Genomic DNA, 57,671 nt, shown 5'->3' on the forward strand with positions numbered 1-57,671 from the left:
CGCACCCGTTCTACACCGGCAAGCACAAGATCGTCGACACCGCTGGCCGCGTCGAGAAGTTCCGCCAGAAGTTCGGTTCGGTCGGTTCGAAGACCTCGGTCGCCAACGGCTAATTCGCCCAGGCACCACGCAAGCCCCGGGCAGAGCGCCCGGAGTTGCCAAAAAGAAGCCGGTTCTCCGGCTTCTTTTTTTTTCGCGGCTATACTACGCGACTATTCTTACCCGCTTCACTGAACAATGAAACCCGTCCGCCTTCCCGCCGCCGCCACTCTCGCACTGCCCAGATGGGCCCTGCTCGCGCTGGGCATGCTGTACATCCTGCCGGGCCTGATCGGCCGCCATCCCTGGAAGGAAGACGCTGGCTCCTTCGGCATCATGTGGACGATGGCGCACGGCGGCCTGGACGACTGGCTGTACCCGAACATCGCCGGCCTGGCGAGCGCCGCGGAAGGCCCGCTGGCCTTCTGGCTGGGCGCGATCTGCATCAAGCTGTTCGGCTGGATCCTGGGCGACGTGCTGGCCTCGCGCGTGTCGACCATCGGCATCTTCGTGATGGGCGCCATGTCGCTCTGGTACACCGCCTTCCACCTGGGCCGCCGCGCCGAAGCGCAGCCGCTGCGGCTGGCCTTCGGCGGCCAGCCGGAGCCGGACGACTACGGCCGCACGCTGGGCGATACCGCGGTCCTGATCTACCTCGGCTGCCTGGGCCTGCTGGTGCAGAGCCACCTGACCCTGGCCGCGACCCTGCAGGGCGCCCTGCTGTCCTTTTTCCTGTACCGCGCCGTGCGCTACGTCGAGAGCGCCTCGACCCGCAATGCGGTGCTGGTCGGCCTGTCGCTGGGCCTGCTTGCGCTCACGCGCGGCATGGTGGCGCCGGCCGTGCTGGTGGTGGCGCTGTACGCCTGCACCCGCTACCTGAAGCTGGCCACCACCGAGACCCTGCGCCACCTGGCCATTGCCGCCGGTGTCGGATTTCTTATCACCCTGGCCTGGCTGCTGCCCGCCGCCCTGCTGCAGCCCTACGGCCTGTCGCCGGTCGGCGAATGGCTGGACTGGAATGCGCACCAGATCGGCCTGCCCACCCTGAGCTCGCTGGGCGCCTTCTTCCGCATCGGCGTGTGGTTCTTCTGGCCGGCCTGGCCCTTCGCCGTGTGGGCGATCTGGGCCTGGCGCCGCCAGCAGCACCTGCTGCACATCGTGATGCCGGTGATGTTCTTCGTAGCCCTGGCCGCGCTCCTGCTGTGCGACCCGGCGCTGGAAGACGGCGATTTCCTCAAGATGCTGGCGCCGCTGGCGCTGATGGCGGCCTTCGGCCTGCCGACCATGAAGCGCGGCGCCATCAATGCCATCGACTGGTTCTCGGTGATGGTGCTGACCATCCTGGGCGCGCTGGTCTGGCTGTTCTGGATCGCCAAGCTGACCGGCTGGCCGGCCCAGCTGGCCAAGAACGCGCTCAAGCTGGTCCCCGGCTTCAGGCCGGAAGTCGGCATCATTGCCTTCCTGGTGGCGGCTGCGACCAGCGTCGGCTGGATCATGCTGGTCCACTGGCGCCTGTCGCGCCAGCCCTCGGTGCTGTGGCGCGCGGTGGTGCTGTCCTCGAGCGGCCTGATCCTGCTGTGGGTCCTGCTGATGACCCTGTTCCTGCCGGACCTGAACTACCGCAAGAGCTATGCCGGCGTGGCGCAGCAGATCGCGGCCAGCCTGCCGGCCGACGCCGACTGCATCGAGACCAACGTCGGCCCGACCCAGCGCGCCTCCTTCGCCTTCTTCGGGCGCCTGCCCTTCGCCGGCCTGGCCGGCGGCGACTGCCGCTACGTGCTGCTGCAGGACAGCGCGCCGGGACGCGCGGGCAACCAGGACAGCACGCGGCTGGAACGGCGCTACGGCGTGCGCGGCGCCGCGGTGCTGTGGGAAGGCAAGCGCGTGTCAGACCGCGAGGAGCGCTTCCGCCTGTTCCGCAAACCCTGACTGCCCTCCGCTCCATGGCAAGCCGCTGGCTCTCCACCAGCGGCTTTTGTTTTTTCTGGCACGATTCCTGCATATCTTTCATCAGTGCGCGGTGGGGCAGCCCGATGTGAGAATCTACGCCTGCAAGTCAGTGTGGTTTGAGCGGAGTCAATTTCACTCATGGGCTGGTCGTCACAATAAAACAGGTCGTTTTTTGTCGTCCCATGAGCTCGACCGATCAAGCAGCGCTGCGAGGAGATACCATGAAAAGCGTTACCTTTTCGGAAATTGTACGGATTCGCGAACGGCCCTCTTTCCTGCGCCGTCCCGCCACCTGGCGTCAGTTGTTCCCCTGGGCCCTTACCGTGGCCCTCGGCCTGCCGCTCCTGATGCTGGTGCTGCACGCCATCGATCCGGAGACGCCGCTGCCCTTCATCGTGCTGCCGGCCCTGGTCGGCGGGCTGATGCCCGTGGCCATGATGGGCCCGGGCCGCTTCGAAATGCGCACCCGTTTCGATGCCCACCACATGATCGGCACGCTCGACGAAGCCCTCGTTTCGCTCGGCTACCGCCGCACCGACTCCAACCCGGATCGCATCAGCTATTTCCGGCCCCAGCCCTGGCTGCGCGGGCGCGAAGGGTCGATCGAAGTGGCGGTGCAGGAGCACCAGCTGCAGGTGGTCGGCCCGGTGGGCAGCCTGCGCCTGCTACAGCAGCGCATGGCCTGCTGAGCCGCACACGGCGCGCAGCGAAGCACAATACTGGTCAGCCGTACATTCGATGTGCTAAGATGCGCGCCTGCTATCGGGCCTCTGTGGCGGAATTGGTAGACGCACTTGACTCAAAATCAAGCGCCGAAAGGCGTGCCGGTTCGATTCCGGCCGGAGGCACCAACAACACCCGACGCAACACACCGCATTTTTCCGCTTCCTAAGTAAGAACAGTTACTTAGGAGGCGCGACGGGCCGAAAGGCTTTCTACACTTTCCCGCATTTTCTCGCTTTATCTCCCCACTCATAACGCACGATTTACGCAATAATTACGCACGAAACTACTCAGCAGAAGTTTAGAGCGTGGCTTCATATGCAAAGCGGCCAACTGGATGGCGCGCCGAGGTAGCGATCCATGGGGTCAGAGAATCAAAAAATATTTTCTACTAAGGCCGAAGCAGTCGCATAAGCTACAGCACGCGAGGCGGATATCCGCTCTAGCAAGGCCACTGGAATGCAGGCGGGGCGAACGGTCGGCGATGCTTCGACCGCTATGAGAAAGAGGTGTCGGTAGAGGTCACGCAAGGTACCGCACGAAGGACGTGTGGGGATGGATAATGAAGTACCAAACGAAAATTGAATTCGAACATTCGAAAAGCCACCGATTAGTGGCTTTTCGTCGCTTTTTAAATGTGATAGCTAGTCCTATTCGATTTGGTTCCCGTCGCTATTCCCATCACTATAGTCATCACCATCGCTAGCTTTGTCGTTTGAATTTCTCTTTAACAGGGCAGCCAGCCTCAATAGCTCCGAATCTGATAGTTCGCTCTTTTGATCCCGTTCTGTTTGGCGACTGTAACTCGATTCTTCGTGCTGAACCGGCGGTTGTGGGTCAGGACCGGTGAGAAGCCTAGGTTCTGGTGCCATTAGGACGCGTGGATTAGTGGAAGAGATTCGCTCCATCCCCTCGGTTATTGTTCCCGTTCCCAAAAATTTAGTAGCTCCATCGACAATCCCGCGACGGATGATTTCTGCCTGTTCCCTACCAAGCTTACCATCAGCTTCAAGTTGTGAAATCTCCGCAAGAATCGGTAATGAGTTAGCAATCAACTCAAGACTCCGACCGGCTTTGCGTTCTTTATGGAAAACCACTAAGTCCCAAATTGTGAGAATCAGTTGATTCAACTGCTTGATCAGCTCTGCAGCACCGAATAAATCAAATGATTTATCACTACCAGAATCGATTGCACCAATCCCGAGTGGTACTGAATGCAGATCGTTTAAAGCTGCAAGCGCGGTGTACATCTCCTGACATGCATCGAGTGCATCGATTACTCGACGCGCTGTAGAAAAATGCTCGTTCTCTTCAACCAGTACTACACGCAATAAGCTAAGCGAGTCCTTAGATTTCGGACTACTTATGTCCGGACTAGTACTGGCTACAGGTTGATCTTGAGTTAATAAAGCTAATATCTGAGGAAGTGTTCGCTGGACGTTCTGAATCTGCATATACAGCGAACGTCTCGCTGAGGCCGACGTCCCTTCCAGAATTTCACTCCATGCCTCTGGCACGTGTAGCCTGTCCAAGTCAAAAATTTGTGCGATCTTACGAGCTTCGTCCGTAAAAGAACTCGCCAAGATCGAATATGCATTCAGAGCCTGCAATATGGGCCCTATAGTCTTATGGTCAACTCGGATAGCATTGACTATTTCAGATGCCTTGAGTGCATAAGCAAGTTGCCCCACCGCTTGTATAAGTGTTGAACGTCGCATCGATTCTCCCAACCGAAAATTACGAGCATACCAAAATTGCTTGAATACAAACAGTTAGTTTGTCACTAGCCACGCGCAAATTTTCTTACACGACGCGCGATTTACGCATCGGCTCTCTAACTACATGATTGCAATAGATTTCTGATTCCGGCCGGAGGCACCATCCCCAAGCAACGCATCGCCAGCGGCGATCGCATAAGACGGCGCAGCCTGACGCGCTCGCGCCTGACCGTCGTTTGACCCTGGTTTGACCGTCGGAAAAATTTACACCTTGCAGCAAGGCCGCTGCCCAGCTGCTGCCAGTCCTGCTCACGGCAGGCGCATCGGCTGTCCCCAATTCTCGTAACTGCGTTCGATGCGGCGCCCGGTACCGTCGCGCGCGATGGCGGCGAAGGCTGCGTTCAGGCGGTCGACGACGCTGTCCGGCACGCCCGGGTTGCAAGCCAGGTAGAGCTCGATGCGATTGAACACCAGCACCGGTACGATCTTCTTGTCGTAACCGTAGCGGGTCAGGATGGTGCTGCCGGTGCGCAGGCTGGCCGCCCACAGGTCGATCCGGTCGAGCAACAGCTTGCCCGCGTTGGCGATATCTTCATTGGCGGCGTCGACCCGGAAGCCGCGTGCGCGCAGATAGGCATCGCGGGCGTCGCCGTTATAGGTGCCGATGCGCAGGCCGCGGGCATCGTCGAGGCTGCGAAGTGTCAGCTTGTGGTCGGCGCGCGCCATCATGACCCACTGGCCGATATCCGTCGGGCCGACCCACTTGAACGACTTCTCGCGCTCCGGCGTGCGCGAGGTCGAATACACGCAGGCATCCGGACGCTGCAGCGCGGCCAGATAGGCGCGCTTCCAGGGCAGCAGTTCGATGCTGTAGTCGACGCCGGCGCGCTGCATCGCTTCGCGCACCTTGTCGGTGGCGATGCCGATCACCCTCGTCCCTTCCTGCATGCTGGAAGGCGCCGAGGTTTCTGTCGTGATGTAAAGACGCGGCCTGGCTACCGGCACGGACTGCACAGCGGCGCTGGCAAATCCGCTGGTAACAGCGATGGCAAATGCGAGATATCGAATGAATGACATGCTTCGTAAAGCTACTCTTTGGATGCAGGTTAGCACCACCGGTATTTTTTCTGCAATGCATGTCAGTTAGCGGTGGTTTATGCGCGACACATTTGCGTGACAAACCCGGGTGATGCCTGTGATCAACGAGACTTTCCCTATCGGAAATGCGATACTGCTGAGACCTTCCCTGGGCGCTTTCCAGCCCATTACCGCGTAAAGCTGCCCATGCTGCAATTATTTTCGGTTCCGGACAATCCGTCGCTGCTCACCTTTGGCGTCTATGAACCGCGCTTCGTGCTGCTGTCGGTCCTGATCGCCATCTTCTCGTCCTGGATGGGCCTGCAGATCGCGGGCCAGGCGGCCGCCAGCCGTACCCATCGCGTGATCGTGCTCGCCAGCGGCAGCCTGGCGCTCGGCGCCGGCGTCTGGGCCATGCACTTCATCGGCATGCTCGCCTTTAACCTGTGCACGCCGATCACCTACGATCCCTTCGTCACCATCCTGTCGGCCCTGCCCAGCATCGGCGCCTCGGCGGTGGCGCTGGCACTGATTTCGCGCCAGCGCCTCGGCCCGGCGGGCCTGCTGGTGGGCGGCGTCGTGGTCGGCGCCGGCATCGGCGTCATGCACTACTCGGGCATGGCCGGCATGCAGATGAGCCTGCAGCTGCGCTACGACCCGGCCATGTTCGCGCTGTCGATCGTGGTCGCCGTGGTGCTGGCCACCCTGGCGCTCGGCGTCCGTTACGGTTTGACGCGCTTTTCCTCGATGAGCGAATCGCGCCGCCTGCTGCTGGCGGCGGTCGTGATGGGCTGCGCCATCGCCGGCATGCACTACACCGGCATGGCCGCCGCCCGTTTTGTCGGCCAGGTCGAGCCGGGCGGCGTCGGTTCCTCCAACAGCGCCTTCCTCGCCATCGCGATCTCGCTCATCACCGTCATCTTCACCGGCCTGGTGGTCGGCGCCAACGGCCTGCTGCGCTACCGCCAGATGTTCCTCGACCTGCAGCGCAGCGAAGCCTGGATGCGCGCCCTGCTCACCACCACGGTGGACGGCGTGATCACCATCGCGCGCGACGGCACCATCAGCGAATTCAACGCCTCGGCCGAGCGCATCTTCGGCTGGCAGCGCAACGAGATCGTCGGCCGCAGCGCCAGCCTCCTGATCGCCGATGACGACAGCGCCTCGCACGACGGCCTGCTCGGCCTGATCACCGACGGCTACACGCCGGCGCTGTCCGGCAGCAGCGAGATCATGGGCAAGCGCAAGGACGGCAGCCTGGTGCCGATCCGGCGCGCGATCGGCCACGCGCGCCTGGGCCAGCAGGACCTGTTCGTCTGCTTCATCACCGACATCAGCGAACGCCGCGCCATCATGCAGGCGCTGCACGCGAGCGAAGCGCAGTTCCGCTCCCTGATCGGCAACATCCCCGGCATTTCCTTCCGCAGCACCCTGGCGGGCGACTGGCCGATGGTCTTCATCAGCGATGCGGTCGAACGCGTCACCGGCTATCCGGCCGCCGACTTCGTGGGCGACCCGCCGCGCCGCGCATTCGGCAACCTGATCCACGCCACCGACCGCGTCGAGATCAACGCGAAGATCGCGGAGGCGCTGCGCGAGGACCGCCCTTACCTGATCGAATACCGCCTGCTGCACCGTGACGGCAGCGTGCGCTGGATGTGGGAGAACGGCAGCGGCGCGCGCAACGATGCCGGCGAGGTCGTCTGGCTGGACGGCGTCATCCTCGACATCACCGAGCGCCGCATGATGGAAGAAGCGCTGCGCGAAGCCAAGGACAAGGCGGAGCAGGCCGCCGCCGCGCGCGCTACCTTCGTGGCCAACATGAGCCACGAGATCCGCACGCCGATGAACTCGATCCTCGGCTTCACCGACGTCCTGCTCGACGGTGAGCTGAACAAGGAACAGCGGCGCCACCTCGACACCATCCGCAACGCCGGCCGCGCCCTGCTGCGCCTGCTGAACGAGATCCTCGACACCGCCAAGCTGGAAAAGGGCGCGGTGGAGCTGGAACAGAACGACTACAACCTGCTGTCGCTGATCGACGAACTGTCCTCGACCCTGGCGGCGAATGCGCGCGCCAAGGGCCTGCATCTCGACATCCACTACGACCCGGCCCTGCCGACCGGCCTGCGCGGCGACGAGCTGCGCGTGCGCCAGGTGCTGACCAACCTGCTCGACAACGCGATCAAGTTCACCCCGCAGGGCACGGTGACGCTGCGCGTGAGTGCCGATGGCGACCAGCTGTGCATCGCGGTGAGCGACACCGGCATCGGCATTGCGCCCGAGCGCCTGGAGGCGATCTTCGATCCGTTCACCCAGGCCGACGCCTCGATGACGCGCCGCTTCGGCGGCACGGGCCTGGGCACCACGATCAGCAAGCAGCTGGTCGAGCTGATGGGCGGGAAGATCTGGGCCGAAAGCGAACTGGGCAAGGGCACCACCTTCCACGTGCGCCTGCCGCTGGTGCTGGCGCGCTTCGCCAGCCAGGCGCCGCGCGTGCGCAGCGCCGCCGTGCTGCCGCCGCTGCGGGTGCTGGCGGCCGACGACGTGCCGCAGAACCTGGAACTGCTGCAGCTGCTGCTGGCGCGTCGCGGCCACAGCCTGATCGCGGTGCCGGACGGCGCCGCCGTGCTGGAACAGGCCACTAGCGGCGAGTTCGACCTGATCCTGATGGACTTCCAGATGCCGCAGCTGGACGGCCTGTCCGCCACGCGCGCGATCCGCGCGCACGAAGCGGCCACCGGCAAACGCCGTACGCCGGTGATCGCGATGACCGCCAGCGTGCTGGCCGAACACCGCCGCGCCAGCGTGGAAGTCGGCATGGACGGCTTCGCGACCAAGCCGGTCGACTGGTTCAGCCTGTCGCATGAGATCGCGCGCGTGCTGGGCCTGGACCAGCAGCAGGGCGACAAGGATGCAATCGCCGCGCCGGTCGCACCGCGCGAGGTGCTGAACCGCCGCGTTGGCCTGCACCGCTGGGCCGACAAGACCGACGTCTACGCCGAGGCTCTCGAGCACTTCGGCCGCCAGTACGCCGACCTTGCCGCCACGCTGCAGATGCATGCGGCCGGCGGCGCGCACCAGGAACTGCGCATGCTGGCGCACAAGGTGCGCGGCGTGGCCGCCAACGTCGGCCTGGAACAGCTGTCGGACGCGCTGTCCAGGCTGGAACAGGCCGCGAACACCGTGCCGACCGACGAACGGGAAGCCGCGGGCGCGCTGGAAGCCTCCAGCGCCGCCCTGGCCGAGGCCCTGGGCGCGATCCGCGCCAGCAGCCCGCAGCCGACCGCCGCGCCGCAAGCGGCTCCGTATGACCTGGCGCGCGCGCGCCGCGCCGGCGGCGTGCTGCTGCAGGCCCTGCGCCGCGGCGCCCTCGACGACGCTGCCCTGGCCGGCCTGGCGGCGGCGCTGGCCGGCCACCCGGTCGCGCCGCGCGTCGCCCAGATCCAGGGCGCGATCGGCGACTTCGAATTCGACTCCGCCCTCGAACAGCTGGAAGCCGTGATGGCCACGCTGGGCGAGGATGTTTCACAGGACGTATTAGGAAGCACATCGGCATGACCCAACCGAACAACCGGCCGCTGATCCTGGCGGTCGACGACGAGGCCAGCAACCTGCAACTGCTGCGCCAGATCCTGCAAGACCATTACCGCCTGCTGTTCGCCAAGGACGGCGCGCGCGCGCTCGAGCTGGCGCGCCAGGAAAGTCCCGACCTGGTGCTGCTCGACGTGATGATGCCGGGGATGTCCGGCTACGAAGTATGCGCGGCGCTCAAGGCCAATCCTGCCACCGCAGCGATTCCGGTGATCTTCGTGACCGCCCTGACCGACACCGCCGACGAGCTGGAAGGCTTCGAGGCCGGCGCGGTGGACTACATCACCAAGCCGGTCAGCCCGCCGATCGTGCGCGCGCGCGTGCGCACCCACCTGTCGCTGGTGCGCATGGAAGAGCTGCGCGCGACGCGCCTGGAAATCGTCCAGCGCCTCGGCCTGGCGGCCGAATACAAGGACAACGAGACCGGCCTGCACGTGATCCGCATGAGCCACTTCTCGCGCATCCTGGGCATTGCCGCCGGCATGAGCGAGGCGGAAGCGGACGACCTGCTGCACGCGGCGCCGATGCACGACGTCGGCAAGATCGGCATTCCCGACCGCATCCTGCAGAAACCGGGACCGCTGGACCCGGACGAATGGAAGATCATGCAGAGCCACGTGACGATCGGCGCCGAGATCATTGGCGAGCACGAGGGCGGCATGCTGGCGCTGGCCTCGCAGATCGCGCTGACCCACCACGAGAAGTACGACGGCAGCGGCTACCCGCACGGCCTGCGCGGCGACGGGATCCCGCTGGTGGGACGCATCGTGGCGATCGCCGACGTGTTCGACGCCCTGACCTCGAAGCGGCCGTACAAGAAGGCGTGGACGGAAGAAGAAGCGCTGAATTTCCTGCGCGAGCAGAAGGGCCGCCACTTCGACCCGGCCCTGGTCGACCTGTTCCTGGAACAGATGCCGGCCGTGCGGGCGGTGCAGCAGCGCTGGGCCGAGGCTTGAGGTTTTTCACGGGTGGGCGCAATGCCCGCCCGCGCCATGTGTTTTATCGGGTCGGCGGCAGGCCCGCCAATCCCACGCCGGCGCTGGCATTCGCGGTCGCACCGCGCGCCACCAGCTCCCTATACAGGTCCGTATAGCTCGCCGCCATCTGTTCCGAGGTGAACAGCTCGTGGTAGCGCTGTTCCGCGCGCACGCCCATGCGGCGCGCCAGCTCCGGGTCATCCCACAGGGCACGCATCGCGCCACGCAGCGCGGCAGGATCGGACGGCGGCACCACCAGTCCGGTCTCGTTCGCGCGGTTGATGTAGGTGGTCCCGGTGCCAATCTCGCAGGAGATCATGGGTTTACCGTACATCGCCCCTTCCAGCAGCGAGATGCCGAAGGCTTCCGAGCGCAGGTGCGAGGGGAAGGCCAGCGCGTAGCACAGTGTCAGCAGGGCAGCTTTATCAGCTTCGTCGAGCGCCCCCGTGAACACCACGTGCTTCAGGCCCAGGCGCGCCGCCTGCTCCTTCAGCGCCTGCTCTTCCGGCCCGGTGCCGACGATCACGATCGGATAGTCCAGCCCCTGGGCCGCTTCCAGCAGGATGTGCAGGCCCTTGTAGTAGCGCAGCACGCCCACGAACAGGAAGAACTTCGGTCCCAGTTTTGCGCGCCAGTGCGCTAGGCGGCAGGGTTCCACGCTTGGGTAGGTGGCTTTATCGAGGCCATAGGTGATGACGCGGGCCTTGTCGCGGTAGCGCTCCAGCACCGCCGAGGATTCGAGGTAGTTGGGCGAGGCCGCGACGATGGCGTCGACGCTGTCGAGGAAGCGGAACTTGAGCGGCTGGTACAGGCGCAGCCAGCGCTTCTGGCGCACGATGTCGGAGTGGTAGCTGACCACGCTCGGCTTGTTCACGCGCGCCATGAAGTGGGCCAGGTCCATGAAGGGCCAGGGGAAGTGGTAGTGCACCACGTCGGCTTCCTCGGCCATGCGCGCCAGCGCGCCCAGCGCCTGCCAGGAACAGGCATTCGAAGCAATCTCGAAATTCAGCGGCACGCGGTGCACCGTGTGGCCGTCGAACGCGATCGGCGCCAGGTCCTTCTGGCGCGACAGCGACAGCACGGTATTGGTCACGCCCAGGCGCGTCGTGCCGACGCACAGTTGGCGGATCACCTGCTCGATGCCGCCGACCGAGTCCGGATAATACGTCTTGTAGAAATGAAGGACACGCATGTTGGAAGCTTACTGCGAAAGGACGGCGCGGTACACGTCGGCGGTCTGCCGTGCGGTGGCGTGCCAGGTCAGTTGTTCGGCCCGGGCACGCCCGGCGGCAATGCAGCGCGCGCGTTCGGCGGCGTTGGTGGCCAGGGTCGCGAGCGCCTCGGCCAGCAGGGTGGTATCGAGCGGGTTGACCTCGAGCGCCGCGCCCTGCGTGACTTCCGGCAGCGAGCTGGCGTTCGAGGCCACCACCGGCACGCGCGAAGCAAACGCTTCGACCACGGGAATGCCGAAGCCTTCGTACAGCGAAGGAAAGGCGAACACGCCGGCGCCCGCGTACAGGTGGCGCAGCGCCTGCGAATCGGTCAGCTTGTCGAGCCAGACCACGTTCTCGCTGTCCGCCTGCGCGGCCTGCAGGCGGGCCACCAGGGCCTCGCAGCGCCAGCCGCGCGCGCCGACCACGACCAGGGCGCGCTCGTCGCGCAATGGCTTGGGGAGCAGCAGCCAGGCGTCGAGCAGGCGCTCGACGTTCTTGCGCGGCTGCAGCGTACCAACGGTGAGGAAATAGCCAGGATTCAGTTTGTATTCCGCGAGCGTGGCGGCCACACCCTCCGCGTCGGGCGGCGTGAGCCATTCGTCGTCCACGCCACAGTAGACCACGGAGACGCGGTTCGGGTTCACGCCGAAGCATTCGACCAGTTCATCGATCGCAAAGTACGAGAGCGCGATGACGTGGTCGGCCTTGGCGGTGGCCTTGCGCTGCAGCCAGTTCTTGACGCTGCGCAGGCGTGGGTTGCACCACTCGGGATACTTGATGGGGAGCGCGTCGTGCAAGGTCGCCACCACCGGACAATCCATGCGCACGATGCGGTAATCGGTAACGTGGAACAGGTCGGCCGGCATGTGGACGCGGTGCGCACCGGGCGTGGCCAGGTCGACCAGCGAGGCGTGCTCGAAGGATTGCGGCATGGGCTGGCCGATGCTGATGCCCTCCCCGCTCGAGCGCATGCGCGGCCAGGAGTAGGGAAGCACGGTGCAGCCGGTGCGCGGCAGGTGGCGCAGCAGCGCGCGGGTGTAGACGCCGATGCCGTCGAGGCGGCCGCCGGTCAGGCCCGGTTCGATCATGGTCGTTCCGAGTCCGACGGTGAGACCGCCGCCACTCACGCCAGGTACATCCAGCGCAGCGTCTCGGACAGCGGCGTCGGGTCGAGTTGGCCGATGACGGCAGTGAGCTTGCTGTTGCTGCCCGACAGCGTGAGCACGTCGTTGGCGCGGACAAAGGCCGGGTTGACGTGCACGTCGATGTGGTAGCCGGCGATCTCGCTCATCATGTCGATGAGATTCGCCAGCGAGTGCGATGATCCCGAGCAGACGTTGAAGGCTTCGCCGCTCGGGGCCACGGCCATCAGGCGGCGGTAGGCGCGCGCCACCATGCGCACGTCGGAGAAGTCGCGCGCGATCGCCAGGTTGCCCAGCTCGATGCGTTTCTCGTTGCGGCGGAAGTGGGAGACGATCTTCGGCAGCAGGAAGTTCTCGGCCTGGCCGATGCCCGTGTAGTTGAAGGGGCGCGCGATGACGATCGGCAGCTTGTCCATCCACAAGCGCGCCATGTATTCCATGGCCAGCTTGCTGACGGCGTAGTCGTTGGCCGGCGCCGGCGGCACGTTTTCGTCGATGACGGGCACGCTGGCATTGCCGTAGATATTGGCCGAGGAGGCCAGCAGCACGCTGGTCGGGCGGTGCTTGCCATTGGCCAGCGCCTCCAGCAGGTTGCGCGTGCCGACCACGTTGACGCGGTAGATCAGTTCGGCATTGGTGTGGGCCACGAAGGCGATGCCGGCCAGGTGCGCGACCACGTCGGGCTGCACCTCGTCGACCATGCGCGCCACCGCATCGCGGTCGCACAGGTCGATGGCATGGATGTCCGGTCCCAGTTCCTCGCCCGGCATGACGGTGCCGTAGACACGGTAGCCGGCAGCCGTGAGCTCCTGCGCCATGTAGTAACCGGTGAAACCGCGCAGGCCCGTGATGAGCGCGCGGCGTCCTTCGCCTTCCCTCCCGCCGATGAACGCCGGGATGTCATCCGTGGCCATACGTTCCATGATTTAGAACGAGAATCCGATTTCGTTGCGACGCAGGTCGGCGTCGACCATCATCTGGCACAGTTCTTCGAGCGAGGTCTTCGGCTCCCAGCCGAGCACGCGCTTAGCCTTTTCCGGGTTGCCAATCAGGAGATCGACTTCGGCAGGACGGTAGAACTTGGGCGACACGCGCACCAGGGCCTTGCCGGTGCGGGCGCAGTGACCCACTTCGTTCTCGCCTTCGCCGGTGAATTCGACGTTGATGCCGGCGCCCTTGAAGGCCATGGTGACGAAGTCGCGCACGGTCTCGGTGCGGTTGGTGGCCAGCACGAAGGTGTCGGGATCATTGGCCTGCAGGATGCGCCACATGCCCTCGACATATTCCTTGGCAAAGCCCCAGTCGCGCTTGGCGTCGAGGTTGCCCAGCTCGAGCACGTCGAGCTTGTTCAGGACGATCTTGGCGACCGAGTCGGTGATCTTGCGGGTGACGAATTCGCGGCCGCGCAGGGGCGATTCGTGGTTGAACAGGATGCCCGAGGAACCGAAGATGCCGTAGGACTCGCGGTAGTTGACGGTCATCCAGTGCGCGTACAGCTTGGCGACGCCGTAGGGGCTGCGCGGATAGAACGGGGTGTCTTCCACCTGCGGGATCGCCTGCACCTTGCCGAACATCTCCGAGGTCGAGGCCTGGTAGAAGCGGATCTTCGGGTTGACGATGCGGATCGCTTCCAGCAGGTTGACCGCGCCCAGCCCCGTGATCGAGGCGGTGGTAACCGGCTGCTCGAAGGACACGCCCACGAAGCTCTGCGCCGCCAGGTTGTAGACCTCGTCCGGCTGGCTGCTTTCCACCAGGCGGATGCTCGAGGACAGGTCGGTCAGGTCATACTCGACCAGCGCCAGGTTCGGATGCTTGTCGATGCCGAGCTCTTCGATGCGCCAGAAGTTGACCGAGCTGGAGCGGCGGAAGGTGCCGGTCACGTGGTAACCCTTTTCCAGGAGGATCTGCGCCAGGTAGGCGCCATCCTGGCCGGTAATGCCAGTGATCAGGGCTCTTTTTGTTGTTTGCATATTCTTGGGTTCTAGAAGATGGTCTCACCGGCCGCCGAGGGCTAGCATATTCAGGACAGCCGGGATTGTATCAGAGCGGGAAAGTCGTGCACCTTGCACAATAGAAATAGCTGCAATAAAAGCAACATATTATCCCGACATTATGCCCTGAAACGGATGGGGTACGTCGCCCGCTTACGGTTTGTTACCGTTGTACTTGGGCGGCGACAAATGGGGAAACTCCGAGACAAACACGCCTGATGCAGATCAAACGTCCGCATCAGGCGTGGTTTTCACAACATGTCAGTGCTTACTTACACCAACGTATTTACTTCGCTTCCTGGTTCCTTTGTGACACCGCGTCCACCACGCACAGCGCAGTCATGTTGACGATACGGCGTACGGTCGAGGACGGCGTCAGGATGTGTACCGGACGTGCACATCCCAGCAGCACCGGGCCGATCGCGATGCCGTTGCCGGCGGCGCTCTTGACCAGGTTGTAGGAGATGTTGGCGGCGTCGATGTTCGGCATCACCAGCAGGTTGGCGTCGCCCTTCAGCGCCGAATTCGGCATGATCTTCATGCGCACCTTGGCTTCGATCGCGGTGTCGCCATGCATTTCGCCGTCGATCTCCAGGTCCGGTTTGGCCGCCTGCACCAGGGGCAGCACCGAGCGCATCTTGCGCGCCGATTCGCTGTTGTAGGTGCCGAAGTTCGAGTGCGACAGCAGGGCTGCGCGCGGCTGGATGCCGAAGCGTTCCATCTCCTCGGCCGCCATGACCGTGATCTCGGCCAGTTCCTGCGCATTCGGATTCTCGTTGACGTGGGTGTCGACGATGGCCAGCTGGCGGTCCGGGGTGATCAGGAAGTTCATCGCCGCATACACGTTGCTGCCTTCGCGCTTGCCCAGCACCTGGTCGATGTAGTGCAGGTGCATCTGGGTGGTGCCGTAGGTGCCGCAGATCAGGCCATCGGCATCGCCCTTCCTGACCATCATGGCGCCGATCAGGGTGTGGCGGCGGCGCATCTCGAGCTTGGCCATGTCGACCGTCACGCCCTTGCGCATGCCCAGGTCGTAGTAGGCCTGCCAGTATTCGCGATAGCGCTCGTCGAAGTCGGGGTTGATCACGTCGACGTGCTGGCCCAGTTTCAGGCGCAGGCCGAATTTCTCGATGCGCTTTTCCAGCACCGCCGGGCGGCCGACCAGGATCGGGCGAGCCAGCTTCTCGTCGACCACCACCTGCACCGCGCGCAGCACGCGCTCGTCTTCGCCTTCCGCGTAGACAATGCGCTTGGCTTCCATGGGCGCCTGTTTGGCCACCGAGAACAGCGGCTTCATGAAGGTGCCGCTGCGGTACACGAACTGCTGCAGGCTCTCGGCGTAGGCTTCCATGTCCGCGATCGGGCGGGTGGCGACGCCGCCTTCCTGCGCGGCCCTGGCCACCGCCGGAGCGATGTGGGTCAGCAGGCGCGGATCGAAAGGCATCGGGATCAGGTATTCCGGACCGAAGGAGAGGTTGGCGATGCCGTAGGCCGAAGCCACGATGTCCGACTGCTCGGCGTGGGCCAGGTCGGCGATCGCATGCACCACCGCGATTTCCATCTCACGGGTGATGGTGGTCGCGCCGCAGTCCAGGGCGCCGCGGAACATGTAGGGGAAGCACAGGACGTTGTTGACCTGGTTCGGGTAGTCCGAACGGCCGGTCGCGATGATGGCGTCGCCGCGCACCGCCTTGACGTCTTCCGGCAGGATTTCCGGATTCGGGTTGGCCAGCGCCAGGATCAGCGGGTTGGCGGCCATGGTCTTGACCATGTCCTGCTTCAGCACGCCGCCGGCGGACAGGCCGAGGAAGATGTCGGCGCCCGGGATCACGTCGGCTAGGGAACGGTGCTCGGTCTCCTGGGCGAAGCGCTCCTTGTCCGGGTCCATCAGCTCGGCACGGCCCTTGTAGACCACGCCGGCCAGGTCGGTGACGAAGATGTTCTCGATCGGGAAGCCGAGGTCGACGATCAGGTCGAGGCAGGCCAGCGCGGCCGCACCGGCGCCCGACACCACCAGCTTGCAGTTCTTGATGTCCTTGTTGACGACTTTCAGGCCGTTCAGGATCGCGGCGCCGACGATGATCGCGGTACCGTGCTGGTCATCGTGGAAGACCGGGATCTTCATGCGCTCGCGCAGCTTGCGCTCGATGTAGAAGCACTCGGGCGCCTTGATGTCCTCGAGGTTGATGCCCCCAAAAGTAGGCTCGAGCGAAGCGATGATGTCGACCAGCTTGTCCGGGTCGTTTTCGTTGATCTCGATGTCGAACACGTCGATCGCGGCGAACTTCTTGAACAGCACGCCCTTGCCTTCCATGACCGGCTTCGAGGCCAGCGGGCCGATGTTGCCCAGGCCGAGGACGGCGGTGCCGTTCGAGATCACGGCGACTAGATTGCCGCGCGCAGTGTACTTGTACGAGTTGGCCGGGTCCTTGACGATCTCTTCGCAAGGCGCGGCGACGCCCGGCGAGTAGGCCAGCGCCAGGTCGCGCTGGTTCAGCAGGCCCTTGGTCGGGGTCACGCTGATCTTGCCGGGGCGGGGAATCTGGTGATATTCGAGTGCTGCAGCACGCAGTTGTTGACGCAATTCTTCTTTCTTGTCCGATGACGAGTCCATGCCTGGCAGCCTTCCTGAAACTAGAGGGGAACCTCCAATTTTATCAGACGAGCAGTTGACAAAGGCTACGTATTTTCAACAAGCAGCGTTTCTTTTATAAGATTTGCTGATAAATACAGCTCTGAAATTTGCTCAGCTAATAATTAAACGGCAGGTTTACAATCTCTCCATGCTTTCCGAATTCGATCTCATCAAACAGTTCTTCAAGCGCGAACGCCCCGGCCGGGCAGACCTCGGCATCGGCGACGACTGCGCCCTGCTCACCCCGGCGCCCGGCCGCCAGCTGGCGATCTCGAGCGACATGCTGGTCGAGGACCGCCATTTCTTTGCCGGCGCCGATCCCTTCATGCTGGGCCACAAAAGCCTGGCCGTGAACCTGTCCGACCTGGCGGCGATGGGCGCGCGCCCGGTCGGCTTCACGCTGGCGCTCAGCCTTCCCGCGGCCGACCCGGTCTGGCTGGACGGCTTTTCGCGCGGCCTGTTCGCGCTGGCCGACGAACACGGCTGCGAACTGGTGGGCGGCGACACCACCAAGGGGCCGCTGAACATCTGCATTACCGTGTTCGGCGAACTGGCGCCCGGCCATGCGCTGCGGCGCGACGCCGCGCAGGTCGGCGACGACATCTGGATCTCGGGGACGCTGGGCGATGCGCGCCTGGCGCTGGCGGGGTACTGGAAGGAAGTGGCGCTTTCCGACGACGACCATGTCGGGGCGGCGCAGCGCATGCACATGCCGACGCCGCGCGTGGCGCTGGGACTGGCGCTGGCCGAGCTGCCGGTTGCCCGCGCGGCGCTCGACATCTCGGATGGGCTGGTGGGCGATCTGGGGCATATCCTGGTTGCCTCGAAGGTGGGCGCGACGCTGGACGTGGACGCACTGCCGGCCGGGCCGGTGCTGGCGCGCCAGCCGCTCGCGCTGCGGCGCAGGTTCACGGCGGCGGGTGGGGACGATTACGAGTTGTGCTTCACGGCGCCGGCTACGCAGCGCGAGGCGGTGCTGGAGGCGGGACGGGTGAGTGGCACGGCCGTCAGCCGGGTCGGGCGGATCGAGGCGGCGCCGGGCCTGCGCTTCGTGGATGCGCAAGGCACGCCGCTCGACCTCCAGCTGAGCGGGTGGGATCACTTCAGCTGACCCGTGGGCGGACGAGCCGCCCACCCTACGAATATCGCCTCGCGGTAGGGTGGGCAAGTTTCTTGCCCACGCGGTCAGCCAGCGTTCGCACTCTCCCCCTCTTCCCGCGGCGTCTTGCGGTCATCATAGGGCCCATACGTCAGCCAGTAATGGCGGAACGCCAGCCGGATATTCTCCCGCAGCTGCAGGTCGTGCCAGGGCTTGGTATAGAAGCGGTAGATCGCCCCGCGGTTGATCGAATCGAGCACCGACTCCACCCCGGTGTAACCCGACAGGATGATGCGGATCGTCTCCGGATACATCTCCTTGACCTTGCTGAGGAATTCGGTCCCGCTCATCACCGGCATGCGCTGGTCGCACACGATCACCTGCACCCGGTACAGCGCCAGCAGCTCGAAGCCCTCGGCCGGTGAGGAGGCAGTCAGCACCCGGTAGTTGTCGCGCCTGAACAGGCGGTGCAGCGACGTCAGCACGTTGACGTCGTCGTCCACGATGAGCAGGGTCTGCACCTTGTCGTCCTGCGCCGGCGGCTGATCCGGCTGGGCGCGGTTGTCCTGCACCAGGCGCGCCAGTTCGTCGGCCGGCAAGGCGCGCGAGAAGTGGAAGCCCTGGATCTCGTCGCAGCGGTGGCGCCGCAAGTAGGCCATCTGGGCGCGCGTCTCGACGCCCTCGGCGATCACCTGCATGTGCAGGCTGTGCGCCATGCTGATGATGGCCAGCGCGATGGCCGCGTCGTCCGGCGTGGTCACGATGTCGCGCACGAACGCGATGTCGATCTTCAGTTTGTCGATCGGGAAGCGCTTGAGGTAGGCCAGCGACGAATAGCCGGTGCCGAAGTCGTCGATCGCGATGCGGATGCCGAGTTCCTTCAGGCGCCCCAGCACGTCGATGGTGTGTTCGGCGTTCGACATCAGCGCGCTCTCGGTCAGCTCCAGCTCCAGCAGCCCCGGCTCCACCCCATGCTTGTCCAGCGCGGCGCGGATCACGCCTTCCAGGTCGCCCTCGACGAACTGGCGGCTCGACACGTTCACCGCCACCCGCACGTCGCGCACCCCTTGCGCATGCCAATCCGCGATCTGCCTGCAGGCCTCGTCGACGATCCACTCGCCAACCCGCACCACCAGCCCGGTCTCTTCCATGATCGGGACGAACTCGGCGGGGTAGACCAGGCCGAAGCCGGGTCTGTTCCAGCGCAGCAGCGCTTCCACGCCCGATACCCGGCCGGTATTCAGTTCCAGCTTGGGCTGGTAGTACAGCACGAACTGCCCGCCTTCCAGCGCGCCGCGCAGCGCCAGCTCGAGGTCGAGGCGCGCCAGCACCTGCACGTTCATGCCGGCGGTGAAGAAGCGGTAGCCGTCGCGCCCCGCTTCCTTGGCCCGTACCATCGCCGTGTCGGCATACTTGACCAGGGCGCCCGGTTCGGTCGAATCCTCCGGATACATGGCGATGCCGATGCTGGCCGTCAGCGCTGCCTGCTGGCCGTGCAGGTCGAAGGGCGCACGCAGGGTCTCGCGGATCTCGTTGGCCACGCTCACCGCTTCCTGCTGGTCGCGGGTCATGGTCAGGAACAGGGCGAATTCGTCGCCGCCCAGGCGCCCCACCGTGTCGCGCAGGCGCACCACCCGCACCAGGCGCGTGCTGAACTGGCCCAGCAGCTCGTCGCCGCGTGCGGTGCCGAGCGAATCGTTGATGATCTTGAAGCGGTCGAGCGTGATGCACATGACCGCCACGCGCCAGTTCTTGTCGCGCGCCAGCTCGATGGCTTCGCGCAGGTTCTGGAAGAACAGGGTGCGGTTCGGCAGGCCGGTCAGCGCGTCGTAGCTGGCCATGTGGCGCATCCGTTCCTGCGCATGCAGGCGTTCGCTGATGTCGCGCGCCACCGCGATCAGCATCCGGCTCTTGCCCAGGTCCTGCAGCTTCCAGCTGATTTCCACCGCCACCGCACCGGCGCCGCCGGCGCGCAGCAGTTCGGTCTCGACGATGTCGCCCGGCAGCGCGCCGAACTCCACCTTGCCGTCCTCGCCCTCCTCCGTGGACAGCCGGAGCGGCAGGTCGGCCGCCAGGTGGCGCTCGAGCAGTTCGCGCGTGGCCAGGCCCAGGGCCACCGGATCGATGCGCAGCAGCGCGTCACGCGAAAAGCCCAGCATGCGGCAGGCGCCGTCGGAGACGTCGACCATCGCCATGCTGGCGGTGTCGATCAGGAAGATCGCGTCGGGCGTGGCGTCCATCGCCCCACGGAAGCGCGCCAGCTCGGCGGTGCGCTCGCGCACTTCGCGTTCCAGCTGCACGCCGTAGTCCTGCGATTCGCGGTGCAGCAGGCGTACTTCGAGCAGGTTGCGGATGCGCGTCATCACCTCGACGGTATCGAAGGGCTTGCCGATGAAGTCGCGCGCGCCGGCTTCCAGCGCGGCCAGCTTCTTGTCCGGCTCGGCCGTCACCACCAGCACCGGCAGCCAGGAATCGCTTTCGAGCGGCTTCAGGGCCTCCATGACGTCGAAGCCATCCATGCCCGGCATGTGCAGGTCGAGGATGATCAGGTCGTAGCGGTGCTTCAGGTGCATCGACACTACCTGGCGCGGGTCATAGGTACTCGACACGTTCTCGTACCCCGTGGTTTTCAGGAGGTATTCGAGCAGCTGGACGTTGACGGGTTCGTCGTCCACCACGAGGATGCGCGCGCGGCGGATGTCGTTCAGTGAAATCATTCGGCCTTCCTTTCGGCCGGCGCCATGTGTCCTGCACCCGCCTGGGCGCGGAGCTGGGCCAGCGTACTGTTGATCGCTTCGGTGAACTTGTCGATGTCGATCGGTTTGGTCAGGTAGCGGGTGAAACCCGCGGCCATGCCGCGCTCGATGTCGCGCGGCATGGCATTGGCGGTCAGGGCGATGACCGGAATGGTGGCGGTGAGCGGGTCGGCGCGCAGCTGCTTGAGCACCTCGATCCCGCTCATGCCCGGCAGGTTCAGGTCCATCAGGATGATCTCCGGCAGGTGGGCGCGCGCCAGCGACAGGCCGACGTGGCCGTCGAGCGCCGACAGCAGGCGCAGGTCGGCGCGGAAGCGCACGATCTCTTCCACCAGGCGCAGGTTGGCCGGGTTGTCTTCCACATAGAGTATCAAATGCGGTGCGCCGTCTTCCGGCACGGTCTGCACGTCAGGCGTGTCGCCCGGCGCGCTGTCCGCCGCCGGCGCGGCCAGCGGCGCCGTGGTGGCCAGCTCGATCCAGAACACGCTGCCCACGCCCGGGCTGCTGGACACGCCGATCTCGCCACCCATCAGCTCCACCAGGCGCTTGGTTACCACCAGGCCGATGCCGGTGCCTTCCTGGCTGCCGCCCTCCTGGCCGAGCCGGTTGAAGGGCTGGAACAGGGCCGCCACCTGCTCGGCAGAGAGGCCGGCGCCGGTGTCCTGCACCGACAGGCGCAGCCGGGTCGGCGCCACCTGCTCGCAGCTCACCACCACGGCGCCGGACTCGCGGTTGTACTTGACCGCATTCGACAGCAGGTTGAGCAAGACCTGTTTCAGGCGCGTGCGGTCGGCCAGCACTACCGCCCCTGGCGTCTCGGGGAACAGCACGCGCACGCCGCGGGCGGCCGCGATCGGCTCGACCATGGTGCGGGTCTCCATCAGCGTGTCGCTCAGGGCCACCGGCTCCATCGACAGCGTCACGGTGCCCGACTCCACCTTGGCCAGGTCGAGGATCTCGTTGATCAGGGTGAGCAGGTGGCGGCCGCTCTTCAATATGTGGTTGGCGAATTCCTTCTTCTGCTCCAGCGTTGACGGCAGGGTGTCGGAGGTCAGGATCTGGGCGAAACCGAGGATGGCGTTGAGCGGCGTGCGCAGTTCGTGGCTCATCGAGGAGAGGAAGGCGGATTTCGCCTGGTTGGCGCTGCGCGCCTCCTCGATCGCATTCGCCAGTTCGGCGTTGGCCAGCGCCAGCTGCAGGGTGCGTTCGTCGACGCGCTGCTCGAGCTGTTCGTTCAGGCGCATGACTTCCTGCTGGGCGCGCGAGCGCTCGGCCACCTCGCGCGCGATCTCGCTGCTCGAGGTTTCCAGCTCGCGGGTGCGGCCCTCGATCTCGAGCAGCATGGCATTGAAGGAATCGACCAGCTCCCCCGCCTCGTCGTTGCTGATGCGCGGCGCGCGGCGCGAATAGTCGCGGGTGGCGACGACGTCGCGCGCGATCTCGGTGATGGCCACGATCGGCGCCGTCAGCGCCCGTCCCATGCGGCGCATCACCAGGTAGGCCACGCCCATCGCCAGCAGGGTCACCAGGGCCGCGATGCTGAGATAGTCCAGGGTGCGCTGCAGCAGGCGGTTCTCGGCGCGCAGGTAGACGGTGCCGAGGGTATCGCCGTTTTCGACGATGCGCTGGAGGATGACCAGGTCGTCCCCATTGGTCGAGGGCGCCCCGGACAGGGTCTGCGGCAGCACCCGCGTTTCGCCCGCCGCACGGTAGGAGGCGAACAGTTCGCCGTTGGCGTCGTAGATGGCGGCGGCGCGCACCTGCGGACGGGTGCGCAGCAGCGCCAGGTTCTCGTTGGCCAGGCGCGGATCGTCGAAGGTCAGCGCGGCCGAGGTCATGTGCCCGACCAGCTCGGCCTGGGTGGCGAGGTCGTTGAGCAGGCTGCGGTGGTAGCTGCGCAGGTCGTAGAAGATGATGATCGCCACCGACACCAGCAGCGCGACCAGCGTGGTCGCCATCACCGCCCTGACCAGCTTGCTTCGGATCGAACGGCCCCGGATCATGCGGCCTCCGGCGCGGGCCGGATGGGCGAGCGGGCGCCGCTGGCGCGGCAATGCCGGTCCATCGGCCGGAAAAAAGCAGGGAGCGCCGTGGCGGCAGTGCCGCCCACCTGCGCCGGCCCCATCCGGTCACGCGCATGTCGTTCGAGCGGCATCCAGGGTCCTACAGAAAACAGAAATAAGGAAGACCGACCGGGGTCGGTGCGCACCGGTCGCATGCGGCGGCGCTGACAGCATAGCCGACCGCTTCGTGTCATGTCGCACGGAACTATTCACGATCACCGTCAATACATCATGCAAGGCGGGTACAGGCGCCTGAGGCTTTTCGTGCACGCTTTATGCGTCAGTACGGCACGACCGCGCTAGAATGAAAGCGCGCCCGCGTGCGCCAACCCGGCATCGCCCATCCGCATCCAAAGGAGCCTCACGTGACGAACGATATTCTAGAACTTGCAAGCAAAGTCGGCCGGGCGCTCGAGGCCAAGCGCCTGGTGCTGGCCACCGCCGAGTCCTGCACCGGGGGTGGGGTGTCCCAGGCGATCACCGAAATCCCGGGCTCCACCGGCTGGTTCGACTGCGGCTTCGTCACCTACTCCAACCATTCCAAGACCGAGCTGCTGGACGTGCCGGCCGCGCTCATCGCGCAATTCGGCTCGGTGAGCGAGGAAGTGGCCGGCAAGATGGCCGAAGGGGCGCTCTCCAACAGCACGGCCGACGTCTCGGTGTCGACCACCGGCATCGCCGGCCCGACCGGCGCGGTGCCGGGCAAACCCGTGGGCACGGTCTGCTTCGGCTGGGCGCGCGGCGACACGACCTATACCGAACGCCTGGTGTTCCAGGGCGACCGCCAGGCGGTGCGCGAACAGACCGTGGCGCATGCGCTGCAGGGGCTGCTGCGCTTCATTGAATAACAGCCGGGCGCCGGCCATGATCCGGATGGCGCCGCGCCTGCTGGGCGCCCTGGCGCTGCTCGCAGCGTCCGCCGGGGCGCCGGCCGCGGTCTATACGGTCTACGCGGCCGGCGACATCGCCCGCTGCAAGCATCCCGACCCGCGCTGGTCGGGCGCCGCCGCCACCGCCACGCTGGTGGAAGGCCTGCTGCGCACCGACCCGCAGGCCGCGGTGCTGAGCCTGGGCGACCACACCTACCCGAAGGGCACGGCAGCCGAATTCGAACGCTGCTACGGCCCGACCTGGGGGCGCTTTCGCGAGCGCACCTGGCCCACGCCCGGCAACCACGAATACCTGACGCCAGGGGCCAAACCCTATTTCGCCTATTTCGGCGCACGCGCCGGCAAGGGCTACTACAGCCTGCGGCTGGGCAGCTGGCTGGTGATCTCGCTCGACAGCAACCTGACCGGTGCGGCCCACGCCGCCCAGATGGACTGGCTGCGCGCCGAGCTGGCGCGCCAGAGCGCTGCCTGCACCCTCGCCTTCTGGCACCACCCGCTGTACACCTCGGGCGGACACCTGGGCCCCGGCCGCATGCGCGACGCCTTTGCCCTGCTCCACCAGGCCGGCGCCGAAGTCGTCCTGTCCGGCCACGACCACGACTATGAGCGCTTCGCGCCCCAGGATGCCGACGGCCGGCTCGACCGTGCGCACGGGCTGCGCCAGTTCGTGGTCGGCACCGGCGGCGCCTACGCCACGCCCTTCCTCCAGCTCACCGCGCACAGCGAAGTGCGCGAAGCCAGTTATGATGGCGTCCTCGCGCTGCGCCTGCTGGACGGCGCCTACGAGTGGCGCTTCCTGCCGGCCGACCCCGGCCGCGTGCCGGCGGGCGCCACGCTCGACCATGGACGTGCCACCTGCCACTGACCGGAGCACGAGATGAAACTCCTCTGGCTGCTCTTTGCTATTTTGATGCTGACAACCTCTACACCAACTACCGGCGCCGAACCCGCGCCGGCGCCGCTGCCCACCGTCGCCTTTGAAAAAACCACCCTGCCCAACGGCCTGCAGGTGATCCTGGTCGAAGACCGGCGCCTGCCGATCGTGGCGGTCAACATCTGGTACCACGTCGGCCCCGCCAACGAAGCGCCGGGCCTGACCGGTTTCGCCCACCTGTTCGAGCACCTGATGTTCGCGCAGACCCGCCACATCCCGCGCGGCATGGCCGACCGCCTGCTGGAAGGCGCCGGCGCCACCGACAGCAACGGCGGCACCGGCTACGACCAGACCGCCTACTACGACACCGTGCCCTCGAACCAGCTGGAGCTGGCGCTGTGGGTGCACGCCGACCGCATGGGCTACCTGCTCGACGTGATCGACCACAAGGCGCTCAAGAACCAGCAGGATGTGGTGCGCAACGAGCGCCGCCAGACGGTCGAGGAAGAACCCTACGGCCTGGTGCACGAGGCGCTGGCCCATGCCCTGTTCCCCAAGGGCCACCCCTACTATGCCTCGATCATCGGTTCGCATGCCGACATCCAGAACGCGAAGCTGGAAGACGTGCGCCAGTTCTTCGCCAGCTACTACGGCCCGAACAACGCCAGCATCGTGATCGCCGGCGACATCGACAAGGCGAAGACGCGCGCCCTGGTCGAGCGCTACTTCGGCAGCTTCCGGCGCAGCCCGCCCGTTGCACGCCCGAAGGTCGTCACCCCGCCGATCACCAGCGAGCGCCGGGTGGTCGTGCACGACCGCATCGAGCTGCCGCGCGTGTTCATGGGCTGGCTCACGCCCCCGGCCTACCAGCCGGGCGACGCCGAGCTGGCGGTGGCGGCGGAAATCCTCGGCGGCGGCAAGTCGAGCCGCCTGTACAAGAAGCTGGTCTACGAGCGCCAGATCGCGCAAGACGTGGACGCCAGCCAGAATTCCCAGGGCCTCACCTCGACCTTCGTGATCGACGTCACCGCGCGCCCTGGGCACGAGGCGCGCGAGATCGAGGCGGCGATCGACCTTGAGCTGGCCGAGCTGCGCGAGCACGGTCCCTCGCAGCGCGAAGTCGAACGCGCCCGCAACAGCCTCGAGACCGCGCTCCTGAGCACCATCGAAAAGCTGGGCGGCGACGGCCTGGCGGACCAGCTCAACCACTACAACCAGTACACGGGCGACCCCGGCTACCTCGCCAAGGACGTCGCGCGCCTGCGCCAGATCACCCCGGCGGACGTGCAGCGCGCGGTCCGCACTTACCTGGCCAGGCAGGCGCGCGCCGTGGTCACCGGCCTGCCGGGCAAGCCGGTCATCGACGACCCACGTGTGTCCAAAGCAAAAGCGCCGAAAGCCAAGCCGGCCGCCATCGAAGCAATCAACACGCCCGAATCCTGGCGCGCACAACAACCCAAGCCCGGCCCGGCGCCACGCTTCACGCTGCCGCAGGGCGACAGCTTCAAGCTGGCTAACGGCCTGACCGTGATCCACCACCACAAGCCTGGCATTCCACTGGTGTCGGCCGAGCTGGTGGTGCGCAGCGGCAGTGCCGCCAACCCGGACGACCTGCCCGGCCTGGCCGGCTTCACGGCCCAGATGCTGGAAGAAGGCACGGCCACCCGCAGCGCGCCGCAGATCGCCGACGAGATCGCGCAGCTCGGCGCTTTCCTCGACACCGGCAGCGGCGCCGACGCCTCCACCGTGGCGCTGCTGTCGCTGCGCTCGACCTTCGCCCCGGCGCTCGACATCCTGGCCGACGTCGTGCTGCGCCCCGCCTTCCCCACTGCGGAAGTCGAGCGCCAGCGCGCCGACCGGGTCGGGGACCTGATCCAGCAGCGCGACGATCCCGAAGCCGTGGCGGCCGTCGCCGCGCTGGGTGCGCTGTACGGCAGCGGCCACCCGAAGGGCTACGGCCAGCTCGGCACCGAGCCGGCGATCCGCGCCGTGACGCGCGACGACCTGGTGGCCTTCTGGCGCCGCCACTACGTGCCGGAAAACGCAGCGCTGGTGGTCTCGGGCGACATCGGGCGCGCCGAGCTGAAGGCGCTGGTGGAAGCGCGCTTCGCGGCCTGGCCGCGGGGCGAGGCGCCGGCCGGCGGCAGCGCAGACCCGGCGGGCACGCGGGCGCGCCTGGTGCTGGTCGACCAGCCGGGTGCGGCGCAAACCGCGCTGCGTGTCGGCAGCATCGGCGTGGCGCGCGACACCGACGACTTCGCGGCGCTGCAGGTCATGAACGGCGCGCTGGGCGGCATGTTCTCCAGCCGCCTCAACAACAACCTGCGCGAAACCAAGGGCTACACCTACGGCATCTCCTCGCACTTCCGCTACGACCGCACGCCGGGTCCCTTCGTCATTGCCGGCAGCGTGCAGGTCGAGTCCACCGGGGACTCGGTGCGCGAGATCTTCAAGGAGGTGAATGCGATGCGCAACGCGCCGCTGTCGTCCGCCGAGCTGACGGCTGCGCGCGATGCACAGGTGCTCTCGCTGCCGGGGGCCTTCGAGACCAATGCCGACATCGGCGCCAGCCTGGCCGAAATCTTCGTGTACGGCCTGCCGCTCGACTATTACGCGCGCCTTCCCGGCCAGCTGTCCGCCGTCACTGCAGGCCAGGTGCAGGCGGCGGCGCGCAAGCACCTGGTGCCGGAAAAGATGGTCGTGGTTGCGGTCGGCGACCGCAAGCGCATCCTGCCGCAGCTGCAGCCGCTCGGGCTGGGGAGTGTCGAGGTGCGCGACAGCGACGGGCAACTGCCGCCCGCGCGGCCCTAGCGCATGCGTGCTACTCGCCCTGCCAGTAGTTGTCGAAACCGCGGGCGCGCCATGTCAGGTCGGAGAAGCGCGCCGTGAAGCGCTCGCTCTTGGGCGACTGCGCCGAAAAGCCGACCTGCACCGGCTGATCCGTCGGCAGCGCGAAGGTGCGCAGCATGCGCCACGCGGCGCCGTCGGTGGACAGGTAGAACACGTACACACCGGCTTTACGCGCGATCTTCAGATGCGCCACGCTGCCTTCCACCTGCTGATGGAGGGCGTCGTCCCCCGAGCCCTTCGTAATGGTCGTCGTGACCGCATTGCTGCCGTCTGGCATACGCTCGAACAGCACCTTGCCCCAGGTGGCTTTGCCGGCATATACCAGCAGTGCAGCGCCATCGAAAGCGCCGTGGAAATCGGCCTGGATCCTGGCCGAGAAAATAAAATCGCCGCGCGGCGCGAACAGTACGCGCGGGGTATCGTCGATGAGCTTGTTGCCGTCGACATTGGCATACATGTCAGTTCCCTTGGCCGCACTGAGGGTCAACTCACCTGCGGCAATCGCCGCCGCGCCGCTAGGTGCCGCAATGGTCAAGGGATAGGGAATCGCCGCGATCGACGCCCTGGGCTGTGCCGGCGTGGAAGCACCCGCACCGGCCTGTGCGACCGCGGTCAGTGGCGTCATGGCCGCGCATATTGAACAGAAAACAAAAGCAGGCAGTTTCACAGTCGGTTCCCTGGGTGGTGGAATCGATTGCAAAGTAATCGCATCGATCGGTGGCGTCAATACTGGCTGGGTAGGCTCAGCAAGAAATGCCGCCCTTGCTCTCCACGCCGATTTCGCCTAACATGTGAACAACTATTCACATGTTAAACATGACTAATCATCCTGAATATCAAGCCGGCGCTGTCGAAGAGCTGGCCGACCTGTTCCACCTGCTCGGCGACGCCACCCGCCTGCGCATCGTGCTCGCCTGCCTGGCGCAGCCGACTGCGGTGGGCGACATTGCCGCTTCCCTCGACCTGTCCAGTTCCCTGGTCAGCCACCACCTGCGCCTGCTGCGCGCCGCCCGCATCGTCAAGGCCGAGCGCCAGGGCAAGCAGGTCTTCTATTCGGCTGCCGATGCCCACATCAGCAGCCTGCTCGCCAACATGTTCGAGCACATCGCCGAACCAGCAACCGGAATGGACGCATGAGTACCACGCACAAGCACGACCACGATCACGATCACCACGACCACGGTCACGACCACCACCATGGCTTCGGCCACCACCATTACCACATGCCCGACCCGGCCGGCAACGGACGCGCCTTTGCGCTGGCGATCGGTGTCAACACGCTGTTCGTGGCGATCGAATTCATCTACGGCTTCATCGCCCACTCCACCGCGCTGATGGCGGACGCCGGCCATAACCTGTCCGACGTGCTGGGCCTGATACTGGCCTGGGGCGCCGCCGTGCTGGCCAAGAGCGCCCCGAAGGGCCGCTACACCTACGGCCTGCGCGGCTCGTCGATCCTGGCGGCGCTGGCCAACGGCCTGCTGCTGATGGTGGCCTGCGGCGCCATCGCCTGGGAAGCGGTGCAACGCTTTGCGGAACCGGCGCCGGTCGACGGCATGACGGTGTCGATCATCGCGGCGATCGGCGTGGCGATCAACGGCTTCTCGGCCTGGCTGTTCCTGGCCGGCAGCAAGGGCGACCTGAACGTGCGCGGCGCCTACCTGCACATGGCGGCCGACGCTGCCCTGTCGCTGGGCGTAGTGATCTCGGGCCTGGTCATCATGGGCACCGGCTGGACCTGGATCGACCCGGCGGTGAGCCTGGCGATCGTGGTCGTGATCGTGCTGGGCACCTGGTCGCTGCTGCGCGAATCGGTGCAGATGTCGATGGCCGCGGTGCCACACAGCGTCGACGCCGGCGCCGTGCGCAACTACCTGTGCAGCCAGCCGGGCGTGAAGGAAGTGCATGACCTGCACATCTGGGCAATGAGCACCACCGAGAACGCACTGACGGCGCACGTGGTGATGCCGGGCGGGTATCCGGGTGACCGGGTGCTGGACGAGATGGTGGCGAAGCTGCGCAGCGACTTCGGGATCCATCACTGCACGCTGCAGGTGGAGGAAGGGACGACGCATCATGATTGTGCGCTGGAGGGCCACCATGAGCACGACCATGATCATGGCCATGCACATGCGCACTGAGTGCGTTTTTGGCTAACGAAACGCGACGAGCTTGGAGGGACTGATGCCAGTGGCATCAGTCCCGCCTTCGCCGGGATGACGGCTGATGGTGCGGGCAGAACGATAACGCTACTTCTATTCACCTACCCGTAAGACCGTCGTCCCGGCGAAGGCCGGGACCCAATTCAGATGAGCAGTGAGAACGCCGGCGTTAGCCCGCCAAGTTGGCGTACAATGCCGTGCTCAAATACCGCTCCCCAAACGACGGAATGATCGTCACGATCATCTTCCCCGCATTCTCCGGCCGCTGCGCTACCTGCATTGCCGCCCACAGCGCGGCCCCCGACGAAATCCCGACCAGCAGCCCTTCCTCGCGCGCCGCCGCGCGCGCGGTCTCGAAGGCGTCGTCGTTCTTCACGGTGATGATTTCGTCATAGGCGCCGGTGTTGAGCACCGCCGGCACGAAGCCGGCGCCGATACCCTGGATCGGGTGCGGGCCCTTGGTGCCTTTCGACAGCATTGGCGAGGCTTCCGGCTCGACCGCGATCGCCTTGAAGCCGGGTTTACGCGCCTTGATCACTTCGCTCACGCCGGTAATGGTGCCGCCGGTGCCGATGCCGGCGACCAGGATGTCGACCTTGCCGTCGGTGTCGCGCCAGATTTCCTCGGCGGTGGTGTTGCGGTGGATTTCCGGGTTGGCCGGATTGTTGAACTGCTGGGGCATGAAGCAGTTCGGATCAAGGGCGACCAGTTCCTCGGCGCGGCGGATCGCGCCCAGCATGCCTTCGCTGCCTGGCGTGAGCACGAGTTCGGCGCCGTAGGCGCGCAGCAGCATGCGCCGTTCGTTGCTCATGGTCTCGGGCATGACGAGCCTGCAGCGGTAGCCGCGCGCGGCGCACACCATCGCGAGCGCGATGCCGGTGTTGCCGCTGGTGGGTTCAACGATGATGGTGTCCGGCTTGATCAGCCCGGCCCGCTCGGCGGCTTCGATCATGGCCAGCCCGATGCGGTCTTTCACGCTGTGCGCGGGGTTGTGGTATTCGAGCTTGCCGAGGATCTCGGCCCCACCCTGCGGGGCCAGCCTGCGGATTCGTACGAGTGGGGTGTTGCCGATGAGTTCAGTAACGTCGTTCGCGATGCGCATGCCGGTCTCCCGCAATAGTGTGAGGCGGCCCCTGCCCGCCCCAGTCGATTTTGACTTAGAGCGCCTAACAATTCCCACATGGCTGCGTTGCATCGTCTCGCCGTACTAGCGTACTGTCTTCGACGATGCGCCTTGCCCTGGGGGTTTTGTTAGGCGCTCTTACTTGACGTTCACCAGTTCCACGTCGAAGATCAGGTCGGCGTCCGGCGGGATCATCGGGCCGGCGCCGCGCTTGCCGTAGGCCAGCACGCTCGGGATGATCAGGGTGCGCTTGCCGCCTACCTTCATGCCCGCCACGCCCTGCTCCCAGCCCTTGATGACGCGGCCCGCGCCCAGCTGGAATTCGAGCGGCTCGCCGCGGTCGACCGAGGAGTCGAACTTCTTGCCGCGCTGCTTGGGCGCCAGCGGCTTGTGCAGCCAGCCGGTGTAGTGGACGTAGACGTTGCTGCCGGCGGTGGCTTCCTTGCCCTTGCCGACCACGCGGTCGATGATCTCGACCTGGGGCGTGGGCACGGCCGGCGCCGTGGCTTCGGGCTGCGGCGCAGTCTGCGGCTGGGTGGCCTGCGGCACGGTCTGCTGCTCCGGCGCGGGCTGGGTGGTGGGCTTGGACGCGTCCTGCTGCTGGGTGGCGGTGTCCTGGGCGGATGCGGCAGCGGCGGCCAGCATCAGTGCGGCAAAGGCGGTACGACGGATCATGTGGGCTCTTCCATCAAAGTGATCAATAACTGATCCAATGATAGCAAGGCCTCTTCCGCTTGCACAGTTTCCACGTTGGCCACGGCATCCTGCGGGACGGCGTTGGCCACGTCGGCGTTCGCCGCGTCAGCCAGCTTGCGCAGCAGGTGCCCGGCCGCCACCATGCCGAAGGTGGCGGTGACCACCATGCTCGAACCGAAACCGGCGCAGTTCAGGCCCGTGATGCTGTTCGGGTCCACCGCGCAGGCGTCGCCGCTCTCCGGATAGCGCAGCGGCTCCATCGAAAACACGGCGTCGATGTGGTATTTGTTCTTTTCGCCCTTGGCGAAGCCGTACTGCGCACGCAGGATCTTGCGCACCTTTTTCAGGAGCGGTTCCTGCTCGGTGCGGGCCAGGTCGCGTACCTCGATCTTCGTGGGGTCGGTCTGGCCGCCGGCGCCGCCGATGACGATCAGCGGCAGCTTGTTGGCGCTGCAGTAAGCGATCAGGGCGGCCTTCGACTTGACGCCGTCGATGGCGTCGACCACGTAATCAAACCCTTTGCCCGCAACCATGCTCTCGAGGTTTTCCGGGTCGATGAAGTCCTCGACCAGGTTGACCTTGCAGAAGGGGTTGATCTGCGCGATGCGTTCCTTCAGCGCTTCGATCTTCGGCATGCCGATGGTCGAGGTCAGGGCCTGCAGCTGGCGGTTGATGTTCGATTCGGCCACGTTATCGAGGTCGATCAGGGTCAGCTCGCCCACGGCGCTGCGCGCCAACGCCTCGACGATCCAGGAACCGACGCCGCCGACACCGATCACGCAAACGTGCGCCGCACGAAAGCGTTCGAGTGCACGCTCGCCATAGAGGCGCGCGATCCCGCCGAAGCGGCGCGCAAAGTCGACTTCGTCGTCCAGGGTGCTTGCAAAGGATGGGGTATCGATCAGGTTCATCCCGGCATTTTAACGGACGATCCTTTCGCAGCTGCACTAAAATAGCTTCTAGTCAATCAAATTCTTCTCGTGTGTCAACAAAACGCCAATGACCCCAATCCTCCACGACACCGCTCCCGATTTCGACCAGCCGATCGCTGTCCTCAAGCATTGCCATGACCGTATCCGCAAGCAGCTTGCGACGCTCGACAAGCTGCTCGCCCACCTGCCGGAATTCGGCGCCGACGAACAGGCGCGCCAGGCGGCGGGGGCGGTCCTGAAATATTTCGAAAAGGCCGCCCACCTGCACCACGAGGACGAGGAACAGGACCTGATCCCGATGCTGCGCGCGGTCGCCCAGGGCGAAGACGCGGCCACGCTGCAGGCGCTGGCGCCGGTGATCCTGCAGGACCACAAGGACATGGACGCGATGTGGCAGGATTTGCATGAGCAATTGACCGCCATTGCAGAAGGCCAGGGAGCCGCGCTGTCGGCCAGCACGGTGCAGCGCTTCAGCCAGCGCTATTCGTCCCACATGGAGCGCGAGGAAGGCACGATGGCGCCGATGGCGCTGCGCCTGTTCGGCCCGGAGCAGATGGCGCAACTCGGCAAGGCCATGCAGCGCCGCCGCGGCATCGGAACGGAAGCAAACCCGGTCCCCGCCATCGGCCAGGCGGTGGCCGACCTGCGCAAGGACTACGGCCAGGCCAGCCTGAACGAAACCGATGTGATGGACGATCCGATGCTCCAGTTCACGCAGTGGTTCGAACAGGCGCTGAAGGCCGAGGTGAACGAGCCGAACGCCATGTCGGTGGCCACGGTGGGCCCGGATGGGCGCCCGAGCTCGCGCATCGTGCTGGTCAAGCAGTTCGACGAACGCGGCTTTACCTGGTACACCAACTACGACAGTCGCAAAGGCCAAGAGTTAGAGGGAAATCAACATGCAGCTTTGTTATTCTTTTGGAGCGAACTCGAACGTCAGGTTCGCATCGAAGGAAGAGTTGAGCGTACCTCGAGCGAGGAAAGCGACCGGTATTTCCGCAGCCGTCCGCTGAAGAGCCGCCTGTCGGCCATTGCCTCGCACCAAAGTGCGCCGATCGCCAGCCGTGCCGAACTGGAGCAGAATTACGAGATGGTGGCACAGCAAGCCGGTGACGACCCGGCGCGACCAGGCAACTGGGGCGGGTTCCGCCTCGTGCCCGAGCGCCTGGAATTCTGGCAGGGCCGCCGTTCCCGCTTCCACGACCGCATCATCTACGAGCGGCAGGAAGACGGGAGCTGGACGCGCCTGCGCCTGCAACCCTGACCGCGGCCGCGCGCCTCGCACGCGCACGCGGCCCCCAAGCTGGAGGCAAGCGTGTTCGAACAGATGATGTTGTCGGCCTGGAGCGAAGGCCTGCGTAACAAGCCATCCCTGCCCTTGCGGGTGGAACTCTGGGATGGCCGGCAACTCGAGTTTTCGAGCGAAGCGCCGCGCGTGACCATCCGGGTCCCCGACCGCGCCGCCCTGCGCTACCTGCGCTCGCCATCGCTGTACAACCTCGGGCGCGCCTACGTCGAGGGCGCGATCGACATCAAGGGACGCGCGGCCGACATCATCAGCGTCGGCAACAGCCTGGCCGCGAGCATGGACAAGGGACGCAGCCGCCTGGTCGAGGTCCTCCGCCGCAACGTCCCGCACACGCGCCAGAGCGATGCCGAGGCGATCCGCTACCACTACGACGTCTCCAACGACTTCTACGCGGCCTGGCTCGACCCCGCGATGGTGTACTCCTGCGCCTATTTTGAAGAAGGCAGCGAAGACCTGGCCACGGCGCAGCAGAAGAAGATCGACCACATCCTGCGCAAGATCGACCTGCGGCCGGGACAGACGCTGCTGGATATCGGCTGCGGCTGGGGTGCGCTGGTGCTGCGGGCCGCCCAGGCTTTCGGCGCGCGCTGCGTTGGCATTACGCTGTCGGAGAACCAGGCCCTGCTTGCACGCGAGCGCGTCGCGCGCGCGGGGTTGACCGGCCAGGTCGAGATCCGCCTGCAGGACTACCGCGACGTCGAGGGCCAGTTCGAGCGCATCACCAGCGTCGGCATGTTCGAGCACATCGGCGTACAGCACCTGCCTGCGTATTTTTCGCGCATCAATGCCTTGCTGGCGCCGGATGGCGTCGTGATGAACCACGGAATCACCACCGCCAATGTCGACAACAGCGCCACGCCCTATGGCGGCGGCGAGTTCATCGGCCAGTACGTGTTCCCGCAGGGCGAACTGGCCCACCTGTCGACGGTGGTGCGCGCGATGCAGGAAGGCGGGCTGGAAGTGCGCGACGTGGAAAACCTGCGGCGCCACTACGCCAAAACCTGCGCGATCTGGACCGAGAACTTCGAAAGCCGAGCGGAGCACATCCGCAAGCTGACGGACGAGAAGCGCTTCCGCATCTGGCACGTCTACCTGGCCGGCTGCGCATACGCCTTCGCGCATGGCCGCATCAGCCTGTACCAGATCGTGTGTGGCAAGGCGGAGGGGAACGTGGAGCGGCTGCCATGGTCGCGGAGGTACATGTACCCATCGTAGGGTGGGCGGATCTTCCGCCCACGCGGTGATAGCTACCGGATCCAGCCCCGCGAAAGTTGATCTACTTGAGACGCTCGCTGAAGGTCTTGCGGAACTTCGCCACCTTCGGCGCCACCACGAACGCGCAATACCCCTGCAGCGGATGCTGCGCAAAATAGTTTTGGTGGTAATCCTCGGCCTTGTACCAGGTCTCCTGCGGCAACAGCTGGGTCACGATCGGCGCGTCCCACACCGCCGCCATCTCGGCCATCACCTTGCGCGCGGTCGCTTCCTGTTCCGGCGAGGTGGTGAAGATCACCGAACGGTACTGCGGACCGACGTCATTGCCCTGGCGATCAGGCGTGGTCGGGTCGTGGATCGTGAAGAAGATCTCGAGGATGTCGCGGTAGCTGATCACCGACGGGTCGAATTCCAGCCGCACCACTTCGGCATGGCCGGTTGTCGCGGCGCACACCTGCTCGTAGCTCGGATTCTCGACATGGCCGCCCATGTAGCCCGATTCCACGCGGGTCACGCCGCGCGCCTCCAGGTAGACCGCTTCCAGGCACCAGAAACATCCGCCTCCGAGGATGGCTACCTCGCTCCCCCTTTGTTCGCTCATCACACGCACCTTTGATTTCGTCAGTTTTGATAGTTCTTAATTTACCGCAAAGCCAAGTTTTGTGCAGTGCAAGCCGATGGCGGAAGCGGCGGACGGCCCGACAGTGGCATAATGGCGTTCCAATGAATACACGTTCCCCCCGCGCCACGACGCGCGGCTTCGATTCGGCGCACTTTCGCCATGCCCTGTCGCAATTCGCTACCGGTGTCACCGTCATCACCACGCGCCTTGCCGACGGCACTTTTCGCGGGCTGACCGCCAGTTCCTTCAACTCGGTCTCGCTCGAGCCCCCGCTCGTCCTGTGGAGCCTGGGCGCCGGCGCCAACAGCCTGCCGATTTTCAGCGGCAACTCGCACTATGTCATCAACGTTCTTGCTGCCGGGCAGCAGGACCTGGCCCTGCGCTTCTCGCGCCGCACCGACAATCCCTTCGACGGCGTCGAGTACGAACTGTCGCGCACCGGCCTGCCGATCCTGAAAGGCGTCTCGGCCTGGTTCGAATGCCACAACCGCAGCCGCTATCCGGAAGGCGACCACGTCATCTTCGTGGGCGAAGTCGAGCAGTGCGCCGTCCATCCACAGCCGGCGCTGCTGTTCCACGGCGGACGATTCGGTCAGACCGGCTGAAGCACGCCAGAGCGCAGCTGGCGAGGATCGCGCCAGTTGTCCGGATTTTCAGGCAAGTCCGCGCTTGAGCCGCGTCCTACCATTCTTCTCACCTTAACGCCGCGCCAGCGGCACAACATGGAGAGAAGACATCATGTCCAAAGTCTGGTTCATCACGGGCGCCAACCGCGGGATTGGCGCACAAATCGCCCACGCAGCCATCGCTAGCGGCGACCGCGTCGTCGCGGCAGGCCGCAAGCTTGATCAACTGAAAGCCACCTTCGCGGCCGTGGACCCGTCCCAGGTCGCCCTGGTGGAATTCGACGTCGCCCGCGAGGCGCAGGCTCCGGCAGCGATCGAGGCCGCCGTGGCGCGCTTCGGCCGCATCGACGTCCTCGTCAACAATGCCGCCTACGGCCTGCTGGGCAACTTCGAGGAACTCACGCCCCAGGACATCGAACAGCAGTTCAGCGTCAACGTCTTCGGGGTCATGCACGTGCTGCGCGCCGCCCTGCCAGTGCTGCGCCGGCAGCGCTCGGGCCACATCATCAACATCAGCTCGATCGCCGGACTCACCGGCTTCGACGGCGCCTCGGTGTATTGCGCCACCAAGTATGCAATCGAGGGCTTGTCCTCTTCGCTGGCGCTGGAGCTGGCGAAGTTCGGCATCAACATCACGACGGTCGAGCCCGGCTTCTTCCGCACCGATTTCCTCGACCAGAGCTCGGTCCGCTACGGCCAGAAAACCATCGAGGACTATGCCGCCCACGGCTCGGTCGAGAACGCCTACGGCGCCTACCACGGCAAGCAACTGGGCGACCCGGTGAAGCTTGCCGCCGCGGTGGTCCAGTTGGCCGGCATGGACAATCCGCCGAAGCAGTTCCTGGCCGGCAGCGACGCCGTCGCCATGGCCACGGCGGAACTCGATGCCCGCTTCAGCACGCTGAACGCGATGGCGGCACTGTCGCGCTCGACCGACCACGCAGCGTGAAGCGCGGCGGGAGCTGGTGTATTCTGGCTGGTGAGAAGGCCATGAACTCACCCGACCACATTACTATCCTTGCCGGCGCCCAGGCGGCCTCCCGGCCCGCCAGCCCGGCGCTCGCGCGGCTGGCGCGGCTGCTGACCGCCCACGCGCCGCAGGACGGTTCCTTCGAGACCTGCATCCCGGGCGTGCACGCGATCCGGGCCTCGAACACCAGCGCCGAGCTGGTGCACGGCCTGCACCGCCCCGCCCTGTGCATCGTGGCGCAGGGCGCCAAGACCGTCATGCTGGGCGACGAGTCGTACGACTACGATCCCTCGCGCATGATGATCTTCTCGCTCGACCTGCCGATCGCCGCCATGATCCGGCAGGCCAGCGTGGCGGCGCCCTACCTGTCCTTCCGGCTCGATTTCGACCAGCAACGCCTGGCCGAACTGATCCTGAAGGTCTATCCCGAGGGCGTGCCCGCCGTGGCCGACAGGCGCGCCGTCTACGTGGCCGAGGCCGGCGAGCCCATCGTCGACGCCGCCGCACGCCTGATGGCGCTGGCTGGCCAGCCCGAGGATGCGGCCCTGCTGGCGCCGCTGGCGCTCGATGAGATCGTGCTGCGCCTGCTGCGCGGCCCCTTCGGCGCCCGGCTGGCCCAGCTCGGCCACGTCGAGTCGCACCGGATTGGCCGGGTGGTGGACTGGATCCGCCGCCATTACGACCAGCCCATCCGCATCGACGAGATGGCTGAGCTGGCACACATGAGCCCGTCGTCGCTGCACGAGCATTTCAAGTCGCTGACCTCGATGAGCCCCTTGCAATTCCAGAAGACCCTGCGCCTGCAGGAGGCGCGCCGGCTGATGCTGTCGACCGGCATGGATGCCGGCCTGGCATGCCAGCGCGTTGGCTACGCCAGCCCCTCCCAGTTCAGCCGCGAATACGCCCGCCATTTCGGCTCGGCGCCGACACGCGACATGCTGCGTCTGCGCAACGCCGGGCTCAGCAACGCCGTGTCATTTACACAATAAAATCGCAGGATTGTTGGCCGGGCAAAAATGAAAATGCCTGTCGCAGTTTCAAAAGATGCGGCGGCGCGGCATTTCTATAATGGTCAGGCTATGGCGGGTCCAAGGGACGGGCACGCCTTCTATCAGAACCTATCGAGACAGGAAGATCCATGAGCCATTCCCGTAAAGCAGCCTTCCACTGGGACGACCCCCTGCTGCTGAACAGCCAGCTGACCGATGAAGAACGCATGGTGCGCGACGCCGCCGCCAGCTACTGCCAGGACAAGCTGCAGCCGCGCATCCTCGAGGCCTTCCGCCACGAGCGCATGGATGTCGAGATCTTCCGCGAAATGGGCGAACTCGGCCTGCTCGGCCCGACCATCCCTGAACAATACGGCGGCCCGGGCCTGAACTACGTGGCCTACGGCCTGATCGCGCGCGAAGTCGAACGTGTCGATTCGGGCTACCGCTCGATGATGAGCGTGCAATCCTCGCTGGTGATGGTGCCGATCTACGAATTCGGCAACGAAGCGACCAAACAGAAATACCTGCCCAAGCTGGCCACCGGCGAATGGATCGGCTGCTTCGGCCTGACCGAGCCGAACCACGGCTCGGATCCGGGCTCGATGGTCACCCGCGCGCGCAAGGTCGAGGGCGGCTACTCGCTGAGCGGTTCGAAAATGTGGATCACCAACTCGCCGGTCGCCGACGTGTTCGTGGTCTGGGCCAAGGACGACGAAGGCGCGATCCGCGGCTTCGTGCTGGAGAAGGGCTGGAAGGGCCTGAGCGCGCCGGCAATCCACGGCAAGTTCGGCCTGCGCGCCTCGGTCACCGGCGAAATCGTCATGGACGAAGTGTTCTGCCCGGACGAAAACGCCTTCCCGGAAGTACGCGGCCTGAAGGGCCCGTTCACCTGCCTGAACTCGGCGCGCTACGGCATCGCCTGGGGCGCGCTGGGCGCCGCCGAAGCCTGCTGGCACACCGCGCGCCAGTACGTGCTGGACCGCAAGCAGTTCGGCAAGCCGCTCGCCGCCAACCAGCTGGTGCAGAAGAAGCTGGCCGACATGCAGACCGAAATCACGCTCGGCCTGCAGGGCTGCCTGCGCCTGGGCCGTATGAAGGACGAAGGCACGGCTGCGGTCGAGATCACGTCCATCATGAAGCGCAATTCGTGCGGCAAGGCACTGGATGTTGCCCGTGTTGCCCGCGATATGCTCGGCGGCAACGGCATCTCGGACGAGTTCGGCATCGTGCGCCATATGGTTAACCTCGAAGTGGTCAACACCTACGAAGGCACCCACGACATCCACGCGCTGATCCTCGGCCGCGCGCAGACCGGCATCGCCGCGTTCTGATTCCCCCAGCGCGCCGCCGCCCGGCGGCGCGCTTCCCTCGGGCAGTGTCCCGAATACAAATCCTTTTCCAATTTCAATCGCGCCGTGTCAATACGGTGCATTTTTGCGTTAGGATAGTTGCAGGCTTCACATTAGCAAATCCATACCCATCTCAGACCACTTCGCGAGGCCCGATGAGTGCTCCTGATCGACCGCAACCGCCCCCTGTTGCCGAGGGACGCATCGCGCAGGAACAGCATTGCGACGCGCAGCCTTTGTCTCTCGAGATGTTGCTGGACAACCTCCCAATCGCTGTCTACCGTTGCCTCAACGACGGCCAGTGCACCATGAAGTATGTCAGCAACGGCATCGAAAGGCTGACTGGCTACTCTCCTGCCACCTTCCTGTCGCGCACCGGCGTGACCTTCTCCAGCATCATTCACCCGGACGACCGCAATTCGGTCGAACGCGCCATTGCACTCGCGATACAGCAGGAACGATCGTTCCAGTTGACCTACCGGATCCGCTGCGCCAACGGCGAACAGCGATGGGTCTTCGAGCAGGGTTCGGCGCCCCCGCAGGCCGGAGGCCGGATCCTGGAGGGCATCCTGTTCGACTACACCCAGCTGCGCAAGGCCAACATGCTGGTGTACGAACAGGCCTCCTATCTGCAGCAGGCGCGCGACGCCATCATCGCGATGGACCTGAATTCGCGCATCACGTACTGGAACAACGGCGCCGAGCGGCTCTACGGCTGGACCGCAGCGGAAGCCCGCAGCAAGAAGTTCTCGGAACTGCTGTGCGAAAACCTGCCGGCTTACCACGCAGCCTACGAGACCACCCTTGCCAATGGCGAGTGGACGGGTGAACTGTCGCACCTGCGGCGCGACGGCGTCTGCATCGAGACCGACACGCGCTGGACCTTGCTGGCCGCGGACCGCGAATCGGGCGCGCCCCAGAAGATCCTCGTGATCAGCACCGACATCAGCGAACGCAAGCACAACGAAGCGAAGATCTACCGCCTCGCCTTCTTCGATGCCTTGACCGACCTGCCGAATCGCGCCAGCCTGCTCGACCACCTGCGCCGCGCCCTGCTGGGCAGCGCCCGATCGCGCAAGCACGGCGCCCTGATGTTCTGCGACCTCGACAACTTCAAATACCTGAACGACTCGCAGGGACACGCCGCCGGCGACATGCTGCTGCAGGCGGTCGCGCGCCGCCTCGAGCACTGCGTGCGCGAAGCCGACATGGTGGCGCGCCTGGGCGGCGACGAGTTCGTGATCCTGATCCAGCCGGTGGAAGACACACGCGAAGGCGCAGCGGCCCAGGCCGAGACGGTGGCGACCAAGGTCGTGGCAGCGATGGCGGCGCCCTTCCAGCTGGCCGAGATGAATTATTCGGTATCGGTCAGCGTCGGCGTCGCCACCATGTGCGGCGTGGTGGATACGGTCGAATCGATCCTGCGCCAGGCCGACGCCGCGATGTACCAGGCCAAGGCCTGCGGACGCAATACCTACCGCTTCCACGACCCGGCGGTGCAGGCCGCGTGGTCGGCGCGGGCCGAGCTGGAAGGTGCGATGCGGCGCGCCCTGCGCGACAACGAATTCGTGCTCCACTACCAGCCGCAGCTCGACCGCAGCAGCCGCGTGATCGGCGCCGAAGCGCTGCTGCGCTGGCGCCTGCCGGACGGGCGGCTGCTGTACCCGGCAGAATTCATCCATGCCGCCGAAGAGAGCGGCCTGATCATTGACATCGGCCGCTGGGTGCTGCGCACCGCCTGCGCCGAGCTGGCGCGCTGGCAGCGCTGGCCCGACATGGCCGGGCTGACCCTGTCGGTCAACGTCAGCGCCAGCCAGTTCATCGAACCGGACTTCGTGCCGATGCTGCAGGGCGTGTTCGAAGAGACGGGCGTGCAGCCCTCCAGCCTCAAGCTGGAACTGACCGAAAGCCTGGTGGTGAGCGACTTCACCCAGACCGCGCGCACCATGGCCATGCTCAAGCAGCGCGGCATCAGCTTCTCGCTGGACGACTTCGGCACCGGCTACTCGAGTCTGGCCTACCTGCGCAAGCTGCCGCTCGACCAGCTCAAGATCGACCAGTCCTTCATGCGCGACGTGCTGACCGACCAGAACGACGCCTCGATCGTCCGTTCCATCATCGCGCTGGGCGACAGCCTGGGACTGCAGGTGATTGCGGAGGGGGTCGAGACGCCGGGCCAGCGCCAGTTTTTATCGGACGCCGGCTGCTTCATCTACCAAGGTTTTTTATACCAGCACGCGCTGAGCTCGGAAAACTTCACGCAGTACGCGCGCATGGTGCATTGAACGGTACGCTCGTAGGGTGCTCGGCTCTGCCGAGCGCGCGTCCGACCGGCTCATGAGTCGGCGATAGCTCAGTTCATGCACGGTTTGAACGCGCGTTCGGCGAAGCGTGATCTGGTCCACTGGACCAGATCACCCCTACAGCGCCAGCGGCACCCCACGTGCCCAGCGGTTGGAGGACAGCGAAAACTCCAGCGCCCGCACCTGGTGGAACCACCCGGCCGGCACGTAGAGCATGTCGCCAGGCTCGACGATGCAGGACACCGTCGCCGCCTGGCGCGCCAGCGGATAGGCGTCGAAGTCGGGCGCTTCCGGATCGAAGGGGGAACCGAACAGCACCGGGTTGGCTTCGTTCGCATACAGGTAGGCGTCGTGGTGCGGCGGCGCCAGGAAGATGCGCTTGCGGCCCCAGACCTGAGCGAAGATGTTGTCGTCGAAGTCGCAGTGCAGCGGCGTCATGGTGCCGACGGGGCCGAGCCAGAACCGGGGCGGTCCCATCTTGCGGAAGTAGGCCGGCCAGTGGCACAGGCGATTCAGTTCGCGCAGCTCGAGATTGCCGACATAGGGCGGCGGGTCGCCCTCGCCATGGACGCGTTCCGGTTCGAGGTCGAGGTACTCGCGCAATGTCATGTCGCGCATCGGACGGTCGGCACGGAAGGGCTGGCGGATGTAGTCGCCGACGCGGGCGCGCACGGGCAGGTCGCCGTAACGTTCGCGCAGCTCGGCCGGCGTCACGCCGCACAGCGGCCACTGCCCGACCAGGCCAGTCATGATGAAAGGAAGTCCTTCTCTGGCGCGCGCCGCGAAGGCGTTCGCGTCCAGGCGCTTCAGGCGGGGAATCTCGACAAGGATGGGAAGGCTGCGCGCGTGCTGCTTGACTGCCTCGCGCATCGCGGCGATCGAGCTGACGCCGCGTACTGCGGCGTCACGCTCTTCCTGGGCGCGCTTCCTGGCCGCCGCGTCTTCCGGTGTCGCCGCCACGGTCGGCAGCGGCGGCAGCGGCCCCTTCGTTACACTTCGTTCCTGCATTCGTTTTCAGCTCTCCACACATTAGCCCGCACAGGGTAGCGTGTGGATGCTGAAAAGTCGAATCAGCGACGCCCGGTAACGAAAGGCGTTTCGGCCACGCCACTGACGCCGGGGCGCAGCAGCACCACCGAACCGGCATCACCGCCGGTACCGGGGTCGATCGAGGTCACCAGCAAGGTGTCGAGGCCGGGGCCGCCGAAGGCGCACATCGAGGGCTTGGCCATCGGCAGTGCGATCTCGCGGTCCAGCTTCCCTTGCGGGGTGAAGCGCTGCACCAGGCCGGCGTCGTTGGCGCAGGTCCAGTAGCAGCCGTCGGCGTCGACCGCGGCACCGTCCGGGCGGCCCTTCTGCCCGGTGAGGTCGAGGAAGACCCGCTTGGTGTGCGGGATGCCCTGGTCGGTGTCGTAGTCGAAAGCCCAGACCGTACGGACCTTGGGATGCGAATCCGACAGGTACATGGTGCGGCCGTCGGGCGACCAGGCCAGGCCGTTCTGGGTCAGCATGCCGCTGACGACCGGGCCGTGCAGGCCACCCTCGGTGCCATAGCGATACAGCCCGCCGACCGCGCGCGCCGCGCCCATGTCCATGAACATGGTGCCGCTCCAGAAACGGCCCTGGCGGTCGCAGCGGCCGTCGTTGAAGCGCATGCCCTCGCCCAGCTCGGACGAGGGCGGAGCGGCCAGCAGCGTGACCCTGGCATCGCTCCCCTCGCCCAGCTCCAGGCGGAACACGCCGGTTTCCATGCCAGCCACCAGGCTGCCGTCGTCGGCGCAGGCCACGCAGGCCACCATCTCCGGCGCTTCCCAGTGGCGCGCCTGGCCGCTGGCGTGGTCCAGGCGCCACACACGGCGCGCGGGAATGTCGACCCAGTACCACGCCTGTTCGCGCGCGTTCCAGGTCGGGCTTTCGCCGGTAGCGCAGTGTACGCCGTCGATGCGTTGGATATCCATGTTCGCCATCACAGGTCGGTGATCTCGCGGTGTGCCGGCACCAGGGCCTTCATTACCAGCCACGCAACCAGGTAGGCCAGCGCGCAGATCGAGAACATGATCATGTAGCCGGTCTCCAGGTGACCCTGGGCGCCGTAGTAGTCGAACAGCCAGCCGCCCAGCTTGGTGAGCAGCACGCCGCCCAGGCCGCCGGCCATGCCGCCGATGCCAACCACGGAACCGACGCTGTGTTTCGGGAACATGTCGGACACGGTGGTGAACAGGTTGGCCGACCAGGCCTGGTGGGCCGAGGCGCCGATGCCGATCAGGATCACCGGGAACCAGTAGCCCAGGGTGCCGAGCGGTTGCGCGGCCAGCACCACCAGCGGGAACAGGGCGATGGTGAACATGGCGCGCATGCGGCCCTGGTAGATGCTGGCGCCGCGGTCGATGAACCAGGTCGGCAGCCAGCCGCCGCCGATCGAGCCCACCATGGTCATGCTGTACAGGACCGCCAGCGGGATCACCATTTCCGGACCCGTGAGGCCGTATTGCGAGGACATGTATTTCGGCAGCCAGAACAGGAAGAACCACCACACGCCGTCGGTCATGAACTTACCGAAGGTGAAGGCCCAGGTCTGGCGGTAGCCGAGCAGCTTGAACCACGAGGCTTTCGGCTTGCCGGCCGCGCCTGGCGCTGCTTCCACCGGGGTGCTGTCGCTGTTGATGTAGGCCAGTTCGCCTGCGCTGAGGCGCTTCTGGCGTTCCGGCGTGTCGTACAGCCAGATCCAGACACCCATCCACAGGAAGCCGACCGCGCCGACGGCGATGAAGGCGGCCTGCCAGCCCCAGTACTCGGCGATCAGCGGCACCGTCAGGGGAGCCAGGATCGCGCCGACGTTGGCGCCGGAGTTGAAGATACCGGTGGCAAACGAGCGCTCGCGCTTCGGGAAGTACTCGGCGGTGGCCTTGATCGCGGCCGGGAAGTTGCCCGCCTCGCCGATCGCCAGCACCGCGCGGCCGACCATGAAGCCGATGATCGAGACCGGCACGGCGGCCAGGCCCAGGGTGGTGAACACATTGTTGACGGCGGTGCCGATGCCGATCGCGTAGGCGTGGGCGATGGCGCCGATCGACCACACGACGATGGCCAGCACGAAGGCGCGCTTGGTGCCGAGGCGGTCGATCACGCGGCCGGCGAACAGCATCGAGATCGCGTACACGAACTGGAAGGTCGCCGTGATGTTGGCGTAGTCCGTGTTCGACCAGCCGAATTCCTTGGTCAGCAGCGGGGCCAGCAGACTCAGGACCTGGCGGTCGAGGTAGTTGATGGTGGTGGCGAAGAACAGCAGGGCGCAGATCGTCCAGCGGTATTTGCCCACCGTGGAAGCCAGCTCGCTGGTCTTCTCCGGGCTACGGCTCAAGACTTGCTGATTCATGATGATCAGTTCTTTTCAAGTGAAACAGCCGGTGTCTCCGCCGGCTGGTGCTTCAATCGTGAAAGGGGGCGCAACAAGCGCCCCCCGGGTATTACACCGCGACTTTCAGGTCTCCGTCCAGCACGCGTGCCAGGCGCAGGGGATTGTCATCCCGAAGTGCTTCCGGCAGCAGTTCGGCCGGCAGGCTCTGGTAGCACACCGGCCGCAGGAAGCGGTCGATCGCGGTCGCGCCCACCGAGGTAGTGCGGCTGTCGCTGGTGGCCGGGAACGGGCCGCCGTGGACCATCGCATGCGATACCTCGACGCCGGTCGGGAAGCCGTTGAACAGCACGCGGCCTGCCTTGCGTTCCAGGATCGGCAGCAGCTTCGCCGCCAGCGGATGGTCCGCCGGCTTGACGTGCACGGTAGCGGTCAGCTGGCCGTGCAGCTTTTCCGCCGCCTGCAGCATCTGCTCTTCGCTGTCGAAGCGCACGATCAGCGCGGCCGGACCGAAGATCTCGTCCTGCAGCTCCGGATTGCCGATGAAGGAGGCGGCGTCGACTTCGTACAGCGCGGCTTGCGCGGCGCAGCCGATGCCTTCGGTGCTGCCCTGCGCAACCAGTCGCAGGCCTTCGGTGGCGCCGAAGCGGGCGATGCCGCTGTTGTAGGCATCATGGATGCCGGCGGTCAGCATGGTGCCGGCGCCCTTGGCTTGAAGCGCGGTGGTCGCCGCGGCGGCGAAGGCATCCAGCGCCGCGCCCTTGACCGCAAACACCAGGCCCGGGTTGGTGCAGAACTGGCCAACGCCCAGGGTCAGCGAATCGACAAAGCCGTTCGCCAGCGCGGCGCCGCCCTGCTCCAGCGCAGCCGGCAGGAGGAACACCGGGTTCACGCTGCTCATCTCGGCGTAGACCGGGATCGGTTCCGGACGCGAAGCCGCGGTGCGCATCAGCGCAGTGCCGCCGCCGCGCGAGCCGGTGAAACCGACCGCCTTGATCGCCGGATGCGCGACCAGCTGCTGGCCGATGGTGCGGCCGTCGCCGAACAGCATCGAGAACACGCCTTCCGGCAGGCCGCACTCCTGCACCGCGCGCTGGACGGCGCGGCCGACCAGTTCCGAGGTGCCGAGGTGGGCGCCGTGCGCCTTGACCACGACCGGGCAGCCGGCGGCCAGCGCGGACGCCGTGTCGCCGCCCGCGACCGAGAAGGCCAGCGGGAAGTTACTGGCGCCGAAGACCGCGACCGGGCCGAGGCCGATCTTGGCCAGGCGCAGGTCGGGGCGCGGCGGGGTACGTTCCGGCAGCGCGGTATCGATGGTCGCGCCGAGGAAGCGGCCGTCGCGCACCACTTTCGCGAACAGGCGCAGCTGGTTCACGGTGCGCATGCGCTCGCCTTCGAGGCGGGCTTGCGGCAGGCCGGTTTCCTGCTGGGCGCGTTCGATCAGTTCCGAACCGATCGCCAGGATCCCTTCCGCCACCGCTTCCAGGAAGCGTGCGCGCTGCTCCAGAGGGAGGGCACGGTACGGGTCGAAGGCGGCGGCTGCGAGTTCGCAGGCGCGGTCCACGTCGGCGCCGGTGGCCTGGCCGAAGCCAGGGTCGAATTCGGCGCGGGTCGAAGGATTGTAGGCACGCTGCTCGCCCGCGCTACCGCGGACCAGCTGGCTGCCGATGATCATTTCACCAGTGATCGTCATGGCTCGTACCTTAAACAGGGTTCTTTTGCTTCTTGATCAGGTCCAGCAGCATCTGGTCTTCTTCCGCGGTCAGGTCGGTCAGCGGCGGACGCACCGGACCCGCGCCGTGGCCAACCAGGCGGGCGCCGGCCTTGATGATGCTGACGGCGTAGCCGCCCTTGCGGTTGCGGATCTCCAGGTACGGCAGGAAGAACTCGTCGATCAGGCGGTTGGTGGTGGCGGTGTCGCCCGAAGCGGTGGCGTTGTAGAAGTCCATCGCCAGCTGCGGCACGAAGTTGAACACGGCCGACGAGTACACCGGGGTGCCCAGCGCCTTGTAGGCGCCGGCGTAGACTTCAGCGGTCGGCAGGCCGCCCAGGTAGCTGAAGCGGTCGCCCATCTTGCGGTAGATCGAGACCATCAGTTCGATGTCGCCGATGCCGTCCTTGAAGCCGATCAGGTTCGGGTTGCGGTCGGCCAGCTTGGCCAGCGATTCCGGGGTCAGGCGGCAGGCGGCGCGGTTGTAGACCACGACGCCGATCTTCACGGAGCGGCACACCGCTTCGACGTGGGCGATCAGGCCGTCCTGGTTGGATTCGGTCAGGTAGTGCGGCAGCAGCAGCAGGCCTTGCGCGCCCTGGCGCTCGGCTTCCTGTGCGTGGGCGATGGCGGCGCGGGTCGGGCCGCCGCAGCCTGCCAGGATCGCGACGCCGGTGCCGGCGCAGGTGTCGACCGCGGTCTTGATGATCTGGCCATACTCTTCGCCGTGCAGCGAGAAGTATTCGCCGGTGCCGCCAGCGGCGAACAGCGCGGTGGCGCCGTACGGGGCCAGCCACTCGAGGCGCTTCTGGTAGCCGGCTTTGTCGAAGTCGAGTTCGGCGGTAAAGTCGGTGATCGGGAAGGACAGCAGGCCGTGCGACAGGACTTTTTGTAGTTCGAGTGCTTGCATTACAGGGTCTCCAGGACAGATATGAATGGTTACTGCAGTAAAGGGCCTCACCGCCCTATGTTGTATGTCATCGTACAACTGAACGGATGACGCTGCAAGCGAAAAGTGAGGAATTTTTAGTTGATCTGCGATTCGATGCGCTGCTGCGCCTGCACCAGCCGCTCGCGGCTATTGGACAGGTGGGTACGCATGGCCGCGCGTGCGGCCTCCGGATCGCGGCGCTCGATGGCGCGGAAGATGTCGTCGTGCTCGCGGCTGACGCGCTCGTTGAAATTGGCCGGCTTGTCCTGCTCCAGTTCCACCGTGTTCAGGCGGGCACGTGGGATGATCGCATTACCCAGCTGGGCCAGGATGTCGGCGAAATAGCGGTTGCCGGTGGACTGCGCGATCAGCAGGTGGAAGCGCTTGTCGGCGTCGGCCGCCGGGCGCCCCGCCGCCATCGCCGCGTGCATCTCGGCCAGCGCCGCGCCCAGCTCGCGCACCTGCTCGTCGCTGCGGCGCACGGCGGCCAGGCCGGCGGTCTCGGTCTCGACACCGATGCGCAGCTCCAGGATCGACAGCACGTCGCGCAGGGTCAGGATGCTTTCGGCATCGATGCCCAGCCCCGAACTTGGTACCGGCTCCAGCACGAAGGTGCCGATGCCGTGGCGCGTCTGCACCAGGCCCGAGGCCTGCAGGTGCGAGATCGCCTCGCGCACGACGGTGCGGCTGACGCCGTGCTGGGCCATCATCGAGGATTCGGTCGGCAGCTTCTCGCCCGGCTTGAGTACGCCCTGGCGGATGCTGCTGCTGATCTGCTCGACGACGCCCTGCGCCAGGTTGCGGGGTTTGCGCTGCATGGGGACCATGTTTGGATAAGCTTGGGAGAGGAATAAGACGATTATATATCAAGACAAGATGTCTGACGTCTTATGACAAGACATCTCTGAAATAATGTCTCATATGCGTCCGGCCTGACCGCTTGATAAATTGGTCAGGCCAAAATAGAATCGGGCGAACCTTTAGGAGCCCGTCCATGCCACGTCCTGTCCGTTCCCTGCTATCCCTCCTCCCCCTGCTCCTTGCCGCCCATGCGGGCGCCGCGCCCAGCCTCCCCGACCGCGTGATCCTGGTTGGCGATTCGACCATGGCCAGCACCACCGGCTATGGCGACGCCCTGTGCGCGCGCTTTACGCCCGAGACCAGCTGCGTCAACCTGGCGCGCGGCGGCCGCAGCTCGAAGAGCTTCCGCGCCGAAGGGCGCTGGGATGAGGTCATGGGACTGCTGCGCGACGGCGCGGGCTTTCGCAAGACCTATGTACTGATCCAGTTCGGCCATAACGACCAGCCGGGCAAGCCGGGACGCTCGAGCGATTACGCCACCGAATTCCCGGTCAACATGCAGCGCTACGTGCAAGAAGCACGTGAGGCGGGCGGCGTGCCGGTGCTGGTGACGCCCCTCACCCGCCGCAGCTTCAAGAACGGCTACGTGCATAACGATCTCGCGCCCTGGGCCGGCACCGTGCGCGAGATCGCGCGCAACACCAAGACGCCGCTGGTCGACCTGAATGCGCTGTCGCTGGCGGCGGTGCAAGAGATGGGACCGAAGGAAGCGGACAAGATGGCGCGTACCGGGTCCAACTTCGACTACACCCACCTCGGCCCGGAAGGCGCCGAACGCTTTTCAGGCATCATGGCGAAGGAACTGGCGCGCAGGGTGCCGGCGCTGGCAGCGGACCTGCGGGGCGCACGATGAGCGCCTCCAGCGCAGCGATCGCGCTGGCGCTTGCCGGTGCTGCGATCACGCCGGCACCGACCATCACCACCGCTCCCCTCGCCGAGCGCCAGCATGCGCCCTCCGACGGCTGGGCCGCGCAAGAGGGCGGCACCCGCGGCGGCGCCCTGGCCAGCCCTGAGCACGTCTACACCGTGCGTGATCGCGCACAGCTGCTGGCCGCGCTAAGCACTCCCGCGCCGGCGCGCATCGTGCGGGTAGCAGCCACCATCGACATGAGCGAAGGACGCAGCTACAGCAGCACCGAGGACCAGGCCCAGCGCGGCGCCGTGCGCCTTCCCTCGAACACCACGCTGATCGGCGTGACGCCCGGTGCGGGCTTCATCAATGGTTCGCTGGCGGTGGTGGGCGTGTCGCAGGTCGTGATCCGCAACCTCGCGATCCGCAATCCCTGCGACGTCGGCCCGCGTTGGGATCCGAAGGATGGATCGAAGGGCAACTGGAACTCCTCCTTCGACGGCATCCTGGTATCGAATTCGCACCACGTCTGGATCGACCACAACAGCTTCACCGACGCCCCGGACAGCGACGACAAATCCCCGGTCGAAAACAGCATGCTGAAGCAATGCCACGACGGTGCTCTCGACATCAACCAGGCCGCCGACTTCGTCAGCGTCACCTACAACCGCTTCGCCCAGCACGAAAAGAACATGCTGATCGGCTCGAGCGACCGCGCCACCGGCGACGCCTCGCACCTGCGCGTGACGCTCAAGGGCAACCTGTTCGAGCACGTGGCCGAACGCGCACCGCGGGTGCGCTACGGCCAGGTGCACGTGCTGAACAACTACTACGTGGGCGACCGCAAGCGCCCGGTCTACGGCCACCACTACAGCATCGGCGTGGCCCATGCCTCGCACATCGTCTCGGATGCGAACGCCTTCGACATCGCGGGCGCCACCGCTTGCCGCGACGTGGTGCGCGATCCGGGCAACAGCCCCGGCGTCTTCGTCGACAACGCTTCGCTGCTGAACGGCGCCGCGCTGAAGGACTGCCCCTACGGTGGAAATGCCGGCTGGCGCGCGCCCTACGGCTACACGCCGCTGCCGGCGGACGAGGTGGCGCGCCACGTGCTCGAGCATGCCGGCCCGCGTCCCCTGCCCGCGGCTGCGGCGGACGGCTATGCCGAGGCACGCTTCGTGCCGCGCCCCGGCGCGCCTTTCGTGCTGCGCGCACGCCAGGACACCAATGGCGACTGGCAGGGTGCGAGCCTGCAGCTCTCCAGCGACGGCAAGATGGTCGTGGTGGAGCTGCTGGAGTCGCGCGGCGGTGAAGTCAAGCGCATCAAGCAAGTGCGCCGCAATGCGCCGCCGCCGGGCCCGATCGTGCTGCGCTACACGGCCGAGCCGGGACCGCAAGGCAGCATGCTCAACGTGCTGGTCGACGGCGAACGTGCGACCTGGCTGGTGGCGCCGGCCATGCCGGCCGTGCAGCCGGTGTCCTGGGATGCCGGCGCCAGCCAGCTGCTCGACCTGCGCGGCGGCCCTGCCGGGGCGCCCGAGCGCGTGACGCCGCACCTGGTCGACCGCATCGTGCTGCAGGCCGGCGACGCGCCGGAAACCGTGCGCATCGGCGGCGCCACCCGCATCGCCGCCGAGAGCGCCGACCCTCGCATTGCCGTGGCCGAGACGATCGATGGCGTGCTGCGCGTGAAACCGCTGGCCGCCGGCAGCACCACCGTGACCGTACGCAGCCTGGACGACGCATGGGCGCAAGCGATCTTCACGGTCGATGTCGGCGCACCGTTCGCGGCGCCGGCCGTCACGACCCTTCCCGCTGCCGCCCACCCGGCCAAGGGCGAGCGCGGCGTGCCGCCCGACACGCCGCTGCGGCTCGTCTTCGCCGAGGAACCGGTGTTGAGCGGCCAGGGCAGCGTGCGCGTCTACCGCAAGCGCGACGGGGCCCTGGTTGCGGTCATCCGTCCCGGCGAAACCGTCACTGCGCTCGGCAGCGGCGAGCGCCAGCGCCTGGTGCGCCAGCGCGCGATCACGGTCAGCGGCAAGGAGCTGCGCATGCGCCTGCCCGTGCTGCTGGAATACGGCGCCGACTACGAGGCCGTGGTCGATGCGGGCCTGGTACGCGCGAGCGGTTTCAAGGGCGCACGCTGGTCCTTCCGCACCACGCCGTATAAACCGGTGGGCGACAGCGTGACCGTGGACGACGACGGGCGCGCCGACTTCCGCACCGTGCAGGGCGCCCTCGATTACGCCATTTCGCTGCCGCGCGACAAGGCGCTGACGGTCAACGTGCGCGACGGCGTGTACCCGGAACTGCTCTACCTGGGCGACAAGGACAACATCACCCTGCGCGGCCAGAGCCGCGACGCGACCATCATCCGCGCCGCCAACAGCGAGACCCGCAATCCGGGTTCGGGCAGCGCGCAGCCGAAAGGCAGCCCGGGACTGGGCGGCGGCCGCGCGCTGTTCCTGGCCCAGGACAGCGACCTGCTGGAGATCCGCGACATCGCCCTGCACAACAGCACCCGCCGCAGCGACGACCATTCGGCCCAGGCGGAGACGCTCTTCTTCGCCAGCGACCAGGGACGCCTGCAGGTGCGTAACGCCCATTTCATCAGCGAGCAGGACACGCTGCAGCTGTGGGGCTACGCCTGGTTCTACCGTTCGCTCATCGAAGGCAACGTCGATTTCGTCTGGGGGAACAACCATGCGGCCCTGTTCGAAGAGAGCGAACTGCGCACCGTCGGCGACAGCGCCAATCCTGACAGCGGCGGCTACATCGTGCAGGCGCGCACCCTTGCCAGGGGCGACCCCGGCTTCGTCTTCCTGCGTTCGCGCATCACGCGCGGTCCGGGCCCGCTGGGAAACCTGCCGCCGAACGGCGCCACCTATTTCGCGCGCTCGCCCGGCACCGCCAACACCTGGGATAACGTCGCCTTCATCGAATGCACGGTCGGCCCGCACATCGCGGCCAACGCCTGGTATCGCAAGCCGGTTCCGAATCCGGTCCAGGGTGGATGGAGCGAGTACGGCAACCGGAGCGAAGACGGGCAGCCGCGCAGCTACGGCGGCTTCCAGCTGGAGCGCGAGGCGGCTGCGCGCCTGTCGAACCGCGCGGCCGTGTTCGCGGGGCGCGGCTGGAACCCGCAACCCTGAACGCTTGACAGTACCGTTTACAGGTGTAATCATGAACGTTGATTACAACTGTAAATAATACTGTCATGTCGAATACTCCCGCGATCAACATCAGCGACGCCGAGTCGCACGTCATGGAAGTGCTGTGGCGCGCGCCCGGCCCGGTGGTGGCCGAGCAGGTCGTCGTCGCTTTATCCGAAAGCCAGCACTGGCAGACCGCCACCGTCAAAACGCTGCTCAACCGCCTGCTCAAGAAGGGCGCCATCGCCGCCGAGAAGGATGGGCGGCGCTTCCTCTACTCCGCCATTCTGCCGCGCGAAGCCTGGCTGGCGCGTGAAAGCGAAAGCCTGGTGCAGCGCCTGTTCGGCGGACGCATCGCGCCGCTGGTCGCCCACTTCGGCAGCCAGAAGAAGCTGTCGCAGGCGGATCTGAAGGAACTGCGCAAGCTGATCGACGAGCTCGATGATGGCAAGTGAACTGATGCCGCTCGTGCTACGGGCTGCGCTGTTCGCCAGCCTGGCGATCCTGGTCCTCCTGGTCGCGCGCCGGCCACTGCGGCGCTGGCTGGGCGCCGCCCTCGCCTACCAGGCCTGGCTGCTGGTGCCGCTCGTTGTGGCGGCCAGCATGCTGCCGGCCCGTCCCGCCGCGGTACTGCAATCGGTGCAGGTGCTGCGCCCGGTGCAGGCGCTCACCGCCCAGGCGACCACGCCTCCGTCGGCCGGCCAGGCCGATACGCTGCTGCTGGTCTGGGCCGGCGGCCTGGTCCTCACCGCGCTCTGGTTCGCCCTCGGACAGCGCGCCTTTTTGCGCCAGGCCGATGCCGGCGTTGCCGGACCGGCCTCGATCGGCCTGTTTCGTCCGCGGATTGTGGTGCCCCAGGATTTCACGACACGCTATTCGCCTCCCGAGCAGGCCCTGGTGCTGGCGCACGAACGAGCCCACATCGCGCGCGGCGATCTCTACGCCAACCTGCTGGCGACCCTGTTCCAGTGCGTGTTCTGGTTCAATCCGCTGGTCCACCTCGCTGTGCGGCGCTTCCGCCAGGACCAGGAACTGGCCTGCGACGCCGTCGTCATGCAGCAGCACCCGCAGCAGCGGCGCACCTATGCCGAAGCCCTGCTCAAGTCCCACACCGGCGCCCGTATGGCTGCCGGCCTGCACTGCCACTGGCAATCCCCCCACCCCACCAAGGAGCGCATCATGAGTCTGCAGCACACCTCACCCGGAACCCTTCGCCGCGCCGCCGGCCGCTGCATCCTCGCGCTGCTGGCCATGGGGGCGTTCACCGCCACCCTCGGCGCACGCGCTGAACAGGCCGCGTCCACGGCTGCGTCCCGGTATTCCATCGCCCTGGACATGAAGACGGTGAGCGCGCCCGACACCGCTGTCACGCTCAAGGCGGATTCCTTCGTCATCAAGGCGGATTCCTTCGTACAAGAGGAAAAGAGGACCATCCCGCGCATCGTGACCGCGGCCGGACAACAGTTCGCAGTGGCCTCCGGCGAATGGCGCGTCGAGATGACCGCCCGGCCGGGCGATGCGCCGGACCAGGTCTGGCTGGCCGGTAAGCTCCTCAAGGGCACGAACCTGGTCAGCGAACCCCGGCTGCTGACGCGTCTTGGCGACACGGCTACCATCAAGGTCGGTGACGGCAGCGGCAATGACTTCAGCATTGCGATGACCGTTACACAACAGCCCTGAACACGTCCGTTGTCATATAATTGGTTGGTCCACTTGCAACATTACCAGTACCAAACTAAGATTCCCTAGTTTTGGCACTGGCCACCATTTATCCACGACGGACCATCGATGAAGAAAACCGCTGCGCTGAACGACAACGGCGCCAACGAGCCACGGCTGTACCGGGTGGTCTCGGCCAGGATCGAGGAACTGATCCGCGCCGAGAACATCCGGCCGGGTGAGCGCCTGCCGGCCGAGCGCGAGCTGGCGAGCAAGCTCGGCGTCAGCCGCACCTCGCTGCGTGAAGCCCTGATCGCCCTCGAACTGGGCGGCACGGTCGAGGTGCGCGGCGGCTCCGGCGTCTATGTCAGCGAGCAGGCGACGCCGCAGGCCGAAGTGCCGACGGCCGGTCCCGGCCCCTTCGAAGTGCTGGCCGCGCGCCGCCTGATCGAGGTCGAGGTTGCGGCGCTGGCCGCCAAGCACGCCAGCGATTCGGCGATCGACGCCATCCTGCGCGCGGTTGAAGAGATGGAACAGCACCACGAGGAACGCAGCGGCAACGAGTCGGCCGACCGCAACTTCCACCTGGCGATCGCGCGCGCCACCGGCAACAGCGCGATGGTTGGCGTGATCGAATACCTGTGGAGCCAGCGCGGCTCACTGTGGCACAAGCTGAAGGAACACTTCCAGACCGAGGAACTGCGCCAGCAGACCCTGCTCGACCACCGCAACATCTTCGCCGCCATCGCCTCGCACGACGTGGCCGGCGCCCGCACCGCCATGCGCGCCCACCTGGACCGCGTCACCCGCACCTTCTCGCGCGGCTAAGGCCAGCCATCCGGCCGGGCTCCGTCCCGGCCGCCCCCCCTCCCCTGCACACCAGTGTCAACACGCCGGCGCGCCTCGCAGCCGGCACGACACAATCTTGGTGTTTCGATAATTGGCCCAGCCAATTTACCTTGTATTTACGTACCAAAAATTAAGTGGCAAGTCCAGATTGCGAAAGCGGTCAGACCAAAGTAGAATCGGCGACGTACCAATCATTTGCTGAATACCCTTCATTCAGGGGCGCCATGACTCGGCCGCCCGCGAACGACAGCGCTGAGCATTGGCATCATTCGCGCGATCCAGGGAACACACCGGACGCAATCGACGATTCAAAGCAGGAGACATGCAGTGAAACACCAACGCACCACCCAACCGCGCTTCATGATGTCGGCAGTCGCTGTCGCAGTGCTGGCCTTGATGAACACCGCGACGGCGCAGGAAGCGCCGATGCAGCGCGTCGAAGTCACCGGTTCCTCGATCAAGCGCCTCGCTTCCGAGAACGCCCTCCCCCTCACGACCATCAAGGCAGAAGAACTGCAGAACCGCGGCCTGACCACGATGTCGGAAGTCGCCGTGGCCCTGACCGTGGCCTCGACCAACGAGCCGGTCGGCGGCGGTGGCAGCGGCACCATGATCAACATGCGCGCCCTGAACACCAACCGCACCCTGGTGCTGCTGAACGGCCGCCGCCTGGCCAACGAAGCGCTGGGCGACAGCTCGGTCAACGTCGATGTGATGCCGATGGCCGCCATCGAGCGCGTCGAAGTGCTGCGCGACGGCGCCTCGGCCCTGTACGGCACCGACGCCATCGCCGGCGTGGTCAACTTCATCACCAAGCGCCAGATCACCGGCGTGACCGCCAGCGCCAGCACCGTGCAGCCGGAAGCTTCCGGCGGCGGCGCCCAGCGCCGCGCCGGCATCGTCGTCGGCAAGGGCGACCTGGCCCAGGATGGCTGGAACATCTACTCCGCCTTCGACATCCAGCGCCGCGACTCGCTGCTGCAGCGCGACCGTCCGAACGTCACCGACCCGGCCAAGATCGCCCAGCTCGGCGGCACCCCGTTCACCCCGAACACCTCGGGCGGCTCGGCGTCGCCGGCGAACTTCACCATCTACCGCAACGGCAGGACCACCAACGTCACCGGCAATCCGTATTTCGCGGCCGGCTGCGTCACCCCGTACGCGGTCCAGACCACGGTGTCCTCGACCCGCACCAACGCCAACGGCGGCAAGACCTGCATCACCGATCCGACCTACTATCCGGAACTGCTGCCGGAAGCCCAGCAGGCCACCCTGTTCACCAAGGGCAGCCTGGCCCACGGCGACGGCGGCCTCCTGACCGTGGAACTGAACCTGTCGAAGTCCTACATCGACGCGTCCGACGCGCCGCAGCCTTTCGGCGCCAACACCGACTACGACCGCCTCACCGCGTCGCGTCGTCCCTTGATGATCACCAAGGCCAGCAAGTGGTACCCGGGCGGTAGCGGCGGCGTGCCGGCCGTGGCCGGCCTGAACGGCGAAGACCTGGCCCTGACCTGGAGCCTGGACGAACTCGGCGCGGTCACCAGCCACGACGAGCAGCTCAACCACCGCCTGGTGGTGCAGGACGAAGGCGAATTCAAGGGCTGGGACTACCGCGCCGGCGTCTCCTACGCCTACAGCAAGCGCAACATCGGCTTCCGCGACAACTTCGTGCGCACACCGGGCCTGTACGCCGGCGTCGAGAAGGGCATCCTGAACCCGTTCGGACCGCAGGATGCGGCCGGCCGCGAATACCTCGAGAGCATCTCGGCCGACGGCCTGGAATACCGCACCGCGGACGTGCGCTACTACGGCGCCGACGTGAACGTGTCGCGCACCCTGATGGACCTGAAGGGCGGCGCCCTGGGCCTGGCGCTCGGCGCCGACTGGCACCGCGAGAGCTTCGAAGAAAACATGAACATGCTGGGCGACGAAGTCGTCTACAAGGTGTCGGGCACCCCGGGCCGCAACCCGAGCGGTTCGCGCCGCGTGATGGGCGCCTACGCCGAGCTGGATGCGCCGGTGACGAAGGAACTGAACCTGAACTTCGCCGTCCGCGCCGACCACTTCAGCGACTTCGGCAACACCGTCAATCCGAAGGCCAGCTTCCGCTACCAGCCGATGAAGGAACTGATGCTGCGCGGTACCGTCAGCCGCGGCTTCCGTGCCCCGACCCTGCCGGAACTGTACGGCAGCGAGCGCACCCTGACCCCGTCCTCGTCGAACTGGGATGACCCGCTGCTGTGCCCGAGCGCCACCCCTGGCGTGACCGGCACCGGCACCCTGACGACGGACCCGCGCTACGCCGGCCTGAACCTCGATCCGACCCGTGTCTGCAACACTCGCCTGACCACCCTGACCGGCGCCAACCCGGACCTGGATCCGGAAAAGTCGAAGACCGTCACCGTCGGT

General features: G+C 66.1%; 44 protein-coding genes and 1 tRNA gene (2 of these 45 cut by a window edge). 25 read left to right on the top strand and 20 right to left on the bottom strand.

The window, feature by feature from the left end; all coding sequences use genetic code 11:
• The 4 genes from LK542_RS14595 to LK542_RS14610 all read left to right on the top strand — a co-directional run.
• Positions 1-113: the end of a type B 50S ribosomal protein L31 gene (locus tag LK542_RS14595; protein WP_227801849.1), read on the top strand. 157 nt of this gene lie to the left of the window's left edge; the window shows 113 of its 270 coding nt (coding positions 158-270); its start codon lies beyond the left edge, outside the window; it ends in the stop codon at positions 111-113.
• A gap of 124 nt (positions 114-237) precedes the next feature.
• Positions 238-1,968: a glycosyltransferase family 39 protein gene (locus LK542_RS14600; RefSeq protein ID WP_227812451.1), complete on the top strand. Its 1,731-nt coding sequence runs from the start codon at positions 238-240 to the stop codon at positions 1,966-1,968.
• A gap of 242 nt (positions 1,969-2,210) precedes the next feature.
• Positions 2,211-2,678, top strand: a complete 468-nt coding sequence (locus LK542_RS14605; protein ID WP_227801851.1) for a hypothetical protein — start codon at positions 2,211-2,213, stop codon at positions 2,676-2,678.
• A gap of 77 nt (positions 2,679-2,755) precedes the next feature.
• Positions 2,756-2,840 (top strand) — tRNA-Leu (locus LK542_RS14610).
• 522 nt (positions 2,841-3,362) lie between these two features.
• Here LK542_RS14610 and LK542_RS14615 read toward each other — a convergent pair.
• Positions 3,363-4,430: a hypothetical protein gene (locus LK542_RS14615; protein WP_227812452.1), complete on the bottom strand. Its 1,068-nt coding sequence runs from the start codon at positions 4,428-4,430 to the stop codon at positions 3,363-3,365.
• A gap of 309 nt (positions 4,431-4,739) precedes the next feature.
• Entirely contained in the window at positions 4,740-5,507 is a 768-nt protein-coding gene (locus LK542_RS14620; RefSeq protein WP_267877551.1) for an ABC transporter substrate-binding protein, read from the bottom strand.
• A gap of 207 nt (positions 5,508-5,714) precedes the next feature.
• On the opposite strand from LK542_RS14620, the gene LK542_RS14625 reads away from it, so the two are divergent.
• A complete protein-coding gene (locus LK542_RS14625; RefSeq protein ID WP_227812453.1) occupies positions 5,715-9,068 on the top strand; it encodes an MHYT domain-containing protein in 3,354 nt (1,117 codons plus the stop codon).
• A complete protein-coding gene (locus LK542_RS14630; RefSeq protein WP_227812454.1) occupies positions 9,065-10,057 on the top strand; it encodes a two-component system response regulator in 993 nt (330 codons plus the stop codon). Before LK542_RS14625 ends, LK542_RS14630 begins: the two co-directional genes overlap by 4 nt.
• Before the next feature lie 43 nt (positions 10,058-10,100).
• Here the strand turns inward: LK542_RS14630 and LK542_RS14635 are convergent, their stop codons facing one another.
• The 5 genes from LK542_RS14635 to LK542_RS14655 all read right to left on the bottom strand — a co-directional run bounded on the left by LK542_RS14635 (position 10,101) and on the right by LK542_RS14655 (position 17,039).
• A complete protein-coding gene (locus LK542_RS14635; RefSeq protein ID WP_227812455.1) occupies positions 10,101-11,270 on the bottom strand; it encodes a glycosyltransferase family 4 protein in 1,170 nt (389 codons plus the stop codon).
• Between the two features lie 9 nt (positions 11,271-11,279).
• Positions 11,280-12,380: a glycosyltransferase family 1 protein gene (locus LK542_RS14640; protein WP_227812456.1), complete on the bottom strand. Its 1,101-nt coding sequence runs from the start codon at positions 12,378-12,380 to the stop codon at positions 11,280-11,282.
• Between the two features lie 35 nt (positions 12,381-12,415).
• A complete protein-coding gene (locus tag LK542_RS14645) occupies positions 12,416-13,357 on the bottom strand; it encodes a GDP-mannose 4,6-dehydratase (protein WP_227812457.1) in 942 nt (313 codons plus the stop codon).
• A gap of 3 nt (positions 13,358-13,360) precedes the next feature.
• Complete coding sequence (gmd, locus tag LK542_RS14650) at positions 13,361-14,404, bottom strand: GDP-mannose 4,6-dehydratase (RefSeq protein WP_227801862.1); 1,044 nt, start codon at positions 14,402-14,404, stop codon at positions 13,361-13,363.
• 307 nt (positions 14,405-14,711) lie between these two features.
• Positions 14,712-17,039 (bottom strand): NADP-dependent malic enzyme, encoded by a 2,328-nt coding sequence (locus LK542_RS14655; protein WP_307728971.1) that lies wholly within the window; start codon positions 17,037-17,039, stop codon positions 14,712-14,714.
• Between the two features lie 169 nt (positions 17,040-17,208).
• Here LK542_RS14655 and thiL point away from each other — a divergent pair, with 169 nt between their 5' ends.
• Complete coding sequence (gene thiL / locus LK542_RS14660) at positions 17,209-18,171, top strand: thiamine-phosphate kinase (protein WP_227812458.1); 963 nt, start codon at positions 17,209-17,211, stop codon at positions 18,169-18,171.
• Between the two features lie 74 nt (positions 18,172-18,245).
• On the opposite strand, the gene LK542_RS14665 is transcribed toward thiL, so the two are convergent.
• Positions 18,246-20,876, bottom strand: a complete 2,631-nt coding sequence (locus LK542_RS14665) for an EAL domain-containing protein (protein ID WP_227801864.1) — start codon at positions 20,874-20,876, stop codon at positions 18,246-18,248.
• A complete protein-coding gene (locus LK542_RS14670; protein ID WP_227812459.1) occupies positions 20,873-22,918 on the bottom strand; it encodes an ATP-binding protein in 2,046 nt (681 codons plus the stop codon). The genes LK542_RS14665 and LK542_RS14670 overlap by 4 nt, the downstream gene beginning before the upstream one ends.
• Positions 22,919-23,343: 425 nt before the next feature.
• On the opposite strand from LK542_RS14670, the gene LK542_RS14675 reads away from it, so the two are divergent.
• The 3 genes from LK542_RS14675 to LK542_RS14685 are packed head-to-tail and all read left to right on the top strand — an operon-like array spanning position 23,344 to position 27,553.
• Complete coding sequence (locus LK542_RS14675) at positions 23,344-23,826, top strand: nicotinamide-nucleotide amidohydrolase family protein (protein ID WP_227801867.1); 483 nt, start codon at positions 23,344-23,346, stop codon at positions 23,824-23,826.
• 16 nt (positions 23,827-23,842) lie between these two features.
• A complete protein-coding gene (locus tag LK542_RS14680; RefSeq protein ID WP_227812460.1) occupies positions 23,843-24,733 on the top strand; it encodes a metallophosphoesterase in 891 nt (296 codons plus the stop codon).
• A gap of 45 nt (positions 24,734-24,778) precedes the next feature.
• Positions 24,779-27,553 (top strand): pitrilysin family protein, encoded by a 2,775-nt coding sequence (locus LK542_RS14685; RefSeq protein ID WP_227812461.1) that lies wholly within the window; start codon positions 24,779-24,781, stop codon positions 27,551-27,553.
• Between the two features lie 10 nt (positions 27,554-27,563).
• Here LK542_RS14685 and LK542_RS14690 read toward each other — a convergent pair whose 3' ends face one another.
• The gene (locus LK542_RS14690) at positions 27,564-28,217 is read right to left on the bottom strand and encodes a DUF1349 domain-containing protein (protein ID WP_227812462.1); all 654 of its coding nucleotides are present in this window, start codon (positions 28,215-28,217) and stop codon (positions 27,564-27,566) included.
• 191 nt (positions 28,218-28,408) lie between these two features.
• On the opposite strand from LK542_RS14690, the gene LK542_RS14695 reads away from it, so the two are divergent.
• Both LK542_RS14695 and LK542_RS14700 read left to right on the top strand, forming a co-directional pair.
• Positions 28,409-28,729: a helix-turn-helix transcriptional regulator gene (locus LK542_RS14695; RefSeq protein WP_227801871.1), complete on the top strand. Its 321-nt coding sequence runs from the start codon at positions 28,409-28,411 to the stop codon at positions 28,727-28,729.
• Complete coding sequence (locus LK542_RS14700; protein ID WP_227812463.1) at positions 28,726-29,733, top strand: cation diffusion facilitator family transporter; 1,008 nt, start codon at positions 28,726-28,728, stop codon at positions 29,731-29,733. Before LK542_RS14695 ends, LK542_RS14700 begins: the two co-directional genes overlap by 4 nt.
• A 190-nt stretch (positions 29,734-29,923) precedes the next feature.
• On the opposite strand, the gene cysK is transcribed toward LK542_RS14700, so the two are convergent.
• From cysK to tcdA, 3 genes are all read right to left on the bottom strand, one after another.
• Positions 29,924-30,856, bottom strand: coding sequence for a cysteine synthase A (gene cysK, locus LK542_RS14705; RefSeq protein ID WP_227801873.1), 933 nt, complete (start codon positions 30,854-30,856; stop codon positions 29,924-29,926).
• A 159-nt stretch (positions 30,857-31,015) separates the two neighbouring features.
• Complete coding sequence (locus LK542_RS14710; protein WP_227801875.1) at positions 31,016-31,552, bottom strand: FKBP-type peptidyl-prolyl cis-trans isomerase; 537 nt, start codon at positions 31,550-31,552, stop codon at positions 31,016-31,018.
• The gene (gene tcdA, locus LK542_RS14715; protein WP_227812464.1) at positions 31,549-32,484 is read right to left on the bottom strand and encodes a tRNA cyclic N6-threonylcarbamoyladenosine(37) synthase TcdA; all 936 of its coding nucleotides are present in this window, start codon (positions 32,482-32,484) and stop codon (positions 31,549-31,551) included. Before tcdA ends, LK542_RS14710 begins: the two co-directional genes overlap by 4 nt.
• Before the next feature lie 88 nt (positions 32,485-32,572).
• Between tcdA and pdxH the strand changes: the two genes are divergently transcribed.
• Positions 32,573-33,769, top strand: a complete 1,197-nt coding sequence (gene pdxH / locus LK542_RS14720) for a pyridoxamine 5'-phosphate oxidase (protein ID WP_227812465.1) — start codon at positions 32,573-32,575, stop codon at positions 33,767-33,769.
• 51 nt (positions 33,770-33,820) lie between these two features.
• A complete protein-coding gene (locus tag LK542_RS14725) occupies positions 33,821-35,029 on the top strand; it encodes a class I SAM-dependent methyltransferase (RefSeq protein ID WP_227812466.1) in 1,209 nt (402 codons plus the stop codon).
• Between the two features lie 61 nt (positions 35,030-35,090).
• Here LK542_RS14725 and msrA read toward each other — a convergent pair whose 3' ends face one another.
• Complete coding sequence (msrA, locus tag LK542_RS14730) at positions 35,091-35,630, bottom strand: peptide-methionine (S)-S-oxide reductase MsrA (RefSeq protein ID WP_227801881.1); 540 nt, start codon at positions 35,628-35,630, stop codon at positions 35,091-35,093.
• A gap of 122 nt (positions 35,631-35,752) precedes the next feature.
• Between msrA and LK542_RS14735 the strand changes: the two genes are divergently transcribed.
• From LK542_RS14735 to LK542_RS14755, 5 genes are all read left to right on the top strand, one after another.
• Positions 35,753-36,256, top strand: a complete 504-nt coding sequence (locus tag LK542_RS14735) for a flavin reductase family protein (protein ID WP_227801882.1) — start codon at positions 35,753-35,755, stop codon at positions 36,254-36,256.
• A 133-nt stretch (positions 36,257-36,389) separates the two neighbouring features.
• Positions 36,390-37,226: an SDR family NAD(P)-dependent oxidoreductase gene (locus LK542_RS14740; RefSeq protein WP_227812467.1), complete on the top strand. Its 837-nt coding sequence runs from the start codon at positions 36,390-36,392 to the stop codon at positions 37,224-37,226.
• 41 nt (positions 37,227-37,267) lie between these two features.
• Positions 37,268-38,236, top strand: a complete 969-nt coding sequence (locus LK542_RS14745) for an AraC family transcriptional regulator (RefSeq protein ID WP_227812468.1) — start codon at positions 37,268-37,270, stop codon at positions 38,234-38,236.
• 149 nt (positions 38,237-38,385) lie between these two features.
• Positions 38,386-39,570 (top strand): acyl-CoA dehydrogenase, encoded by a 1,185-nt coding sequence (locus tag LK542_RS14750; RefSeq protein WP_227812469.1) that lies wholly within the window; start codon positions 38,386-38,388, stop codon positions 39,568-39,570.
• Positions 39,571-39,791: 221 nt separating this feature from the next.
• Entirely contained in the window at positions 39,792-41,873 is a 2,082-nt protein-coding gene (locus LK542_RS14755; protein WP_374040148.1) for an EAL domain-containing protein, read from the top strand.
• A gap of 135 nt (positions 41,874-42,008) precedes the next feature.
• On the opposite strand, the gene LK542_RS14760 is transcribed toward LK542_RS14755, so the two are convergent.
• The 6 genes from LK542_RS14760 to LK542_RS14785 form a co-directional block, all read right to left on the bottom strand.
• Positions 42,009-42,899: a cupin-like domain-containing protein gene (locus LK542_RS14760; RefSeq protein WP_227812470.1), complete on the bottom strand. Its 891-nt coding sequence runs from the start codon at positions 42,897-42,899 to the stop codon at positions 42,009-42,011.
• Between the two features lie 62 nt (positions 42,900-42,961).
• Positions 42,962-43,849, bottom strand: coding sequence for an SMP-30/gluconolactonase/LRE family protein (locus LK542_RS14765; RefSeq protein ID WP_227812471.1), 888 nt, complete (start codon positions 43,847-43,849; stop codon positions 42,962-42,964).
• A gap of 8 nt (positions 43,850-43,857) precedes the next feature.
• The gene (locus tag LK542_RS14770) at positions 43,858-45,267 is read right to left on the bottom strand and encodes an MFS transporter (RefSeq protein WP_227812472.1); all 1,410 of its coding nucleotides are present in this window, start codon (positions 45,265-45,267) and stop codon (positions 43,858-43,860) included.
• A 91-nt stretch (positions 45,268-45,358) separates the two neighbouring features.
• Positions 45,359-46,939, bottom strand: a complete 1,581-nt coding sequence (locus LK542_RS14775) for an aldehyde dehydrogenase (NADP(+)) (RefSeq protein WP_227812473.1) — start codon at positions 46,937-46,939, stop codon at positions 45,359-45,361.
• Between the two features lie 10 nt (positions 46,940-46,949).
• On the bottom strand, positions 46,950-47,867 hold the full coding sequence (gene kdgD, locus LK542_RS14780) for a 5-dehydro-4-deoxyglucarate dehydratase (RefSeq protein WP_227812474.1): 918 nt from the start codon (positions 47,865-47,867) through the stop codon (positions 46,950-46,952).
• A gap of 116 nt (positions 47,868-47,983) precedes the next feature.
• Positions 47,984-48,706, bottom strand: a complete 723-nt coding sequence (locus LK542_RS14785; protein ID WP_374040146.1) for a FadR/GntR family transcriptional regulator — start codon at positions 48,704-48,706, stop codon at positions 47,984-47,986.
• A 176-nt stretch (positions 48,707-48,882) separates the two neighbouring features.
• Here LK542_RS14785 and LK542_RS14790 point away from each other — a divergent pair, with 176 nt between their 5' ends.
• The 6 genes from LK542_RS14790 to LK542_RS14815 all read left to right on the top strand — a co-directional run.
• The gene (locus tag LK542_RS14790; RefSeq protein WP_227812476.1) at positions 48,883-49,602 is read left to right on the top strand and encodes a rhamnogalacturonan acetylesterase; all 720 of its coding nucleotides are present in this window, start codon (positions 48,883-48,885) and stop codon (positions 49,600-49,602) included.
• A complete protein-coding gene (locus LK542_RS14795; protein ID WP_227812477.1) occupies positions 49,599-52,751 on the top strand; it encodes a pectinesterase family protein in 3,153 nt (1,050 codons plus the stop codon). Before LK542_RS14790 ends, LK542_RS14795 begins: the two co-directional genes overlap by 4 nt.
• Before the next feature lie 65 nt (positions 52,752-52,816).
• On the top strand, positions 52,817-53,206 hold the full coding sequence (locus LK542_RS14800) for a BlaI/MecI/CopY family transcriptional regulator (RefSeq protein WP_227801898.1): 390 nt from the start codon (positions 52,817-52,819) through the stop codon (positions 53,204-53,206).
• Complete coding sequence (locus tag LK542_RS14805) at positions 53,193-54,431, top strand: M56 family metallopeptidase (RefSeq protein ID WP_227812478.1); 1,239 nt, start codon at positions 53,193-53,195, stop codon at positions 54,429-54,431. The genes LK542_RS14800 and LK542_RS14805 overlap by 14 nt, the downstream gene beginning before the upstream one ends.
• A gap of 108 nt (positions 54,432-54,539) precedes the next feature.
• Positions 54,540-55,238, top strand: coding sequence for a FadR/GntR family transcriptional regulator (locus LK542_RS14810; protein ID WP_227801901.1), 699 nt, complete (start codon positions 54,540-54,542; stop codon positions 55,236-55,238).
• 348 nt (positions 55,239-55,586) lie between these two features.
• A protein-coding gene (locus tag LK542_RS14815; protein ID WP_227812479.1) for a TonB-dependent receptor domain-containing protein crosses the window boundary here: on the top strand, positions 55,587-57,671 show its 5' portion. The gene runs 723 nt beyond the window's last position; 2,085 of the gene's 2,808 nt are visible here — the first part of the coding sequence; it begins with the start codon at positions 55,587-55,589; its stop codon lies beyond the right edge, outside the window.

The organism is Massilia sp. IC2-477, assembly GCF_020707265.1.
In the GTDB taxonomy this organism is placed as follows: Bacteria; Pseudomonadota; Gammaproteobacteria; order Burkholderiales; family Burkholderiaceae_D; genus Telluria.

Bases quoted from the DNA above. Each gene is read 5' to 3' on its own strand.
- LK542_RS14600 (WP_227812451.1), top strand. From the start codon at position 238: ATGAAACCCGTCCGCCTTCCCGCCGCCGCCACTCTCGCACTGCCCAGA.
- LK542_RS14605 (WP_227801851.1), top strand. From the start codon at position 2,211: ATGAAAAGCGTTACCTTTTCGGAAATTGTACGGATTCGCGAACGGCCC.
- LK542_RS14615 (WP_227812452.1), bottom strand. From the start codon at position 4,430: ATGCGACGTTCAACACTTATACAAGCGGTGGGGCAACTTGCTTATGCA.
- LK542_RS14620 (WP_267877551.1), bottom strand. From the start codon at position 5,507: ATGTCATTCATTCGATATCTCGCATTTGCCATCGCTGTTACCAGCGGA.
- LK542_RS14625 (WP_227812453.1), top strand. From the start codon at position 5,715: ATGCTGCAATTATTTTCGGTTCCGGACAATCCGTCGCTGCTCACCTTT.
- LK542_RS14630 (WP_227812454.1), top strand. From the start codon at position 9,065: ATGACCCAACCGAACAACCGGCCGCTGATCCTGGCGGTCGACGACGAG.
- LK542_RS14635 (WP_227812455.1), bottom strand. From the start codon at position 11,270: ATGCGTGTCCTTCATTTCTACAAGACGTATTATCCGGACTCGGTCGGC.
- LK542_RS14640 (WP_227812456.1), bottom strand. From the start codon at position 12,380: ATGATCGAACCGGGCCTGACCGGCGGCCGCCTCGACGGCATCGGCGTC.
- LK542_RS14645 (WP_227812457.1), bottom strand. From the start codon at position 13,357: ATGGAACGTATGGCCACGGATGACATCCCGGCGTTCATCGGCGGGAGG.
- gmd (WP_227801862.1), bottom strand. From the start codon at position 14,404: ATGCAAACAACAAAAAGAGCCCTGATCACTGGCATTACCGGCCAGGAT.
- LK542_RS14655 (WP_307728971.1), bottom strand. From the start codon at position 17,039: ATGGACTCGTCATCGGACAAGAAAGAAGAATTGCGTCAACAACTGCGT.
- thiL (WP_227812458.1), top strand. From the start codon at position 17,209: ATGCTTTCCGAATTCGATCTCATCAAACAGTTCTTCAAGCGCGAACGC.
- LK542_RS14665 (WP_227801864.1), bottom strand. From the start codon at position 20,876: ATGATTTCACTGAACGACATCCGCCGCGCGCGCATCCTCGTGGTGGAC.
- LK542_RS14670 (WP_227812459.1), bottom strand. From the start codon at position 22,918: ATGATCCGGGGCCGTTCGATCCGAAGCAAGCTGGTCAGGGCGGTGATG.
- LK542_RS14680 (WP_227812460.1), top strand. From the start codon at position 23,843: ATGATCCGGATGGCGCCGCGCCTGCTGGGCGCCCTGGCGCTGCTCGCA.
- LK542_RS14685 (WP_227812461.1), top strand. From the start codon at position 24,779: ATGCTGACAACCTCTACACCAACTACCGGCGCCGAACCCGCGCCGGCG.
- LK542_RS14690 (WP_227812462.1), bottom strand. From the start codon at position 28,217: ATGACGCCACTGACCGCGGTCGCACAGGCCGGTGCGGGTGCTTCCACG.
- LK542_RS14695 (WP_227801871.1), top strand. From the start codon at position 28,409: ATGACTAATCATCCTGAATATCAAGCCGGCGCTGTCGAAGAGCTGGCC.
- LK542_RS14700 (WP_227812463.1), top strand. From the start codon at position 28,726: ATGAGTACCACGCACAAGCACGACCACGATCACGATCACCACGACCAC.
- cysK (WP_227801873.1), bottom strand. From the start codon at position 30,856: ATGCGCATCGCGAACGACGTTACTGAACTCATCGGCAACACCCCACTC.
- LK542_RS14710 (WP_227801875.1), bottom strand. From the start codon at position 31,552: ATGATCCGTCGTACCGCCTTTGCCGCACTGATGCTGGCCGCCGCTGCC.
- tcdA (WP_227812464.1), bottom strand. From the start codon at position 32,484: ATGAACCTGATCGATACCCCATCCTTTGCAAGCACCCTGGACGACGAA.
- pdxH (WP_227812465.1), top strand. From the start codon at position 32,573: ATGACCCCAATCCTCCACGACACCGCTCCCGATTTCGACCAGCCGATC.
- msrA (WP_227801881.1), bottom strand. From the start codon at position 35,630: ATGAGCGAACAAAGGGGGAGCGAGGTAGCCATCCTCGGAGGCGGATGT.
- LK542_RS14735 (WP_227801882.1), top strand. From the start codon at position 35,753: ATGAATACACGTTCCCCCCGCGCCACGACGCGCGGCTTCGATTCGGCG.
- LK542_RS14740 (WP_227812467.1), top strand. From the start codon at position 36,390: ATGTCCAAAGTCTGGTTCATCACGGGCGCCAACCGCGGGATTGGCGCA.
- LK542_RS14745 (WP_227812468.1), top strand. From the start codon at position 37,268: ATGAACTCACCCGACCACATTACTATCCTTGCCGGCGCCCAGGCGGCC.
- LK542_RS14750 (WP_227812469.1), top strand. From the start codon at position 38,386: ATGAGCCATTCCCGTAAAGCAGCCTTCCACTGGGACGACCCCCTGCTG.
- LK542_RS14760 (WP_227812470.1), bottom strand. From the start codon at position 42,899: ATGCAGGAACGAAGTGTAACGAAGGGGCCGCTGCCGCCGCTGCCGACC.
- LK542_RS14765 (WP_227812471.1), bottom strand. From the start codon at position 43,849: ATGGATATCCAACGCATCGACGGCGTACACTGCGCTACCGGCGAAAGC.
- LK542_RS14770 (WP_227812472.1), bottom strand. From the start codon at position 45,267: ATGAATCAGCAAGTCTTGAGCCGTAGCCCGGAGAAGACCAGCGAGCTG.
- LK542_RS14775 (WP_227812473.1), bottom strand. From the start codon at position 46,939: ATGACGATCACTGGTGAAATGATCATCGGCAGCCAGCTGGTCCGCGGT.
- kdgD (WP_227812474.1), bottom strand. From the start codon at position 47,867: ATGCAAGCACTCGAACTACAAAAAGTCCTGTCGCACGGCCTGCTGTCC.
- LK542_RS14785 (WP_374040146.1), bottom strand. From the start codon at position 48,706: ATGCAGCGCAAACCCCGCAACCTGGCGCAGGGCGTCGTCGAGCAGATC.
- LK542_RS14790 (WP_227812476.1), top strand. From the start codon at position 48,883: ATGCCACGTCCTGTCCGTTCCCTGCTATCCCTCCTCCCCCTGCTCCTT.
- LK542_RS14795 (WP_227812477.1), top strand. From the start codon at position 49,599: ATGAGCGCCTCCAGCGCAGCGATCGCGCTGGCGCTTGCCGGTGCTGCG.
- LK542_RS14800 (WP_227801898.1), top strand. From the start codon at position 52,817: ATGTCGAATACTCCCGCGATCAACATCAGCGACGCCGAGTCGCACGTC.
- LK542_RS14805 (WP_227812478.1), top strand. From the start codon at position 53,193: ATGATGGCAAGTGAACTGATGCCGCTCGTGCTACGGGCTGCGCTGTTC.
- LK542_RS14810 (WP_227801901.1), top strand. From the start codon at position 54,540: ATGAAGAAAACCGCTGCGCTGAACGACAACGGCGCCAACGAGCCACGG.